This is a genomic window from Caballeronia catudaia (genome assembly GCF_001544755.2).
GTDB lineage: Bacteria > Pseudomonadota > Gammaproteobacteria > Burkholderiales > Burkholderiaceae > Caballeronia > Caballeronia catudaia.
In genome coordinates, this window is the sequence record NZ_FCOF02000026.1 from 1 (window position 1) to 56,602 (window position 56,602).

Sequence of the window (56,602 nt, forward strand, 5' to 3'; positions counted from 1 at the left end):
CTGAACAGCCGGCCGCGCGCAACCCACGCGTTCCATTCGCCATTCGAGGTTTTCGCTGCGACACTTGCCTCAGCGGGACAACCTCAAAACGCTAAACATTAACCCCCTCGTTGCACTTCGGTTTGAAACCGCCCGTCGATCCGGCGCGACCACATCTTCCTACCCTTTAGCGGCTCGGGCTTGCCCGTGCCTGTAAAGGGATTGCGACTACATTCGTTGATTAGACGAGTCAGCCTTTCGAAGGTCTTCGAGTCTGACCCGCGCCAGGAATGGTATTCATCCCAACTGAGACTCGAGAACAGCCGTCCACGCGCCATCACCCGGCCTGCTTCATTCTCTTGGCAAAATAGCCGCCGAACAGATCCAGAAGCGAAGATTTCGGCGACTCGAGTCTGACAGGCTCAGCGGCCGGAGACGCGTCCGATCGAGTAACCAGATCTTCCGGCGAGAGAAGCTTGTCTTCCGTATATCCCCGCGATCTGAACCACGCGAGCGATTCCTCCAGCTTTCGCTCGTCCAGCTCTCGTTCGACTTCTTCAACGCGCGCCGACAGCTTTTCGAGCGATTCTTTGGAAACCAACACAAGCTCCTCCGAATCGAGCAGCGGCATCGCGCCCCACTCGCCCAACCGCCCCGCCTCGCGCGCTTCGTGATAATCACGCTCGATTAATTCAACCATCCTAACCATTTTCGACTCTCGCTCATGCACGACGATGAGCAGATTATCGCCGCCAATGCCCGCGCTGCGCCACCTGTCCGAACGGATTAGGAACAAACGCCATCAAACGCTTCCTTCCTTTTCGATCACCAGAATCCGCGCCTCGCCGACCGGTTCCGCGAAATGCTCATCGCCAGCCTGTGCATGAAATATATCGCCTGCACGCAGCGTCAGCGTGCGTTCGCCTTCCCCGCCGCGCACGTGCATGCGCACTTCGCCCTGCATCACGGCGAATACCTCCTCGCCATCGTTCACGTGCCATTTATACGGCTCGTTCGTCCAGTGCAGACGGCACGACGTGCCGTTCATCACGCAGATATCGAGCGCGCCCCACGCGCGTTCGGCCGTGAACTTGCCGCTTTCGATCACTTTCATTTGATTGCCGCCTAACGAACGAAATTGCGCGCTTCGTCGACGTCCGCGTGACGCGTCGCCGGAATGCACGCCACCGCAATCAGCGAGAGCACGAGCCCCCCCATCACGTAGAAGGTGGGCGCGAGCTGCGATTCCGTGACGCGAATCAGCCACGTCACGATGAACTGCCCGAAGCCGCCGAAGATCATCACCGCGATGTTGTACGCGAGCGAAAGCCCCGTCGAGCGCACATGCGCCGGAAAAAGCTCGGCGATCAGCGCTCCGAACGGCCCATAGTAGCCCGAGAGGGCGATCGAAAGCAGCGCCTGCACGACGATGAGCCGCATCACGCTCGGCTCCGCGGCGAGCCACGCGAAAAGCGGATAGATGATGACGAGCGTGCTCGCGAGCGACCACATCGAAAGGCCCTTGCGCCCGATGCGATCGGACCACGCGCCCGCGACCGGCGAGAGCACCGCCAGCAGCAGATTGCCAACGATCAGCGCCGTGAACGACTGCCCGAACGGCAGCTTCAGTTGCTTGACGGCGAACGTGGGCAGATAGGCGATCAGCACGTACACCGTCACCGTCAGCGCGATCACCGAGCCGAGCCCGCACAGGACTTCGCGGCTATGCGTGCCGAACACTTCGCCGAGCGTCGCGCGGCGCGCGGTCTTTTTCGCGTGCAGGAACGCTTCGGTATCGGCCATGTTGCGGCGGATATAAAGCCCGATCGGCCCGATGACGAGACCGAGAATGAACGGCACGCGCCAGCCCCACGATTCGAGCGCTTCGGGCGAAAGGCCGCGCGAGATCGCCGAGCCGACGATCGCGCCGAGCAGCAGCGACGCCGCCTGGCTCGCCATCTGGAAACTGCCGTACAAGCCGCGCTTCGAGAACGGCGCCGCTTCGATCAGAAGCGCGGTCGAGCTGCCGAACTCGCCGCCCGCGGAGAAGCCCTGCAGAAGCCGCGCGAACACGATGACCAGCGGCGCGCCGATGCCGATCGCCGAATACGGCGGCGCTATCGCGAGCAGGAGAATGCCGAGCGTCATCAGGCCGATGACGAGTGTCAGCGCCGCCTTGCGCCCCGCGCGATCCGCGTAGAGACCGAGCACGATGCCGCCGACCGGCCGCATCACAAATGCGACGCCGAAGGTCGCCGTCGTCAGAAGAATCGATGAGTAGTCGCTGTCGCTCGGAAAGAACAGCCGCGCGATGACCACCGTCATGAAGCCGAAGACCGTGAAGTCGTACCACTCGAGCGCGTTGCCGATGACCGCCGCCGCCACGGCGCGCGAATTCAATGGTCTTCCGGGCATGCGTTCCCCTAGTCATTAGGTTCGTGCGGGGCCAGCGCGCTCATGCGCGCGGGCCTGCTCGTCTCGTCGTCCGCGTTTTATAAAGATGCACACGCGCGGCTCTTTTTGCCTTGGCGAGTGTAAAGACGGATTTTCTCCTGAGCAAGCTAATTACAAACGAAGAAAAGCGCGCCGGGCCGTTCGGCCGGGCGCGCTTCCAGACTCATGCCGGTTTTGCGTTATGCCTTCTTCACATAGGCGCTGCACCAGCCCTTCGATGCGACCTGCTTTCCGGCGAACATCGGGCACGGCGCGTAGGCGTCGGTTGCCTTGCCCTGATAGAACTGACAGTTGCCGCAATCCTGGCCAGCCGCGTACTTCGCGTACTTGGCCTTGTCGACCTTGCTCGCGTCTTCCTTGTAGCCGAGCGCCTGCGCGGTGGGATCGCTTTCGGTGACTTTGGGCGCGTCGGCGGCGAGCGTGGCGCGCGACCCGAGCGCGAACGTCGAAGCGACGCCCACGCTGGTAATGAGGAACGTGCGACGTGATGTCTTCATTGTGACTCACTCCATGTTGTATTGGGGGAAATGCGCCGTTCTTGGCGACGGCGATGTCCGAGCATATCAATCTGGAAGCGAGTCGACGACGTCAAATGTTAGAGATAAGGGCGGTGTGAAAGTCGCATGTAAGTCAACGCGCCATGTCAGCGACGCGCTCGGCGATCGCAAGCGATGCCGTCAGTCCCGGCGACTCGATGCCGAACAGATTGACGAGCCCCGGCACGCCGTGCGCCGACTTGCCCTGAATCATGAAATCCGCCGCCGCCTGACCCGGACCTGATAGCTTCGGCCGGATGCCGGCATAAGCGGGCTGCAATGCGTCGTCGGGCAGACCGGGCCAGTACGCGCGAATCGCGGCGTAGAACGAATCGGCGCGGCGCGGATCGACGTCGTAGTTGAGCGTGGGCACCCATTCGACGTCTGGGCCGAACTTCGCCTGCCCGCCGAGATCGATCGTCAGATGCACGCCGAGGCCCGCTTCGTTGGGCATCGGATAAATGAGACGCTCGAACGGCGCGCGACCGCTCACGCTGAAGTAATTGCCCTTCGCGAAATAGAGCGGCGGCACATGGCGATCGTCGAGACCGCGAATGCTGCGGGCGATTTCGTTCGCATGCAGCCCCGCGCTGTTGATCAGATACGACGCCCGCAAGCGCGCCGGCGACTCGCCGCCCGTCTCGACGATGAAGCAGCCCTCGCGCGCATCAATGGACGCGACCGGCGTATGGAACACGATGTTCGCGCCGTGCTTCTCGGCTTCGCCCTGCAGCGCGAGCATGTACTGATGACTGTCGACGATGCCCGTCAGCGGTGAATACACCGCTTCGACGCATTGCAGCTGCGGCTCCATTTCGGCCGCCTGCGCGCCGCTGAGGCGCACGAGTCCCTTCACGCGATTCTCGATGCCCTTCTGCTCCAGCGCCGCGAGCTGCGGCACCTGATTGCGCGCCGTCGCGACGAGCAGCTTGCCGCATTGCCGGTGCGGCACGCCATGCGCCTGACAGAATTCGTAGAGCATGTCGCGCCCGCGCACGCACAGTTCCGCCTTCTGCGATCCGCGCGGGTAATAGATGCCCGCGTGGATCACCTCGCTGTTGCGCGAGCTCGTGCCGATGCCAATGCCCTCGCCCGACTCCAGCACGATGACTTCGCGTCCGCGCATCGCCAGCGCGCGGGCTATCGCCAGTCCGACGACACCCGCTCCGATTACCACACACTCGATCCGGTCCATGTCTTTTCCCGCCGCAGAGTTCTTCCCAATTATTTTACGTTCGGGACTGTTGCGAGATACACAACAAACGCACACGGATTGCCTCGTTTTCCGGTGCAATTCAGAAAAAGGCAAGAATCTGGCCGCCAGATGTCAAAAATGACAGCTTTTGACGGGTTTTTTGTCAATTTCGCAAACAGGACTTTTTAAAAGCCGATCGCCTTCTTGCGCGAATTCCGGTCGAGCTGAATGTCGCGCGCCTCGACATGATGCCGTCCGTCGATGCGTGCGTTGCCGAACGCGTTCAACATGGCGCGCCGCATGCCGCGCGGCGACGCCCGCGTGAGCGCGTCGAGCGGGCCGTCTCCGAGCGTTTCCGGAAAGGCCGCGCCCCACGCGTGCGCGTTGCGGATTTCGGCGTAGATGGTCTGCGCGATGCGCCGCGCGCCCTCGCGGTCCGGCGCCGGAATCTCGTACACGTTCATGCGGTTCAGAAGCGGCTCGGGAATCGCGCGCGCGTCGTTGGCGGTGGCGATCCACACGACGTTGCCCGCGTTGATCGGCACCTCGGCGAATTCGTCGATGAACGTTTGCGCCGTGTCGTGCTCCAGCAGCGCGTAGAGCGCACCGAGCGGATCGTATTGCGCGTCGCCGGTGGCCTTGTCGATTTCATCGACGGTAATGACGGGGTTCGCGTAGCTGCCGTTCACGAGCGCGTCGAAGACCTTGCCGGGCTTCGCATTGCGCCATTGAGACGACGCGCCCGACAGGATCCAACCCGCCGTCAGCGAGCTCATCGCGACGTAATGGCAGGACGTGCCGAGCAGCCGCGCGAGTTGCTTCGCGAAGTGCGTCTTGCCGATGCCGGGCTCGCCGAGCAGCAGCATCGGCATGAGTTCGAGGCGATCGTCGGTTTCGAGACACAGCGCGATCTGCTTGCGGATATCGTCGAGCGGCTCTTCGAAATTCGGCAGCGTGGCCGCGAGATCGTCGATGGACGGCATGCGGTTCGGCTTCACGCAAAAGCGCAGATTGCCCGCCTTGAGCATTTTTTCGTAAGTGGCGCGCAAGGCGTCGCTCGCGCCTTCGGGCAGATCGTTGAGCGCGGTTTCCACGTCATCGAGACTGTAGACCTTGCTGAACGACGCCACCGCGAGTTCCTGTCTGACCACGGCTGTCGTCATGTCACACCCCGTCATTTTTTTGTGTCGACGAGTCCAGTGTATCGACGCCAAAAGCCCATGCAAGCGAGCAGTCGAACGCGTGTGCTGCTAACCACTAAGCCCCGTTTCCATCGATGAAGCCGCGCGCGTCGCGCCCTAGTATCATCGTCGGAATCGATACGGACCCGATGCAGCCGGGCGGGTTCGAAACATGCTGTTTCTTCTGGCGTGCTGAACCCGGCGCGCGCCGCCGTGTCACACGAAATTCGCCGGGAACGCCGATCCCGCGGCCGCTCGCCATCGCGCGCCGCCATCCGAACAGTCCGCGCGCAGGAGCTGCCTTCAATGCATGAAACGATACGAACCGCCTTTCTGAACGCCGCGCTCACGGCGGCCGCCTGTTTTGCCGCCGGCGCGCAGGCGCAAATCGCGCCGCCGCAACCGGTGACCTGGGAGTTGCAGGTCGTGCGCGACGGCCAGCAGATCGACTCGTTTTCCGGCACGACCAACGTCGGCCAGGCGCGCACCGATACGCACCACAACAAGGTGAAGAATCGCGTCGGCTGCGCGGATCAGCCCGCGGGCGACATCGATCTGCAACGCACGCTCACGATCTCGCCGACGCACGCGAGCACCGACGACATCACGCTCGCCATCGATGCGCAGGAAACCTTGCAGGAGGACAGCACGCGCGCGTCGCCATCCGGCTGCAAGCTGCCGCCCGTACCGCGTCAGGTGAGCGCGTCGCATCCTGGCCTGGTGCTCAAGCCGGGCGAGTGGGGGCAATGGCCGATCATCGAAAGCAATCCGTCGCTTGCGTACCGGGTGCGCGCGAGCCTCGGTTCGGCCACGGCGGCGCAATGAACATCGCGGTGACATAGACTCGAAGTCCGCCGCCTGACACGAACAACGCATGCGAAACCCAGAACATCTTCCGCCAGGCCCGTCCTCCCGCTCGGCGACGCCGGATTTCACGGCGGTCAGCTGGAACCTGCACAAGGGCCGCTCGCCGCTCGGTTTGCGCGCCTGGAACGCGATGCAGCGGTGGGTCCAGACCACCAACGCGGACGTCTATTTCCTCCAGGAAGCGATGGCGCGGCGCATGCCCCAGCCCGTCCTCGCAAGCGGCTTCGGCAATCCGCTCAACGCGCCGCTCGACGACGTCTGGCATTGTCAGGCAACCGAAATCGCCACCGCGCTCGAATTGCAGATTGCGCTCGGGCCGAACGTGTTCAAGCCGTCGTGGCGGCACGGCAACGCGATTCTGTCGCCGCATCCGCTCGATCTTTCCGGGCGCTGGGACATCTCGGCGCATCGCTTCGAAAAGCGCGGCTTACTGGTTGCGCGCGCCACGTTCTCCGGCCAGGCGATCACGCTGCTATGCGCGCATCTCGCGCTGACGCGTCAGGCGCGGCTGCGTCAGATGAACTGGATCGCGCACTGGATCGCGAAGGAAGCGCCCGACGGCCCGCTCGTGCTCGCCGGAGACTTCAACGACTGGCGCAACGATTCCGTGCCGCTCTTTGGCGAACTCGGCATGAACGAAGTCGCGACGATGCTCGGCGAATCCGGCCGCACGTTTCCGGCGTTCTCGCCCGCGCTCGCGCTCGACAAGATGTTCGTGCGTGGCCTCAAGCCCGTCGAATGGCTCGTGCCGACGCAGGACACCGCATGGCTGTCCGATCATTTGCCGTACATGGCGCGGCTGCGCGTCGAATAAAAGCGCTTACGCGCGCGGTCCCGCGATTAGCGCTTCCAGATCCGCGATGGTGACGGGTTTCGTCAGGTGATGGTCGAAGCCCGCGTCGAGCGCGCTCTGACGGTCGGCGTCGCTGCCCCAGCCGGTCAATGCGAGCAGCAGCGCGTTGTTCGTCGCATCGCGCTTTCTCAGCTCGCGCGCGACATCGAAGCCGCTCATGCCCGGCAAGCCGATATCGAGCACGATCACATCGGGTTTGAAATCATCGATCGATGCGAGCGCGCGCGGCCCGTCATGCTCCGTGCGCACTTCGTGGCCGAGCGCTTCGAGCAGCATCGACATGGCAAGCGCCGCATCGACGCTGTCGTCGACGAGCAGGATGCGGCGGCCTTGCGCCGCGCCGCCGCTTGCTTCGGCGGTGGTGTTCATGTGATTCCCCGGGGCGTCGTCGCCGCGCAGGAGCAGGACGAAGCCGTGTTCCGACCCTTGCACGACTTTAATGAGATGATTCGGGAAATGTAGCACAGCGTCCGGACGTGCAAGAAAATGAACCAGCAATCACGGGGTGCAAGGCTCTGCTATCGTGAATGCTTCATTTGCCGTGCGTGCATGACCGCCATGTTCGATCTCTTCGACGACATTCCCAAGCCCGATATCGTGTGGCATCCCGACTGGATCGGCGCCGACGAAGCCTCCGATCTGATGGGCGCGCTCATCGAAGAAGTGCGCTGGCAGCAGGACACGATGACGACGCCCGGCGGCCGCGTGCCGCTGCCGCGCCTGACCGCGTGGCAAGGCGAGCCGGACTCGGTGTACGTTTATTCCGGCATCCGCAACGTACCGCAGCCGTGGACGCCCGCCGTCGCGCAGTTACGCGAACGCGCGCAGGCCGCATGCGATGCGCGTTTCAACAGCGTGCTGCTGAACCGCTATCGCAGCGGCCTCGACAGCATGGGCTGGCACGCCGACAAGGAACGCGAGCTCGGCCCGGAACCGGTGATCGCATCGGTGAGCCTCGGCACGACGCGCACGTTCGAGTTTCGTCACGCGCGCACGCACGCGACGCATTCCCTCGCCCTCACGCACGGCAGCCTGCTCGTGATGCGCGGGCGCACGCAGCAGGAATGGGTGCATCGCGTGCCGAAGGAGCCGGGCATGGCCGGCGAGCGCATCAATCTCACGTTCCGCTGGGTCGATGCGTCGAAGCGCAAGTAGACGCGCTCATGGCCGCTTCATGGCCGCTTCATGGCCGCTTCGCGACGAAATCGATTTCCACGAGCGCATCGCGCGCGAGCCCGGTCACGCCGATGCACGTGCGCGCCGGCAACGGCTTCGGCAGAAAGTACGACCGGTAAACCGCGTTCATCGCGTCGTAATCGCGTTTGAATTCGGTCAGGAAGATGCGCACGCTCACCACGTTGTCGAGCGTGAGGCCGACGCCGCTCAGCACGAGAATCAGGTTGTCCATCACACGACGCGTCTGCGCCGCGACGCCTTCGGCCAGCGGTGCGCTGTCATCGTCCGGATCGGTGGGCATCTGGCCGGTAAGGAACACCCAGCCATCGGCCTCGGCCGCGTGCGAGAAAGGGCCGACGGGTGTCGGCGCGGCATCGACCATCGTGAATTTGGGCAGGTGGCTCACTTCATCTCCTCTTGCGTTTGTCGAGAGCGGCATCGGCACGTTAGCGCGCCAAAATTGCATGCGTCGATGAACAAACCGGAACGCGAACGTCAGGCGAGCGCGTCGGCGGCGGGCGCCTTCACGCGATTGCGGCCCGCGATCTTCGCGCCGTAGAGCAGGCCGTCCGCGCGCGCCATCAGCGAGGCGAGCGACTCGCGTCCGTCCCACGCCGCGATGCCCGCGCTGAAGGTGTAATGCAGCACGCCGCCGGGCACGCCGCACGGTGTCGCTTCGACCGTCGTGCGCAGACGTTCGACGAGCGCGGTGACATCGTCGATGCGCGCCGCCGTGCAGAACAGACAAAACTCCTCGCCGCCGATACGCCCGAACGCGTCGTGATCACGGATGTGCGCCTGCACGATCGACGCGAAATGGCGCAGCACTTCATCGCCCGCCGCGTGGCCGTAGCGGTCGTTCACGCTCTTGAAATGATCGACGTCGACGACCGCGACGTACTCACGCGTGCCTGTCTGCGCCGCGCGTGCGAGTCGATCGGCGGCCGCCGCGAGCAGCGCCTTGCGCGACAGCGCGCCGGTGAGATCGTCGAAGCGCGCGAGCCGTTCGAGCCGCTGAGCGAGCCGGTCGTGCGCCATCATCACGAGCCCGATGCACAGCGACGGCAACACGAGAATGCCGAGCGCGAGGAACGTGATCTGCATCGGACCGGGTTGCAGGAGCGCCGCCTGCGCGGGCGGCTTCACGGCGTAGATCGCGCCGCGGATCGTATGGCCGAGCGCGCCGAGCGCGGCGGCGCCCGCGACGAACAGATAGTTGTAACGCGGCCGCTCCTTCGGGCGCTCGATCAGCACACGCCCGGCGATCGCGAGATCGCACGCGGCATGAAACGCCGACACGATCACCACGCGCACGTGCGCATCGGGCACGACGTAAGTGAAATACGCGATGCCCGCCATCACGCCGAGCCACATGATCCAGCCCGTCCAGCGCTGCGCGGGACGCATGGGCACGTCGAAGAAATCGTTGCAGCCCTCGTAGATGAGCAGGATCGTCGCGGCGAGCAGCTGATTCGCGGCGACGATGCCGAGCCACGCGGGCGCGACGCCCTGCAAGGCAAAGAGCACGAGCGAAATGATGGCGAGCACGTTCGCCCAGAGCCAGCGCGGCACGCCCGCGATCGCGTGCGAGAGCAGCGAAATCAGCACCAGTATCGAGAGAATGCTCGATAGCGCGGTGACGACGAGAATGCTGACTGGACTGAACATCGCTGAAATGAAGGGAATGCCGCTCGTGCCGAAAGAAGACCGCGCCGGATGCGCGACACGCCCGACGGGTGCCGGCGCGGCGAGAGAAGCACGCATGTCCGACATCGCCAACGTGTTTACGGCACGAACGGCCGCACCTTGAACGGCTCCATGTGCGGCACGCGGTCGCATCATCGCGAACGAAAGCGCAAAAAGAAACGCGGCGCAGCCTCCCGGCTCGCCGCGTTCGACAGCAATGCGCAGTCCAGACGAATCGTTACCAGCCGCGACGGTCGCGCCAGCGTTCCTCGCGGCGCATTTCATGGCGCCACTGACGTTCGCGCCACTCGTGGCGGCGCCATTCGCGCTCGCGCCAGCGCTCGTCGCGATCTTCGTAGCCGCTATACCTGCCGTACCCGCCGTCGCCCCCATAACCGTAATAGCCGACCGGCGCGGGCTGCGCATACACCGGCACGCCGACGCCCACGGCTACATCGACGTGCGCATTCGCCGACGCCGATATCGCGAGCGCTGCGATCCCCGCAATCCCGACAGCCATACCCAGCAGTTTCTTTTTCATGCCGCTTCCTCCCTGCACACGAGTGCTTCGTGAGTCAGATGAAGTCTAGAAAGCGATGCCGGATACAGGTGCAACGGGTCTGCCAGAAAGGTAACGTCAGGTAACGGTCAGGTCCGGCGCGTGTGCGTCAGCGCACACGCTTGCCCTTTTCGTCGATGACGACCTCGCCGTCTTCCTTCGTGAACGGGCCCTTCTGCGCTTCGGGCAGGATGTCGAGCACGAGCTCGGACGGACGGCACAGCCGCGCGCCCTTCGGCGCATCGACGAACGGACGGTTGATCAGAATCGGATGCGCGAGCATCGCGTCGATCAGTTGATCGTCGGTGAGGCTGGGATCGTCGAGTCCGAGTTCCGCATACGGCGTGCCTTTTTCGCGCAGCGCGTCGCGCACCGAAAGGCCCGCGCGCGCGATCAGCGCGACAAGCGATTCGCGGCTCGGCGGATGCGTCAGATACTCGATCACGGTCGGCTCTATGCCCGCGTTGCGAATCAGCGCGAGCGTGTTGCGCGAGGTTCCGCACTTCGGGTTGTGGTAGATGGTGACAGTCATGGGTCGCGATGTCCTTGCGTTCTTGAACGGAAAATGCACGCCTCGCATTCTAGAACCGATGCGGCGATGACGTGTTCGCCCGCCTCGCGCCACGCGTGCGTCAGAAGCGGGGCGCACATTCAATTGTCCTGTCCATTCGAGCATCGGCGGCCTATAACGAAGTGTGCAGCGCGGCATGCGTCTTCTGCGGACCCGCGGGTCCGAAACGGTTCTTCCGCCGGCAAGCGCACCGGCGCTCCGTCTGCATCGCATCGGCGAGATGCCGTGCGTGAATCGCATACGAACAAGTTCGGGATACCGGCAGCGTCACACATCGCCACGCCGGGAGCCGGCGCCGATGTCCGGCCGGCCGGCAAGCCACGCATGGCGAACGAAGGGCACGTGGCACGTTCCGTGCCGAATCACGATCCGAATCAGCGAACAGCGTTACGCGGTGTGCACGCGAGCGCGCCTTCCGATCAAGGAGTCAACATGAAATCACGTATCGCACTGGCGGCGCTCGCCGCCTCGTTACTCGTCGCCGCTGGCGTCGCCTCGGCTCAGCAGACTTACTATCGCACCGCGCAGGTGCCCGGACAGGCCACCGCCGATACCTGGACCGATCCGAGTGCGCCTCAGCAGAGCGCCATGCAAGGACAGCCGGGCGACACGTCCTATGGCGGCGCGCCGATGACGCGAGGCGAAACCGGCATGACGATGGGCAGCATGGACGGGACGTCGTCCAAGCCATGCGTCCGTGGGCCGCAATGCAACATCTTCTTCGGCAACTGAGCGCGGCAAACCGAACTTTCGTAGCTGCGTTAGCATCAGGTGCATGACACGGCGCGTCGGCTCGAAACGAGCGGCGCGCCTTCCCTTTTTCACGGAACCGCCGACATGCACCGCGACGAATTTCTCGCACTTCTCTCCCGCGAAGGTTTTCACGAAGTCGTCACGGTCACGCGCGAGCCGCACGGTTCGCTCGATGTCCACGCGCATCCGTTCGAAGCCAAGGCGCTGATCCTCGAAGGCGATGTGACGATCCGCATCGGCGAGGACGCCAGCACATATCGCGCGGGCGAGCTCTTTCATCTCGCGACGAACCTCGAGCATTCGGAGCGGTTCGGGCCGCAAGGCGTCAGCTATCTCGTCGGACGCAAATAACGACGCGATGGCGACCTCCAAAAGCAAGACCGCGCGGATTCGCGTCGGCATCGGCGGATGGACGTTCGAGCCGTGGCGCGGCACGTTCTATCCGGAAGGACTCGCGCAGAAGCGCGAGCTCGAATACGCGAGCCGCGCGCTCACCACCATCGAAGTGAACGGGACGTTCTACGGCTCGCAAAAGCCGGAGACGTTCATCAAATGGCGCGACGAGGCGCCCGACGATTTCGTGTTCTCGCTCAAGGCGCCGCGCTACGCGACGAACCGCCGTGTGCTTGCAGATGCGGGCGAAACGATCGAGCGCCTTTTTCGGCAGCGGCGTGCTCGAACTGAAGGACAAACTCGGCCCGATCAACTGGCAGTTCGCACCGACCAAGAAGTTCGATCCCGAGGACTTCGAGCGCTTTCTCGAACTGCTGCCCGCGAAAGTCGAAGGGCGCGCGATTCGTCATGCAATCGAAGTGCGGCACGAGAGTTTCTGCGATCCGGCGTTCGTCGCGCTGGCGCGGAAATATCGCGTCGCGGTCGTGATCGCGGGCGATTCGAAGTATCCGCAGATCGCAGACGTGACCGCGCCGTTCGTCTACGCGCGCATCATGGGCACGACCGACAAGCAGGCAAACGGCTACGCGAAGGCGGCGCTCGATCGCTGGACCGAGCGCGCGCGAGTCTGGGCGGCGGGCGGCTCGCCCGATGATTTGCAGACCTTCGGCCAATCCGCGCCGCCGAAAGCCGCATCGCGCGATGTCTTTCTCTACGTCATCAGCGGATTCAAGGAGCGCAATCCCGCAGCGGGGATGGCGCTCATCGAGCGGTTGAAAAAAGACTAGAAGCGCTCAGCGCACCAGGCACGGCTTCTTGTTGTCGAACTTCCAGTTCGGGATCAGATACTGCATCGCGACGCCGTCATCGCGCGCGCCGAGGCCGTGCTTCTGATACAGCTCGTGCGCCTTCGCGACTTCGTCCATATCCAGCTCGACGCCGAGTCCCGGCACTTCCGGCACCTTCACCTTGCCGCCGACGATCCGCAACGGATCGCGCGTCAAACGCTGGCCGTCCTGCCAGATCCAGTGCGTGTCGATCGCGGTGATCTTGCCCGGCGCGGCAGCGGCGACGTGCGTGAACATCGCGAGCGAAACATCGAAGTGATTGTTCGAATGCGAGCCCCACGTCAGGCCCCAGTCATTGCACATCTGCGCGACGCGCACCGAGCCCTGCATCGTCCAGAAATGCGGATCGGCGAGCGGAATATCGACCGATTGCAACTGGATCGCGTGGCCCATCTGACGCCAGTCGGTGGCGATCATGTTCGTCGCGGTCGGCAGGCCCGTCGCGCGGCGGAACTCCGCCATCACTTCGCGGCCCGAATAGCCGTTTTCCGCGCCGCACGGATCTTCCGCGTAGGCGAGCACGTCGCGTTTGTCGCGGCACAGGCGGATCGCTTCCGCGAGCGACCACGCGCCGTTCGGATCGAGCGTCACGCGCGCTTCCGGGAAACGCTCGGCGAGCGCAGTCGCCGCTTCCATTTCGGCGTCGCCCGAGAGCACGCCGCCTTTCAGCTTGAAGTCGTTGAAGCCGTAACGCGCCTGCGCCGCTTCCGCGAGGCGTACGACCGCTTCCGGCGTCAGCGCCACTTCGGTGCGCACGCGCTCCCAGTCGTCCTTGCCTTCCGCGCCGGACGCATACGGCAGATCCGTCTTGTTGCGATCACCGACGTAGAACAGATAGCCGAGCATTTCGACTTCGTCGCGTTGCTGGCCTTCGCCGAGCAGCGCCGCGACCGGCACGCCGAGATGCTGGCCGAGCAGGTCGAGCAGCGCCGCTTCGAGCGCGGTGACGGCGTGGATCGTCGTGCGCAGGTCGAAGGTCTGCAGGCCGCGGCCGCCCGCGTCGCGATCGGCGAATGCGGTGCGCACGCGGTTCAGGATCGCCTGCATGTTGCCGATCGATTGTCCGACGACATACGCGCGCGCATCGTCGATGGTCTTGCGGATACTCTCGCCGCCCGGCACTTCGCCGACGCCCGTGTTGCCCGCGCTGTCTTTCAGGATCACGATGTTGCGCGTGAAGAACGGGCCGTGCGCGCCCGACAGGTTCATGAGCATGCTGTCGCGGCCGGCGACCGGCACGACGCGCAATTCGGTGACTTTCGGAGTGGCGTTCGGTTTGACTGCGTTCGTGGACATGAGCGTGATCCTTGACAGAGATGTTGTGCGTACTAATGCGCGCTTCGATGAGCGTGAGCGGCGTCGCCGGACGGCGCGCGATCCGAGCGCCGGTTGCGCGTGAAGAAGACCGCGACGGCCGCGATCAGCGATGCGACGCCGAGCCCGTACAGGCCGCCCGACACCGAGCCGGTATGTTGTTGAAGATAGCCGAAAGTCGCGGGCGCGAAGAAGCCGCCGAGATTGCCGACCGAGTTGATGAGCGCGATTACGCCGGCCGCGACGCGCGCATCGAGATAGCCTTGCGGAATCGGCCAGAATAGCGACGACGCCGCCTTGAATCCGATCGCGGAGAAGCAGATCGCGACGAACGACAGCACCGCGTCGCCGGTCGTCGACGCGAAGAGACCGCATGCCGCGATCACCAGCGCGACGGCGACCCACGCCTGCTGGAAGCGAAAGCGCGCGGACAAGAGCGCGAAGCAGTACATCGCGACGATGGCGATCATCCACGGAATCGTGTTGTAGAGGCCGACCTGGAAATCGCTGAGGCCGCCCATCTTGCGGATGATCGTCGGCAGCCAGAAAGTCGCCGCGTAGATCGTCAGTTGAATCGAGAAGTACATGAAGCAGAACAGCACGATCTGCGGATCTTTCAGCAGCTTGATCGTCGGCAGATGACGGCCGCCGGACGCAGCTTCGCGTTCTGCCTGTTCCGATGCGATCGCGCTTTGCAGCGCGCATTGCTCGTCGGCGGACAGCCAGTGCGCGTCGCTGATGCGCGATTTCAGCAGCATCCAGCTCACGCCGCACAGGAACACGGAGAACGCGCCTTCGATCAGGAACATCCACTGCCAGCCGTGCAGGCCGAGACCTCGGATCGACAGCAAGGCGCCTGTGATCGGACCGGACAGAATCGATGCGAACGCCGAGCCGCCGAGAAAGATCGCGATCGCCTTGCCGCGCTCTTTCTGCGGCAGCCATTGCGTGAAGTAATAGACGACGCCCGGAAAGAAGCCTGCTTCCGCGATGCCGAGCAGAAAGCGCAGCACGTAGAACGAGGTTTCGTTCTGCACGAAGGCCATCATCGCCGCGACGATGCCCCACGTCCCCATGATCCGCGTGAGCCACGCGCGCGCGCCGTACTTCTGCATCAATACGTTCGACGGCACCTCGAACAGCGCATAGCCGATGAAGAACAGGCCGCTGCCCAGACCGTATGCCGCGGCGCCGATGCCGAGATCGGTCTGCAAGTGCGAACTCACGAAACCGACGTTCACGCGATCGATGTAGTTCGCGATGAACATGATGAGGAACAAGGGCAGCACGTGGCGCTTGACCTTGGAGCTGGCCGATTCGAGCAGATCGACGGCCGGCTTGGCGGAAGCTGTGTTCAAGGGGAGTCTCCTGATCGTACGATGTGGTACGTTGTCTGATGACATTTTATTGCGGTGCACCGCGCAGGCCAATCACGTGTTTACCCTCTATCGTGTAGAGGCTTATCGGCTGGTGCTTGTGCGTCTATCGAAGCAGCTCGCGCGCGGTCGGCGCATAGCTAAAACTAAGACGTCTGATGACTCGCTTAGAACGTGCGTGCCGGCGTCGGCGCGGGAATGGTGTTTCGGGGAAGTCGCGTACCGGCCGCTATGGACGCAGGACGCGCATGCGGATATTGATCTCGCGTGGAGCGAGGAGCAGACGAATCCGGCGGTGGACAACGTGCGGCGCTTCGCGATCGAGCATTTCGCGCGGATCGCGAAGCGCGCGCCGGAGACGAGTTGATACGGCGCTGCCGGCATCGCGCCGGCTGCGCTTACTTCTTGTCCTGCCCGATCTCGTGATTCGCCATGATTTCGAGCGCGCGCACCATGCCCGAGTGATCCCATCCCTTGCCGCCATTCGCCGCGCATGAATTGAACAACTGCATGCAGGTCGCGGTGTTCGGCAGCGCGACGCCGAGCGATTGCGCCGTTGCGAGCGCCAGATTCAAATCTTTCTGATGCAGCTCGATGCGAAAGCCCGGGTTGAACGTGCGCTTGGTCATGCGCTCGCCGTGCACTTCGAGAATGCGCGACGACGCGAAGCCGCCCATCAGCGCGGTGCGGACCTTCTCCGCGTCGACGCCGGCCTTCGACGCGAGCAGCAGCGCTTCGCCGACCGCTTCGATGGTCGCCGCGACGATCACCTGATTCGCGACCTTGCACACCTGTCCCGCGCCGACTTCGCCGATCAGCGAGATGTTCTTGCCCATCATGTCGAAGAGCGGCTTGACCTTGTCGAACGTGGCCTGCGCGCCGCCGACCATGATCGTGAGCGATGCGGCCTTCGCGCCGACTTCGCCGCCGGAAACCGGGGCATCGAGATAATCGGCGCCCTTCTCGCGCACCTTGGCCGCGAATTCACGCGTGGCGATCGGCGAGATCGAGCTCATGTCGACGACGATCTGCCCGCTCTTCAGCTTGCTCGCGACGCCGTTCTCGCCGAACAGCACGCGTTCGACGTCCGGCGTGTCCGGCACCATGATGAAGATCACGTCGGCTTTTTCGGCGACCGCGGCGGGCGAATCGCATGCCGTGGCGCCCGCGCCCGTCAGCTCGGCGGGCACGCCGCTGCGCGTGAATGCCGCAAGCTGGACGCCGTTCTTGAGAAGATTGGCCGCCAGGGGATTGCCCATGATGCCCAGTCCGATGAAGCCTGCCTTTTGCATGTATCGCTCCTTGATGTCGGTTTTCGATGTCGGCCCGGTAAGCGTGGCGCTCACGCCGGGATGAAATGTTTCTTCACGGCCTGCGCGGCGTTTCTGAGCAGGCCGAGATCGGCGCACACGGCGACCATGGTGCAGCCGAGCGCGAGATAGCGCTCCGCGTCGTCCTGCACGGGCGCGAGAATGCCGCTCGGCTTGCCCGCGGCGTGCGCGCGCTCGAACACATGGGCGATGACCGCCTGCACGTCCGGATGGTTCGCGTTGCCGATATGACCATACGCGGCGGCGAGATCCGACGGGCCGACGAACAGCGCATCGACGCCTTCCACCGCGATGATCTCGTCGATCGCTTCGACCGCGGCGCGGCTTTCGATCTGCACCGCGACGCTGATATTGTCGTTCGCCACCTGGAAGTAGTCCGCCACGGTGCCGTAGCGGTTCCCGCGATGCCCGACCGATACGCCGCGAATGCCGTGAGGAGGATAACGCGTCGCGGCGACCGCGCGCGCGGCGTCGGCGGCGCTGTCGACGAACGGAATCAGGAAATTGACGAAGCCGCCATCGAGCAGCTTCTTGATCGCGATGGGATCGTTCGCCTGCGGGCGCACGACAGGCGCGCTGGGGCTGTCTTTCAGGGCCATCAGTTGCGGGATGAGCGTGAGCGCGTCATTGGGCGCGTGCTCGGCGTCGAGCAGCATCCAGTCGAAGCCGACGACGCCGACGAGCTCGGTGACGATCGGACTCGCCAGCGACATCCAGCAGCCGATGAGCCTTTTGCGTTCGCGCAGCGACGTTCGGAATGTATTGGGCAGCGGTTGATACGGTGAAGATGACGGCATGAAGCCTCCCTGTGACGACGGCGATCTGAATGGAAAGCGGTACGTCCGAGAGCGGCCTATGTCATCAGACGTCTTAACACAGAGTACTTCGAAGTCGGGCTCAACCGACAGGGGCGTAAACCCTGCATTCCTTGCATTTCAGACGTTTCGTGAGGATTTTACCATCTCCTAGTTATACGATGTCTTATTTCTTTGCCGGTTGCACCGTTGGAATGGCTGAATTGACGAAAACTTCGACCGAACGGATGATGTGTCGTCGGACATCTGTAACCGCTGCTTCCCGGACTTCTGTCGAAAGCGCTACGAAGACGTCCGACGAGAACCGCAATCAGAAGAGAATCAATATGGCCAGCCTCACCGACAAAGTCGTCGCGTCCCTCTTCGGGGATATCGAACGTGGCATTCTTCGCCCCGGCGACAAAATTCCGACCGAAGTCGCGCTGATGAAGCAATTGTCGGTGAGCCGCTCGGTCGTGCGCGAAGCGGTGTCGCGCTTGCAGGCGGCCAATGTCGTCGAGACGCGGCATGGCGTCGGTACGTTCATCCGGGCGCCCGAGGATCGCGAAGCGGTGCGCCTGCAGGATGCCGATCTGTCGAGCCTCCTCGACATCATGGCGATCATCGAGTTTCGCATCGATCTGGAAGGCGCGGCGGCCGCGCTCGCCGCCGGCCGTCGCACGGACGCGCATCTCAAGCAGATCGCGGCTGCGCTCGAGCGTTTCGAGGCGCAACTGGCGAACGGCAGCACGGATGTCCTGCAACACGACATCGAATTCCATTTGCAGATCGCGCGGGCAAGCGGCAATCGCTATTTCTACGATGTGCTGAGCCAGATGGGACGCGGCGTCAGTCCGCGAACGCGTCTGGGCAAGGCGGAGATCGCGGAACTGGATCAGATCGAGCGGCTGCGCAACGTGTTCAGCGAGCACAAGGCGATCTATCAGGCGATCGTGCGCCAGGACCCCGACGATGCCCGCGCCGCGATGCGCATGCATCTGAGCAACAGCCGCGAGCGCTTCAGACAGGTACATGGCGCTGCCTGAGGCTTGAGCACGGCGTCCACGGTGCTTGAGTAAGCAAAAAGATTCGTATGTATACGTGGTAGTAGTTAACAAGCATGCCGCAAACCGGTGGATAACCGGAGATCGGCGTTATACGTCAGAGGTTTACCGATCGAACAAGTCCGGTATGGCGCGTCCGGTTTCGGATTGAAGCTGGGACAACTTTCGCGGCGCGGCGCAAGTCGTAGCGTTGTTCAGAAAGCGTCAACAGCAAACATAGTGACGTGCCAACAAGTTTGTCCACAGGCGTCAGGCCATCCGCGATTGATTCGCGAATACGATCGTCTCCATTTCATTGAGCGTCGTTGGTTCGACAGGCAAGTCATCGGCGAAGCGTCGGAAGCCCGAAGCGACCGTCGCGATCCGCTCGATCGACTGAGACGCCGTGCTCGACGCGATGCCGGTCATGCTGGCCAGCTTCATCAACTGTTCTCGCGCAGGCGCGCGCGCTTCGCCGCAGACGTCCATCTGATGCTCGCCGCCCGGCCCCTGATTGAACGTCAGGTCATATGCGGGCGAAAACATCCATCGGCCGTCGGACGCCATCACGAACGAGAAATTCTTCGAGTGATCGTCCCGGTTGTTGAAGACGACGTTGAACACGCAACGTTCGAACGCCTGCAACACTTCGCGCGCATCGCGCGTCATGAACTGCGTGAGTCGCAACAACGTCACGTAGTCCATTTGGGGAACGCGGAAATCCGCATGCGCGACGCCCGCCGCGGTGTGCATCGGGATGCGCATGCCGCCCGAGCGATCGAATCGCTCGATGCCGAAAGCGGACAGCGACGGAGCAAGATCGAAGTATCGCGTGACCGGCATCCGGAGTTCGCACGCGGCGGCGATCGCGCCGTACATCGCCTCGACGGCGCACACTTCTTTCGGCTCGTGCTGCGCGGGAAACTTGACGAGCCAGGGCACGCCCGCGCCGCTCTCCGTGTTCGACACGCGGTCGCTCGCTGCATCGTAGTTGACCAGCACTTTTGGGCGCGCGCCATGCGGAGAGCCGCCCATCAGCGCGAGCTCGCGAAGCACGGCTTCGCTGCCGTCTTCCATGACTTGCCGGACTTCGCGCGCGAGCGTCAGCAGTTGGACGTCGTGCGGGGCCAGTTCGTCGCCCGTGGCTGGTTCGAACGTCAGCGCGCCCATCGCTTTTTCGCCGATGAAAGCAAGCCGGTCGAGGGGCGATAACCGTCGAGGCTCCAGACCTTGCTTGCGGAAAAGCCGGTCCATCAGCAGCATGCCCCAGCCGTCGGGCAGCGCATCGCTCACGAGACCGGGCAGCCGAAGCTGATGCGCGGGAAAATCGCCGAAGCTGCCGGAGCCCAGTGGAAGCTTGAACGGAGATGGCTGGAGCCCTCGTGCGAGCGCCGCCGCCGAATATTCGAACAGCAGGTCGCGGCCATCGTCGGCCAGTTGCCCCAGTTCGAAACGCTCGCCATAGCCCGCGTAGATGACGCTCAGTTTTTTCATGACTGCGACCGCGATGCGCGTTGCCGTTTGATACTGGCTTTTTCCATCGCCTTGATGGATCGTGGCTTCAACTCGAACAATGCGTCGAAGTTGCCTGCAAGTCCGAGCGCCACTGCGACGCGAATGAAGTTATCGAGCGTGGCGGCGCCGTTTCGTTCGATGTTGCGCAGCGCACGCTCCGAGATCCCGGCGCGAGCCGCGAGTTCGGCTTGCTGGAGATTTTGCGCAAGCCGATGCGCTCGAAGGCGCTGACCCAACTCGTCGGAAATTTCGCTGGAACTGGCGAGATCAAAGTTCATATCGGTGCCGGTTACGGTGCAATTTAGGCTGTAAACGGCATGATATTAACGGTTATCTGGTAGCACGTCGAGACGAATAATCGGCATTTTAATACCGGTTGCGTTCATCGTCCCCAAAAACAGAAGCGCCTCCGAAGAGGCGCTTTCCAAGGCATCAAAACCCGCCGCGAGCGGTTATTCCACCGTCACCGACTTCGCCAGATTCCGCGGCTTATCGACGTCCGTCCCGCGCGCGCACGCCGTGTGATACGCGAGCAACTGCAACGGCACCACGTGCAGGATCGGCGACAGCGCCCCATAGTGCTCCGGCATGCGGATCACATGAATGCCGTCTTCGCTGACGATGCGCGTATCCGCATCGGCGAACACATACAGGTCACCGCCGCGCGCCCGCACTTCCTGCATGTTCGACTTCAGCTTTTCAAGCAGTGCGTCGTTCGGCGCGACGGTCACGACCGGCATCGCTTCGGTCACCAGCGCGAGCGGCCCGTGCTTCAGTTCGCCCGCCGGATACGCTTCGGCGTGAATGTACGAAATTTCCTTCAGCTTCAGCGCGCCTTCGAGCGCGATCGGATAGTGCAGGCCGCGCCCGAGGAACAGCGCGTTTTCCTTGCGCGCGAACTCCTCCGACCACGCGATGATCTGCGGCTCCAGCGCGAGCACGCTGTTCAGCGCAGCCGGCAAATGCCGCAACTGCGTGAAGTACGCGGCCTCCTGCTTCGCATTCACATGACCGCGCATCTTCGCGAGCGTCACCGCGAGCACGAACAGGCCGACGAGCTGCGTCGTGAACGCCTTCGTCGATGCGACGCCGATCTCCGTGCCCGCATGCGTCAGGAACGCGAGCTCGGTCTGGCGCACCATCGCGCTCGTCGCGACGTTGCACACCGCGAGCGTGTGCTTGTGGCCGAGCGATTGCGCGTGCTTCAGCGCCGCCAGCGTGTCGGCGGTTTCGCCCGACTGCGAGATCGTGACGACCAGCGCCTTCGGATTCGGCACCGACTCGCGATAGCGATACTCGCTCGCGATCTCGACCTGCGTCGGAATCTTCGCGATGGATTCGAGCCAGTATTTCGCCGTCAGGCCCGAGTAGTAGCTCGTGCCGCACGCGAGAATCAGAAGGCTGTCGACGTTCGCGAATGCGTCGCGCGCAGCTTCGCCGAACAGGCTCGGATCGAACTGATCGGCTTGCGGGATCGTGTCGGTGATCGCGCGCGGCTGCTCGAAGATTTCCTTCTGCATGAAGTGGCGATACGGTCCGAGTTCGACCGCGCCGCCGTATGCCGTCACCACGCGTACTTCGCGCTCGGCGGGCAGACCTTCACGATCGACGATCTTCACGCCTTCCAGCCCGATCTCGACGACATCGCCTTCTTCGAGGAACGCGAAGCGGTCGGTGCTGCCCGCGAGCGCGAGCGCGTCGGACGCGAGGAAGTTCTCGCCCTCGCCCACACCGACGACGAGCGGCGAACCCTGACGCGCGCCCACCACGGTATGCGGCTGATTGCGATGCATCACCGCGATCGCATACGCGCCGTGCAACTGCTTGACCGCCTCGCGCACGGTCTGGAACAGATCGCCGCGATACATGCTGTGAATCAGATGCGCGATGACCTCGGTGTCCGTCTGCGACACGAACTCGTAGCCCTTGCCCTTGAGCATCTCGCGCAGCGACTCGTAGTTCTCGATGATGCCGTTATGCACGAGCGCGACGGTATCGCGCGAGAAGATCGGGTGCGCGTTGTCGGTGACCGGCGCACCGTGCGTCGCCCAGCGCGTATGCGCGATGCCTGTCATGCCGCCGAGATTCGAATCGCGCACTTGCGCGTCGAGATCCGACACGCGAGCGACACTGCGCGCACGGCGCGGCTCGCCGTTGCTCAGTACAGCCACGCCGCACGAGTCGTAACCGCGATACTCGAGGCGGCGCAGACCTTCGACCAGCACCGGGACGATGTTACGTTGCGCTACCGCGCCGACAATTCCGCACATGGCCTTTATCCTTTGATACTTGCATTCGAAAGCGCGGTGCACGAAGCGCCGCGCGCGCTGGGCTGAATCTTCACGACAGCCTTACGACTTCTTCTTCACCGGACGCTTGTAGTCCGTCTTGCTAATCTGGATCTTCTCGTTGAGCACCAGTTCGCCTTCTGCGACATCCTTCCAGACGGTCGTGCCCGCCGCGATCGTCACTCCACGGCCGACGCGCACAGGCGCCACGAGTTGCGTATCCGAGCCGATGAAGACATCGTCCTCGATCACCGTGCGATGCTTGTTCGCGCCGTCGTAGTTGCAGGTGATCGTGCCCGCGCCCACGTTCACGCGCGCGCCGATATCCGAATCGCCGATATACGTGAGATGGTTCGCCTTCGAGCCATGCCCGAGCACCGCGTTCTTCACTTCGACGAAGTTGCCGACGTGCGCTTCATCGGAAAGCTTCGCGCCTGGACGCAGCCGCGCGTACGGGCCGAGCACGACATTCGCGCCCGCCGATGCGCCTTCGATATGCGTGTACGCATCAATCCGCGTGCCCGCGCCGATCGTGGCGTCGCGGATCACACAGTTCGGGCCGACCGTCACGTTGTCGGCGAGCGTCACGCGCCCTTCGAACACGCAGTTCACGTCGATCGACACGTCCGCGCCGCATTCGAGCGTGCCGCGCACGTCGATGCGCGCCGGGTCCATCAACGTGACGCCCGCGTCGAGCAGCGCGTTCGCCACGTTGCGTTGGTGGATGCGCTCAAGTTCCGCGAGCTGGATCTTGCTGTTCACGCCGAGCGTTTCCCATTCGGCGTCCGGCTGCGCGGTGACGACTTCCACGCCCGAATCGATGGCGCGCTCGACCACGTCGGTCAGATAGAACTCGCCTTGCGCGTTGTCGTTCTTAAGCGACGCGAGCCACGTTTCGAGCGTGCGCGTCGGCGTGATGACGATGCCGGTGTTGATTTCCGCGATGCGCCGCTCTTCCTCGCTCGCATCTTTCTGCTCGACGATCTTCTTCACCTTGCCCGCCGCGTCGCGCACGATGCGCCCGTAGCCGGCCGGATCATCCACCGTCACCGTCAGCACGCCGTAACGCTCGGCGCCCGCGGCGTCGATCAGGCGGGTAAGCGTGCTCGCGCGCGTGAGCGGCACGTCGCCGTACAGCACGAGCGTGGGAACCGACGGATCGAGAAGCGGCAATGCCTGCTGCACGGCGTGGCCCGTGCCGAGCTGCTTGTCCTGCAGCGCGAACTGCACGTCCGGGGCCCCGACCGCCTCGCGGACTTTGTCCGCGCCATGCCCGACGACGACGACGAGCCGCGTCGGCGACAGCGTCCGCGCGGTATCGATGACGTGCGCGAGCAATGGCCTGCCGGCCAGTGGATGAAGAACTTTCGGCAGGGCGGAGCGCATGCGCTTGCCCATGCCGGCAGCCAGAATCACGATGTTCATCGCTGGAAGCCTTGCTGGTAAGACGAGCCGCCAATATAACAAGCGGCTCCGTGACGCAGTGCGGCGTAAACCACGCTGCGCCTTATTGAATGAAGGTTACAGATCGTCGAACTGCACAATTGAAACCGCGCCGGTCGATCCTGACGGTTCGCTTGCACACGGTTCCTCGTCGAAGGCGATATCGCCTTGCGGATCGGCAACGCCTGTCGCGCGCAGATCGCCGAACGGAAACAGCTTGCTGTCCATCAGATGCGACGGCACCACGTTCGACAGCGCGTTGAACATGTTCTCGATGCGTCCCGGAAAGCGCTTGTCCCATTCGCGGATCAGCGCCTTCATCTCCGCGCGCTTCAGGTTCGGCTGGCTGCCGCACAGGTTGCACGGAATGATCGGGAATTCGCGGAGTTCGGCGTATTTTTCCAGATCCGTCTCCTTCACGTAGGCGAGCGGACGGATTACGACATTCTTGCCGTCGTCGGATTGCAGCTTGGGCGGCATACCCTTCAGCTTGCCGCCGTAGAACATGTTGAGCAAGAGCGTCTGGAGGATGTCGTCGCGATGATGCCCGAGCGCGATCTTGGTCGCGCCAAGCTCGCCCGCCACGCGATACAGAATGCCGCGGCGCAGGCGCGAGCACAGCGAGCACGTCGTCTTGCCTTCGGGCACGAGCCGCTTGACGATGCTGTACGTGTCCTGATTCTCGATATGAAACGGAATATCCAGCTTGGCCAGATACTCCGGCAGCACGTGCTCCGGGAAGCCCGGCTGCTTCTGGTCGAGATTCACCGCGACGATCTCGAAGTCGATCGGCGCGCGCTCGCGCAGGCGCATCAGGACGTCGAGCATCGCGTAACTGTCTTTGCCGCCCGACAGGCACACCATGACCTTGTCGCCTTGCTCGATCATGTTGAAGTCGCCGATCGCCTCGCCGACCTGCCGCGCGATGCGCTTGAACAGCTTGTTGTTCTCGTACGCTTCCTTCTGCTGGCGCCGGGTCAACGCTTCACGCGCGGGCTTTTCGTCCGCCACGGTTTCGACTGCGTCACGCGCGTTCATGCTCGTTCCTCTTTGATGCGAAAGACTTCGACGCCTACCGCGTCGCAGTCGGGATAGACGTCGGGCTTTTCCGTCGATACGGCCACCGCGCGCACGTTCGGATGCGCGAGCAGGGCGGCGGCGACGTCGTCGCACAGCGTTTCCTGCAGGTGAATGTGGCCCTGCTTCACGCGCGCGCCGATGGTCGAGCGCATGAAGTCGTAATCGACGACTTCGGACAACTTGTCTTCGACGGGCGTCGACAGCGCGAGCGGCACGAACAACTCGACGTTGATGACGACGCGTTGCTCGCCGCGCTTCTCGAAGTCATGCACGCCGATGTTGATGCGCACTTCGTAGTTGCGCAGAAAAAGCCGGCGGCAATCCGTCAGCCGGGGATGCGAAAGTGCGGCAAGCATGTGGGTTCCAATATTCAATAACGCGTTTCAGGGCTTCTGCGCGCCGATCATGTACATCACGTCGCGCGGGCTCGGCACGAGGTGCTGGCCGCCGTCGACGACGAGCGTCGTGCCGGTCACGCCGTGCGCGTTCGCGAGATAGCACGCGGCCTGCGCGACGTCGTCGACCGTCGATGCGCGATTGAGCGGCGTCACGCGATGCGCCGACTCGAACGACGCGGGCGTCTGTCCGGCGGAAATCAGCGTCAAACCGGGCGCAAGTCCGGCGACGCGCAGCTTCGGCCCGAGCGCCTGCGCGAGCGCGACGGTGGCGTTGTCGAGCGCGGCCTTCGTCAGCGTGTACGACAGGTAATCCGGATTCATGTTGTAGAGCTTCTGGTCGAGCACGTTGATGACGACGCCGCGTAGCGTGCGATCTTCGGCGGCGGCGTCGGGCGTGATCGCGTGCAGCATGCGCGCGAGCGTGAGCGGCGCGGCGACGTTGACGGCGGTCATTTCCAGCAGCTTCGCGTAGCCGAAGTCGACGGCCGTGTCTTCGTCGAAGCGCGACGCGCAATTCACGATGCAGTTCAGTCCGCCGAACGCCTCGACGCACGCCGGCACGAGCCGCTCGACTTCCGTTTCGACTGCGAGATCCGCTTTCAGCGCGACCGCGCGCCGCCCGAGCGCTTCGATATCCGTGACGGTGGCGTGCGCCTCGCGTTCCGATTCGCCGTAGTGCACGGCCACGTCCCAGCCTTGCCGCGCGAATTCCAGCGCGACGCCACGCCCGATGCGCTTCGCCGCGCCCGTCACCAGCACGGCGCGGGAATGCGAAACGGGAGCCAAAGACGGCGAGTTGACGGAAGAAAACGGCGTGGAAGCGCTCATTTACAATACTGGGATGAATCCGAATGCCAGACAAACCGATAGTTTACCTGCTCCCGGCCCCGACGCGCTCGCGCAGTCCGAAGCGCTTTCAGACCTGATTCGGGGGCGCATCGCCGCGGCGGGCGGCTGGTTGCCGTTCGACCGCTACATGGACCTCGCGCTATACGCGCCCGGCCTTGGCTATTACGGCGGCGGAGCGATGAAGTTCGGCCGCCGCGCCGAAGACGGAAGCGACTTCGTCACCGCGCCGGAGCTGTCGCCGCTGTTCGCGAAAACGCTCGCGCGCCCCGTCGCACAGGCTTTGCGGCAAAGCGGCACGCGTCGGCTGATGGAATTCGGCGCGGGCACGGGCAGGCTCGCCGCGGGCCTTCTGACCGCGCTCGCCGAACTTGACGTAGGTTTCGACAGCTATGCGATCGTCGATCTTTCCGGCGAATTGCGCGCGCGACAGCGCGAGACCATCGAGAAGCACGCGCCGTTGCTCGCTGCGAAGGTGACATGGCTGGACGCGCTGCCCGAGGCGTTCGAAGGCGTCGTGATCGGCAACGAAGTGCTCGATGCGATGCCGGTGCGCCTCGTCGTTCGCAAGCTCGGCGCGTGGCATGAGCGCGGCGTCGTCGTGCTGAACGACCGTTTTGCCTTCGATGACCGGCCGATCGCGCCGGATGCGCAGGTCGAACTGATCGATGCCGCCATCGACGAAGTCAGCGACGAGCCGTTCGCGGAATACATCACCGAGACGCATGAGGCTGCGCTTGCCTTCACGAAGACCGTCTGCACGATGCTTACGCGCGGCGCGGCGGTTTTCATCGACTATGGTTTCCCGCGGCGCGAGTTTTATCATGCGCAGCGCGCAGCGGGGACGCTGATGTGTCATTACCGGCATCGCGCGCACGCGGACCCGTTTCTGTATCCGGGGTTGCAGGACATCACCGCGCACGTCGAGTTCACGGGCATCGCGGAAGCGGGCGTGGAGACCGGCGCCGATTTGCTCGGCTTTACGTCGCAGGCGCGGTTTCTGATGAACGCGGGCATCACCGATGTTTTGAGCGATCTCGATCCCGCCGATGTGAAGCGTTTTTTGCCTGCTGCAAACGCGGTTCAGAAGCTGCTTTCCGAGGCCGAGATGGGCGAGCTTTTCAAGGTGATCGCGTTTTCGCGAGGCATTCCCGGGGTGCTCGACGCGTTCGCCGCGGGCGATCGTTCTCACACACTATGAGTGCGCGATCATGATCCGCTGGCTGCTCACGACGTTCATCGCGCTTGCGATTCTTTCCGGCTCGCTGCCGTGGCTCAGGAAGTTTGGCATCGGGCGGCTGCCGGGGGATTTCACGCTGCGGATCTTTGGGAAGGAATATTCGTTTCCGTTCATGTCGACGTTGTTGTTGTCGATAGTGCTTTCTTTGATTGCGCGGGCGCTTTGAGGATTGTGGTTTGTGGGCTTGGGTTTGTTGCCGGATCCCGGATTCGCGTCGGTTTATTAGCACTGCCCCGCCCCGCACAGGGCCGAAGCTAATATACCGACACGAAAACGGGATCTAGCGAAACAAAAAAACATCAACCACCGATAGCACCCTTAACCGCCGCAACGCGAGCATCATGCACGGCATCCTTGATCCTGGAAGGCTCATCGGCACAAGCCTGCGCCACCGCCCCCGCATCGACAGCCCGCGCAGCAACCAACGCCTCCCTCAACCGCTCAGCCTGCGGATAAGGCTGAAGCTCCAACCCAAGCCGCCCCCGGGCATCGGCAACACAGGCTTGCAACGCCTCAGCAAACCGCGCCGGTTTCCGCAACGCATCGGAGCGTTCAAAAAGGCGCACAAGGGCCGCCGCGCCCATATCCATCACGCGATGAATATTGCCGTGCTCCCGCGCGACGAGCATCGCCAGATCGCGGCACTCGTTCGGCACACGCAGACGCTCGCACAACGGCCGCAACAAATCGACGCTGCGTCCTTCATGGCCGATGTGTCGCGGCAAGATATCCTCGGGCGTCGTCGCCTTGCCGAGATCGTGCGTCAGCGCCGCAAAGCGCACCGGCAACGCGAAACCCTGCGACGCGGCGTAGTCCAGCACCATCATCACGTGCACGCCGGTATCGACTTCCGGGTGATAGTCGGCGCGCTGCGGCACGCCCCACAACGCATCGACCTCGGGAAGAATGCGCGCGAGCGCGCCGCAGCCGCGCAACACCGCGAACATGCGCGACGGCTTCTTCTCCATCAATCCACGCGACACTTCCTGCCAGACGCGCTCGGGAACGAGCGCATCGACTTCGCCCGCCGCGACCATCTTCTTCATGAGCTCCGCGGTTTCCGGCGCGACATCGAAATCGGCGAAACGCGCGGCGAATCGCGCGACGCGCAATATGCGCACCGGATCTTCGATGAACGCATCGCCCACATGCCTGAACAGCTTGTTCTTCAGGTCGCTTCGCCCGTCGAACGGATCGATCACCGGGCCGGTGAGCTCGCCCGCCGGCGTCACCTCGCGCGCCATCGCGTTGACCGTGAGATCGCGCCGCGCCAGATCTTCCTCGAGCGTGACATCCGGCGAATAGTAAAACTGAAAGCCGTGATAGCCCGCCGCCGTCTTGCGCTCGGTGCGCGCGAGCGCGTATTCCTCATGCGTCTCGGGATGCAGAAACACCGGAAAATCCTTGCCGACCGGGCGATAACCCTGCGCCACCATCTGCTCCGGCGTCGCGCCCACGACGACGTAATCGCGATCCATGACCGGCACGCCAAGCAGTTCATCGCGGATCGCGCCGCCGACTGCGTAGATGTTCATCGCGCGCCCTCGCGCGCCCCGTCGATCCACGCCGCGACCGCCGGCAGCGCCGTGATGCGCTTGCCGTATTCGAGCGACGTCGCACTCAGTTTCGGCGCGTAGGTGTTGAAGCGCATGACGACCGGCGCGAACATCGCGTCCGCGATGCAGAATTCGCCGAAGAGAAACGGCCCGCCCGATTTCCCGAGACACTCGGCCCAGATCGCCTCGATGCGCGCAATGTTCGCGAGCACGTCCGGCGTCGCGCCCGTGCCCGGCGCGTGCGTGGTGATTTCCATCGGCATGTTCTGGCGCAGGTCCGCGAAGCCCGCATGCATCTCCGCGCTGACGCTGCGGGCGCGCGCGCGGGCAGCAGCCTCGCGCGGCCACATCGCGTGCCAGGGATGCATCTCGGCAATCGTCTCGGCGATCGCAAGCGATTCCCACACGGCATCGCCCGCATCGGTGACGAGGCACGGCACCTTGCCGGACGGCGAGACTTCGAGAATCTTCGACTTCGTGTCGGGCTGGCCCAGGCGGATCAGCGTCTCTTCGAACGGAATGCCGAAATGCTTCAGCAGAATCCAGGGACGCATCGACCAGGAAGAATTGAACTTGTCACCGATTACGAGTTTCATGCGATCAGAAAAAGAGGATTAACGATGCGCCGTAGCGCGAAAAGCGTTGAAGCGCGAGCGCGACGAATTGCCCGTCAGATACAGCGGCGCAATCGTCTCGATGCTCGCCGGCTCGTCGATGCCCAGTTCCGGCGAAAGCGGCCCGCTCGCGACGCTCGGCGTCTTCATCGAATCGAGATTGTCGCGCGAGATGATCGGTTGGCCGGGCGCCAGTTCCATCGTCATCGCCTGCAGGCGGCCGAGGCTTTCCGGCAGCTTGATAATGCGCGAATGCTTGCCGATGGTCGCGCCTGAAAAGCGCACGAGCTCCGCGAGCGTGTACACGCTCGGGCCCGCGAGCTCGTAGACCTGACGGTTCGCGGCGTCGAGGTCGAGCACGTTGACGATCGCCTTCGCCACGTCGCCGACGAACACGGGCTGGAACTCGGCGTCGGCGCACGCCAGCGGAATTACCGGGAACACGCGCTCCAGAAACGCAAACTGGTTGAGCAGATTGTCCTCGGGACCGAACACGACGGAACTGCGAAAGATAGTCCAGTCGAGTCCCGATTCGCGCATGATCTTCTCGCCATCGCCCTTCGAGCGCAGATACATGCTCGGGCCGTGAGGATCGGCGCCGATCGCGCTCATATGCAGCAAACGCCGCACGCCCTTCGCTTCGCACGCGGCGGCGATCTTGCGCGGCAGCTCGACATGCGCCTTCGCGAATTCCGGGCCATACGGATCGTCGCGCCGCCCTTGAAGAACGCCGACGAGATTGATCACCGCATCGCTCTGATCGATGAACGCGGCGAGTTTGACGGGATCGTGAACATCGATTTCGATGACATCGACGGGCAGCAGCGTGAGATGCGCGGCGTTGACGCGCCGCCGCGTCGCGATGCGCACGGTCTTGCCGAGATCGACGAGCGCATTGACGAGATGGCTGCCGATGAAACCCGAACCGCCGATCAGCGCTACATGTTGGTGTCGCATAGTTCGCCTCTTGGTCGCGGCCTGAAGAATGCGGCTCGAGTTCAGAACGGCAGGGCCGAAAATGAAAACGCCCGCGCGTCCTGTCATTCGACGCGCGGGCGTGAGCTTCGCTGCGGGACGGTCAGGGAGCGATGTAGCCCAGACGCGCCTTCAACGACTGCGGACGGCCTTCGAACAATGCCGCGTAATACACGGTGTTCGACAGCACGTTTTTCACGTAATCGCGAGTCTCGGTGAACGGGATCGTTTCAGCAAAAACCGCGCCCTCCACGGGTGCGCGCAAGTCCTGACGCCACTGCTTCGGTCGCCCCGGACCGGCGTTGTAGCCGGCAGTGGCGAGCACGGGCGAGTTGTCGAATTGATTGTAGATCATCGACAGGTAATTCGTGCCGAGCAGGATGTTCGTGTTGATGTCGTTCATCTGCGCGCGCGACACCGGACCGAGCCCAATCTTCTTCGCGACGAGCTGCGCCGTGCCGGGCATCAACTGCATCAAACCGCCCGCGCCCACTTCCGACTTCGCGTTGATGATGAAGCGCGATTCCTGGCGAATCAGCCCGTATGCCCATTCGATGTCGAGACCGGTGTTCTGCGCATCGCGCTCGACGATATCGCGGAACGGCGACAGATACCGCAGCGAGAAATCGTGCTCGGTCTTGGTCTTGTCGGCGGTGTTCACGGTGCGGTCGAACATCTCGATGCGCTTCGCATACTGCGCGGCCGCGATCAACTGGCGGTCGGTCATCGTGCGCAGCGGCCAGTTCCATTCCCGGTTTCCTTCGAGCCGCATGTTGAGCGCATAGAAACGCTGCGACAGCGCGAAGCCGGGCACGGACTGCATCTGCGCGATTTCCGCATCCGATACGGTCGTGCGCGGCGGCACCGTGATCTTCTGGCCGAGTTCTTCGAGCGCGAGCTGGCCGTAGAAGTTGTATTGATCGGCGATGGTCTGGAATTCCTGATTCGCCGTGGCCGCGTCGCCCGCCTGCTTCAGCGCACGCGCGTGCCAGTAAACCCACGCGGGCTGCGAGCGCAGCGTGGGCGGCATCTGTTCGATGGACCAGCGCACCATGTTCCAGTCGCCGACGAACAGCGCGCTTCTCGTGCGCCATTCATAAGCCGGGTTCGACAACTGCGCGTTCGCCGACAGCCGGAACCAGTCCGCTGCCGACGGCATGCGCTTGATCGCCGCCTGATAGCCGATCGTGCCCCAGCCGGTCGCGCGCTCGGCGGGCGTCAGGCTCGGCGCGACGGAGCTGAACGTGGCCGCGGCCATCGCCGGATCGTTGCGGGCCATGCGCGTGATCGCAAGCAGCGTGAGCTGATGCGCCGGCGTATTGGGCATCACGCCGCGCGCGAGATAGAGGGGCGGCTTGTTGACGGCGTCGTCGAAGAGCGTGTCCTTCGGCTTTTCCTGGCCGAGCGCATCCACGATGTTCGAGCCCGTGGACGTGTAGTTCTGCTCGTAGGCGAGGCGGATCTGCTGCCAGATGTCGTCGCTGGTGAACTGGCCCGACTCGGCGAGCGCGCCGATCAGATCGACGCAGCCGTCGCCGTACCATTTCGGCTCGACGAGCAGCGCGCGCGCCGCGTCCGCGACGTTCTCGCCGCGCGACAAACGCGCTTCGAGCGCATAGCACTTGACTTGCGTATCGTCGTTCAGAACGAAACGCGAGTACTGCTGCTCGAAGTTCTTCCAGTCGTGACGGCTGCCGAGCACGACGAGATAGTCATTGCGCAAGCGGTCGGCGATCGCCTGGCCGTCGTAGCGCTGCAGGAACGAGAGCACCGGCGCGTCGGGCGCGTCGATGCGCGCGTGGCCTTGCGAATCGAAGAGCTGCGGCTTGATCGTGAAGTATTCGATGTAGCTCGGCGCCGGATAGTCCGGAATCTGCGCGGCGAGCGCGGCGGCCTTGCCGGCATCGTTCGCGCGCGCGGCGTCGCGCAGCTGCATGAAGATGCGGTCATCGGAGCCGGGCGAAAAATCAGCGTCGGGACGGACGGCGGAAGCCGTTCCGCAAGCGACGAGCGTCACTGCGGCAAGGGCTGCGCCGACCGCAAGATATACTCGGTTGAGGCGTTTTGACATCGTTATTTCTGGAGCGCGAATGGTCTTGAACCGGGTCCTGAGTTCGGAGGAAAGCATAGCACGCAACGTTTGCGATCAACCCAAGAGCGAGCCTAAAAGCGCCCTGCGCGCAACGCTTCTCGCGACCCGCGAGGCGCAAAGCGAGCAGGCCGGCCAGGTCGCGAAGAACGCGGCGCTGGCGGTGCGCATCGAGGAAATGCTCGCGCGGCACGACGCGCGGTGCGTCGGCCTGTACTGGCCGGTCGCGGGCGAGTTCGACGCGCGCGCCGCGATGACGCGCTGGCTCGCCGCCGACGCAACCCGCGGCGCAGCGTTGCCGGTGGTCGTGAAGCCGCATGCGCCGATGGTCTTTCACGCGTGGAGCGCACATGCGCCGATGAAGGAAGGCCGCTATCGGATTCCGGTGCCCGCCGAAGAAAAAGTCGTGGTGCCGGACTTGCTGCTGATTCCGTGCGTCGGTTTCGATGCGCATCGGTATCGTCTGGGCTACGGCGGCGGTTACTACGACCGCACGCTCGCCGCGTGGCCGGACGCGAAACGGCCGGTGACCATCGGCATCGCGTACGAATCGGGCAAATGCGGTGCGTTGCCGCGCGAGACGCACGACATGCCGCTCGACGCGATCCTGACCGAATCCGCGATCTATTAAAGCGATGCCGCCGCGCGCGCGGCGGTATCGTAGAGACCGGACGCATTGCGCATCAATTGCGCGGCCTCGCCGATCTGCTCGTTGGTGAGGCCGCTTTCGCGCAGCGTCTCGATGAGGCACGCCTCGCGCACTTCGCGATATTTGCCGCAAAGCTCGCGCCCCGCCGCGGTCGCGGAAAAGAACACTTCCTTGCCCGACTTCTCGCTTTGCACATAGCCGCGGGCGACGAGTTTCTTCAATGCATACGTGGCAACGTGCGTGTCCTCGATGTTCAGCACGAAGCAGATGTCTGCGAGCTTCTTCTTGCGGTCGCGATGGCTCACGTGATGCAGCAGCGACACTTCCACCGCCGTCATGTCCTTCGCGCCCGCCGCGGACATGCAGCGCACCATCCAGCGATTGAACGCGTTGCCGGCCATGATGAGCCCGTATTCGAATTCAGACAGTTCCGCGCTGGCTTCGGAGACGAGATGCTCGGACGAAACGATCTTGGTGGGATGGCGCGGCATGGCGGGGACCGATGTGAAGTGCGTTGGAGTGTAGCGCAACGTCTTTTTACGAGCGAAAAGAGCGCCTCGGCGAAAACGTTAATTGATAATTTCTTGATAATTTATTGACAATGTAACATTCTGCGATGGCGTGAAGTCGATCGAACCGACGATTTTCGCGTTTTGCAAAGGCAATCGAAGGCATGACGAAACCACGAATCCACCCCTTGGGCGACACCGCGCTCGTGTGCGAAGCCGCGCCGCCCGCCACGCTCGACTGCCAGCGCCGCGTGTGGGCGCTGGCGGAGCACGCGCGCCTGATGCCGCACGTCGTCGAAGTGGTGCCGGGCATGAACAATCTGACGATCGTGTTCGATCCGCTCGAAGCGGACTACGAAACGCTCGCCGCGCAACTGGAAACCGGCTGGGACGCAGCTCAGGCGACCGACATGGACAGCAGCGAAATCGAGATCCCGGTGCGCTACGGCGGCGCCGAGGGTCCCGATCTCGCCGCGCTCGCGAAACACACGGGCTTGTCCGTCGACGAAGTGGTGAAACGCCATACGCAAGCAGAATATGTCGTGTTCTTTCTGGGCTTTCAGCCGGGCTTCGCCTATCTCGGCGGACTCGATCCCGCGCTCGCGATGCCGCGCCGCGCCGAGCCGCGTCTGGAAGTGCCGGCGGGATCGGTGGGAATCGGCGGGGCGCAGACGGGGATATATCCGGCGGCGTCGCCGGGCGGCTGGCAATTGCTCGGGCGCACGGAGCTGAAACTTTTCGATCCAGCCAGAAATCCGCCGACGCTCATGCAGCCCGGCGACCGCGTGCGCTTCACGGCGCTGGAGGTGCGCGCATGATCGACGTGATTCGCGCGGGCGTGCTCACGTCCGTGCAGGATTTGGGCAGGCGCGGCTACCGGCATCTGGGCGTGAGCGCGGGCGGCGCGCTCGATGCGCTGTCGCTGGAAATCGGCAATCGCATCGTCGGCAATAAACCGGATGCGGCGGGCATCGAGGTGACGTTCGGGCCGACCGTGCTGCGCTTCAAACACGCGACGCGCGTCGCGATCACCGGCACGGATTTCGGCGCGACGCTCGACGACAAGCCGGTGTATTCATGGTGGAGCCTGCCGGTGCGCGCGGGCCAGGAACTGACGCTGCGCGCGGCGAAGCGCGGCATGCGCTGCTACGTGGCGATCGCGGGCGGCATCGACGTCCTGCCGATGCTCGGCTCCCGCTCGACCGACCTCGCCGCGTGCTTCGGCGGTCTCGGCGGACGCGCGCTGCGCGACGGCGACCGCTTGCCGGTCGGCGTGCCGCAGCCGCATAAGGGCATTGCGTTCTCGCCGGAAGAACCTGCGTTCGGCGTGAAAGCGCCGGCGTGGTGCAAGTTCGTTATCGTCGACGAACCCGTGCGGCGCGGACGTCATTCGCCGAGCCTCGCGTGGGCGCTGCCGGTCCGCGTGCTGCGCGGGCCGGAATACGACAGCTTCAGCGACGCGGCGCAAAAGAGTTTCTGGAACGAGGAGTGGACGATCACGCCGAACAGCAACCGCATGGGCTTTCGCCTCGCGGGCACGGCGCTCGAGCGCAGGGAGAAGATCGAACTGCTGTCGCACGCGGTCTTGCCCGGCACGGTGCAGGTGCCGCCGAACGGCCAGCCGATCGTGCTGATGGGCGATGCGCAGACGACGGGCGGCTACCCGAAGATCGGCGCGGTCATCAAGGCGGATCTGTGGAAGCTCGCGCAGGTGAAGCTGAACGGCGGCGTGCGCTTCATCGAAACGTCGGTGGAAGAGGCGCGCCGCGCGCTTGCCGAGGAACGGCAATACGTGAGCCAGGTGGAAACGGCCATCGCGATGCACGAGGAGCGCATCGCGCGGGCGGGCGCCTGAATCGAAAGCCGCGCGGCAGACGCGACGCATCACACTCAACATTCAACGGGACGACCGAAACATCATGGAAATCGATCTCAATGCCGATCTCGGCGAAGGCTGCGGCTCCGACGAAGCGCTGCTCGATCTCGTGAGTTCAGCGAACATCGCGTGCGGCTGGCATGCCGGCGGCGCCACCGCGATGCGCGACTGCGTGCGCTGGGCCGTGGAAAAAGGCGTCGCCATCGGCGCGCATCCGAGCTTCAACGATCCCGAGAATTTCGGCCGCAAGGAAATGGACCTGCCGCCCGAGGAAATCTACGCGGGCGTGCTGTATCAACTGGGCGCGCTGTCGGCGATCGCGCAGGCGGAGGGCGGGCGCATCGCGCACGTGAAGCCGCACGGCGCGCTCTACAACCAGGCGGCGCGCAGTCCCGAAATCGCCGATGCGATCGTCTCCGCCGTGCACGACTTCGACCCGTCGCTGCTCGTGTTCGGGCTCGCGAACAGCGGGCTCGTCGAAGCGGCGCGGCGCGCGGGGCTGGCCGCGATCGAGGAAGTGTTCGCGGACCGCGGCTATCGCGCGGACGGCTCACTCGTGCCGCGCAAGGAGCCGGGCGCGCTGCTCGACGACGAAAACGTCGTGCTCGACCGCACGCTCGCGATGGTGCGCGAGCAGCGCGTGCAGGCCGTGTCGGGCGAATGGGTGGCCCTCAACGCGCAGACGATCTGCCTGCATGGCGACGGCGCGCACGCGCTGGATTTCGCCCGCCGCATTCGTGGCGCGCTCGCCGATGCGGGCATCGAAGTACGCGCGGCGCACGCCGACGCCTGACGCTTCTCTCAGCGAGTTTCAACGCCCCGCCATCCTGGGGCGTTTCAGCAAGAAAGCGCCCGATTCGAGGCGCGTCTTTTCCCTGTCAGTGTGGAGATCTCAATGGCAAATGTTGTCAACCTATGGCCACTCATCGGCGTGGCCGTCATCATCGTGGGCTTCGTGCTGCGCTTCAATCCGATGCTGATCGTCGCGGCCGCGGCGATCATCACCGGCTTTGCGGCGCATTTTCCCGTCGAGCGCATTCTGACCGCGATCGGCAGCGGTTTTCTCAAGACGCGCAATATTCCGCTCATCATCCTGTTGCCGCTCGCGGTGATCGGCCTGCTCGAACGGCACGGCCTGCGCGAGCGCGCGCAGATGTGGATTTCGAGCATCAAGGCGGCGACGGCCGGACGCTTGTTGATCGTCTACCTGTTCGTCCGTGAAATCACGGCGGCGGTCGGCCTGACGGGACTGGGCGGCCACCCGCAGATGGTGCGTCCGCTGCTTGCGCCGATGGCCGAAGGCGCCACCGAAGCGCGTTATGGCAAGCTCTCCGACGCGACGCGCTTCAAGCTGCGCGCGTACTCGGCCGCGACCGACAACGTCGGGCTGTTCTTCGGCGAGGACATCTTCGTCGCGTTCGGCGCGATCGTGCTGATGACCACGTTCCTGAAGGAAGCAGGCATCGTCGTCGAACCGATGCACGTTGCCGTGTGGGGCATTCCCACCGCGATCTGCGCGTTCCTGATCCACGGCTTCCGGCTGTGGCTGCTTGATCGCAGGCTGTCGCGCGAGCTCGACGCGCTCACGCGCAATGTCGCGGGAGAGAAAGCATGACGCTCACGATCAACTATCTCTTCTACCTCGTCGGCATCGTGCTCGTGGTCGTCGCGGGCATGATCCTCACGGACAAGTCGCATCCGCGGCGTCTCTCCGCGGGCGTGTTCTGGCTGATCTACGCGCTGATCTTTCTCGTCGGCGACTGGATTCCGGTGACGGTGGTCGGCGTGCTCGTCGTGGCGATGGCGCTGATCGCGGGGCTTGGCGGCGTCACCGGCGCGAAGCCCAAAATGCTCTCCGAGGAAACGCGCCGGCAGAGCGCCGTGCGTCTCGGCAACAAGCTCTTCGTGCCGGCGCTGACGATTCCCGTCGTCACCGTGATCCTCACGCTTTCCGTGAGCCATCTCGTGTTCGGCGGCAAGCCGCTGATCGATCCGAAGAACGTGACGTTGATCGGCTTCGGCATCGGCTGCGTGATCGCGCTTGCGATCGCCTGCGTGATGACGCGCGATACCGTCGGCCAGTCGATGCGCGAGACGCGCCGTCTCATCGACGCGCTGTCGTGGGCCGCCGTGCTGCCGCAGATGCTCGGCATGCTCGGGCTCGTGTTTTCGGACGCGGGCGTCGGCAAGGCCGTCGCGCACGTGACGACGGCGTACGTCAACATGGACTACCGGTTCGTCGCGGTGGCGGTGTATGTCGTCGGCATGGCGCTCTTCACGATGGTCATGGGCAACGGCTTCGCCGCGTTTCCGGTGATGACGGGCGGCGTCGGCGTGCCGATTCTCGTCGGCATGTTCCACGGCAATCCCGCGACGATGGCCGCGATCGGCATGTTCTCCGGCTATTGCGGCACGCTCATGACGCCGATGGCCGCGAACTTCAATATCGTGCCGGCTGCGCTGCTGGAACTGCCGGACAAGAACGCGGTGATCAAGGTGCAGGTGCCGACGGCTCTCACGCTTCTGGTCGTGAATATTTTTCTGTTGAACTGGCTGATGTTTATTTGATGCAAGTTTGTTTGAGGCGTCCGGTCCCGATCTATGCGCTGATGCGCTCAGAGAACGCAGCCTCGATTCGGCCGGATTGCCGTGCTGGCGTGACCCGGTGCCCGGATCGATGGAAGGTTCGCGAATGCCTGCCACGCGGGCTTGGCACTGAGGTCGGAAAAATGCAGCAAGCCAAAATTGGCTTCCTTGTCCAATGGATTATTCGCGTCGTCAACAAGGTCATACCACCATACGCCCTTGATATACGGGCGATCAGCGGCGAGCGCGAAGAAGCGGGTCAACATCTCGGCCTGAACGGATTCCGTGACGCCAAATTTGCCCTGATTCGTCGGCCATCCCACTTCCGTGATGTACACGGGCAGCCGAATGCCGTATCGAGAGTTCAGGACTGACTCCAATGAATCGAGCCAGCCTACGGCGTGATCCGGTGCGCAGACGGGCGATTCATGATAGCCGTACGGATGGACCGACAGTCCATCCGCGTACCGAAGCGCGCCGAGCTGCGCCAAGCGTTCGTACCAGCCATTGTTCAGGCCTTTTTCCGTGACCCCGCCAACCAGCACGACAGCGTCGGACCTGATTTTTTTGATGACGGGATAGGTGGCTTTGACCAGCGCCGCATAGTCGTCCACAGAGCCTGGCTCGGTGCCGCCAAGCCCGTTGTCCCATTCGTTCCAGATTTCGTAGTAGCGAATTCGATCGCCGAAGTGACGAGCGATCGCTTCCGCATAGCGCGCGTAACCTTCCACGGCCTCCCGCGACACTGGCTTTTTGCCATCGCCATACAAAGGATTGCCGTAGTCGAGAATCAGCAGCACCTTGAGCCCCAAATCACGCGCCAGCGCGACTGTCCGATCCGGGCCCGCTGGAAATGTGTAGACGCCCTTTGATTTCTCGACATCGGACCAATGGATTTCCATTCGGATCGACCCCATGCCCGAATTGCTCACCATCGGCAATGTACGGCCCTGAAAGCCGGAATCCGCCGCCCGGTGGATGCCGACGCCAACGATCATGTCCTGCGCCGGATGCGCAGCCACACTGAACATCGACATTAAGCCGATGCAGACGAATGTATAGATGCGGGATATCGTCACTTCGCTTTCTGACTCGAATACGGAATGTGATCAGCTTGAGGAATAGTGCCGCAGCTTTCGACGAATTCGGCGTACCGCTTCTCGCAGTACGAGCGAAACGACTGCCGAAATCGTTCAGCCGAGAATCGTTCCGCGTTCTGTCTGCATGCCCGCGGGTCGATCGGCGTCGCCAGAGATTCGAAGCGCGCCACGGCATCCATGATCGCGTCTGGGGTTTGGGCCGCATAGAACAATCCGGTCGTTCCGCGTGACGCGTCACTGATTATCGTCTCTTTGGCTCCGCCGCTTCCGAATGCGATCACGGGTGTGCCGCACGCCTGCGCTTCCACCGGAACGATCCCGAAGTCTTCTTCCGCGTTGAAGATGAAGGCTTTGGCCCGGCGCATGTGGTCTTGCAAGACGCTAAACGGTTGATAGCCCATCAGCGTGACGTTCGAAGTCGCATGAGCTTTCGCTTTCGCGAACTCAGGACCGTCTCCGATCACCACGAGGCGTCGGGAAGGCATCTTCGCAAACGCCTCGACGATGGCCGGAATCTTCTTGTACGGGACGAGTCGCGATGCGGTCAGATAGAAATCACTCTTCGTATCACCGCGTTCGAAAGCGTCGATGCTGACAGGTGGATATATCACCTTCGCTTCCCGTCGGTAGACCTTGTTCACGCGGCGCGCAATGTATTGCGAGTTCGCGACGAAACAGTCCACGCCAAGAGACGAGCGGGCATCCCATTGGCGAATCTTGTGCAGAATCAGCCGCGCTGCCCATCCGCTCAGACCTTTGTCGAGACCCGCTTCCTTGAGATATTGATGCTGCATATCCCAGGCGTAACGGATCGGCGAATGAATGTAGCAAATGTGAAGCTGATTGGGCCCGGTGATCACGCCCTTCGAGACCGCGTGCGAACTCGAGATGACGAGGTCGTACGATGAAAGGTCAAGCTGCTCCACGGCGAACGGCATGAGCGGAAGATACTTCTGGTAAAGACGTGATGCGCAGGGCAGTTGCTGGATGAACGTCGTCTTGGCCCGGCGCCCGCCGATGTGCTTCCGGTCGGCATCGCTATAACAGTCGATGACCGAAAACAAGTCGGCATTCGGCCAGATCTCGAGCATCTCCTCAAGGACTTTCTCGGACCCTCCCCGCGTCACGAGCCATTCATGGACGATCGCGACACGCAGCGCGCTGAATTCACGCATGTTCCTGACTCCCGCGGTAGATCAGATCGAGCATCTTCTGAGTTCTCATCTCATAGGTCTGCTCCCGCGCTACTTCCAGTCGCGCATCGAGCGTCGCACTCTCGCCTCGCAATGCTGCAGCCACGGCCTCGATGAACGCGTCGTGGGTCTCGGCAAGCTGGGCAACATGGCCGTAGTTCTGAAGCGCATGGAGATTGGTCGACACGACGGGTTTGCCTGCCGCCAGATATTCGAAGAATTTCATAGGGAACATCGCACGGGTGTAATCGTTGATTTGACACGGCAGTATCGCCACGTCGAGTCCTTTCAAGTAGGCCGGCAGGTCGCCGTAGGCGCGCGGACCCAGCAGATGGATGTTGGCGTGCTGTTGCAGTCGCGATACGTCCGTGTTCCGTTCGCCTTCGCCGACCTTTCCGATGAGCACGATCGACCATTCCGGATTTCGCCGCGCCATCTCGGCGATGAGTTCGAAGTCCACCTTATAAGCGCTCAGAGCGCCGATGAAGCCGATCCGAGGGCCGGGAATGCGGGCAAGTTCGTCGTGAACGCCGACGCTGTCTTCCATCGCTGTCTGGAAATGCGAGAAGTCCGCGACGTTCGAGAAATAGTGGGTGTTCTCGTTCCAGGCTCTGCGCGTGTCCAGAAGATGCTGCGAGGTGACGAAGCATAGGTCCGACCGCTTTACCATCTCACGCTCCGCGCGTTCGAGTTCGGCAACCGGCATATCGGGTTGAGCCTTGATCTCATCGACGCAATGAAAAACCACTCGTGCGAACTTGTCGAGCTTAATCAGATCATGCGTCCTGGGGTTATAGGTCCAACACAATTCAGGTTTCATGTCCGCGCTCGCGAGGCATCGGGACAGACCCACGCGCAGAAGGAGCCGGTTCAGGCGCACGACCCAGGGATAGCGATGCAGCGGCAGGATCAGCGGGGACCACACCCACAAGTTCTCGCGAACTTTCCTCGGACCGGCAAGCCCACGCCGTACGCGGCGCAAGATACGCTTCAGATCCGCGCCTGAGGCGGAGGGCTGGCGGATGGCAAGCGAGTCCACATAGAGAACTTTATGCCCCCGGCGCGCCAGTTCGACTGCGACGTGCTGTTTGTTTGTCCAGAATGGGTTGTCCCAGTCCGCCGTCGATATCAATACGATATCGTCTTTACTACTCATATCGTCCTACCTTGAACTCGTGTTTTCATATATCCGAGCATCGTCCGGCGAAGGCGGCTGTTTGCGCCTATCCAGACGATCCAGAAAATGCCTGAAGCGACGGCAGCGATCACCAGACCTTTCAGTCCGGACGGCCAGTCGATCGCAGCAGCGAGCGCGATGTATGCGATCTCTCCTGCGATCATCCAGCCGATCGGACTGAGTTCCTTGAAGCTGTAACCGAATGCACGCGCTGCCATGACGCTATTGACCACGCCGTAGCCCGTTACGGCGAGTCCGATCGCCGCGACACCGATCCAGCGTGACACGACGAGATTGATCGCGACGGAAACCGCCAGGCTGATCATCATGAAAGCGACCGCCGTCCTGTTTCTCAATTGGGCCGCGAGCGCCTTCTGTGCGATGTAGCCGAGTGCCTGGGCCCAAAGGCCGATCGACATGGTGGAAAGAATGGCGCTCGTCAAAAGGATCGAACGCTCGCCAAAAGCGCCTCTGCCATACATCAGCGCCACGACGTCGTGCGCATGCACATAGAGGAATCCCGATGCGGGCACGGTGAGCAACGTCAATGGAACGGCAATTCCAAGCAGCGCCCGGCGAATCTCATCGGCCGACTTGCCCGCGAGTTCGCTCAACACGGCGAGCGCAAAAGGAACTGTGATCAGAATATTGACGGTGTCGGAGACCAGTCGCGCGTAGTCGATCGCCGCCACGGCGCCGTCAGCCAACTGGGTGGCGACGATTCGCTCCACCGCAAAATTGCCCTGCATCAATATCGGCAAAAGGATCAGCGGACGCATCAATCGTAAAACGCGTCGCACGACTTCCTTCACCTGATCGGACCTGATACTTGTCCGCCGGATCAGGCCGAGTGCCGTCAGTCTTCTCCATCCCCAAACGCAGCAGACAATCTGAGCCAGCACGAAACCGGTCGCGAGCAACGCGGACTGTCCAAGATAATAGGCGGCGCAGGTCGATGCGATCAGTCCAACGCTTTGGACGGTCGCGCGAGCGCTCGTCAAGCTATGTCCGCCCGCACCCATCTCCAGATACGACATCAGCCCGGCGAGAATGTAGAGCGGCGCTCCCAGAGAGAGAATCTGCAGGAACATGGTCGCGCAGGCGTGCGTCGGCGCGTTGAAAGTAGGCGCGAGGACACGGACGAGATCCGAAGCGAAGCAGACCATGAGAAGGCCAAGAAGCAGCCCGAAGAGCCCGAATCCCATGAGGACGATCGTCGCAAAGCGCGCTTCGGCGTCTTTGTCCCCCGAACCTTGATACTGCCGTTGCAGCGGTATCACCGCGGCGTTCAAAACATCGGCGGTAAAGAAATTGATGGGAATGAACAGCGCGGCCTGAGCCAACCGGTAAGCGGACGCTACCGGACCCGTTCCATACAGCGATGCGACGAGCAGCTCGCGCCCCACGCCGACAATCTTGCCGATCAGCCCGCCGCTCATGAGCGCAACGATTTTTCGTCTCATCGCCGCCCCGTCCGTCGGATCAGCTCCAGATAAGTCGATGCGCATTGCTCCAATCGATACGCGTCCGAGAGCTGCGTGCGGCCACCCCGCGCGGCAAATTCACACGCGTGTGCAAAGGCCGCGATGACGGCCTCCTGGTCTCGGGGATCGACAGTGAAAATGCCTGCCTGAGGGGGGATGGAGGCAGCCACGCTTCTCGCAAGAACCGATGGAAGTCCGGCGGCCAGTGCCTCCAGCATGTTGAGCGGCAAACCCTCGACCCGAAGTGTCAGGAAGCTGAACACGTCGGCCGCAGCGAAACTGCGCGCCACTTCGCTTCTCGCAAGCGCGCCGGTGAACACGACACGCGAGGCGAGCCCTTTATCTCTCACCAGCGCCTCGAGCGTATTCCGATCCGGCCCGTCTCCCACGATCAACAAACGCGCGCCGGGATTCGATCGCGCGAATATATCGAATGCCAATATGAGTTCACAGACGCCCTTCTGACGATGCAGGCGGCTGACCGATGCGATCACCTGGTGAGTGTCGTCGAATCCATATGCTTGCCTTGCCTTTCGACGAGCCGGGGGCTCGAATGCAAACAGCCGCTCGTCGATGCCGTTGGCGATGATCTCGACTGGCGCGTGAGACCTGGAAAGAAAGGAGGTCCATCGAATCTGCCGTTTGACGAGGTCAGAGATCGCAACGATCGCGTCATAGCGCGAAAGCACGTGACGGTCCTTGAAAATCCAGACAAGATTTCTCGCCGAGCCGAGTATCGATCGTGCCGTCGGCCTGCGCCATTTGGATACGAACTCTCCGATGCTCGATCCATGTGCCTGCATCAACACGGGAACCGTGCGGTTCGTCCGATGCAATACGATTTCGCGCGCGCCCGCGCTGACACCGATGACTGCGTCGAGGCCTTCTTCACACAACATATCGAAAGCGTTCAGCGTGCCCTTCCAGAAGGCCTTCGAATACTGTCCGTCACGCGCTTCCTCGATCGCGACGACGTCGATGCCGTCGATCTGGAAACGGCCCGTACGGCCGGCGATCGCGGATGTCACGACGGTCGTCCTGATGCCGCGCGCGCAAAAGGCCTGCGCCAAATCCCAGACGACACGCTCCATTCCACCGATTCCGTGCATCGGAATCGAACGGGAAAACAGGCTGATATGACGTGTCACTGACGAATCCCACCCATTGCGGAGTAGATCGATTCCAACTTCTGCGTTTGCCGCGCGATATCGAAGTCCCGTTCGACGACGCGGCGTGCGTTCGTGGCGAGGCGCGCATGAAGTTGTGCGTCCGTCAAGATTGCTGCCATGGGTTCAGCGAGACCATCGACATCGCGCTCTGCCGCGAGCAATCCATTCACATCGTCGTGGATCGCTTCCGGAATACCACCATGACGCGTGGCCACACAGGGAATGTGGTGCGCCGAGGCTTCAAGCAACACCATGCCCAGGCCCTCCGAGTCTCCTGACTTGGCGGTCACGCTCGGCAGGCAGAACAGATAGGTGGTCGACATGAGTTTCATGGCGTCGGCCCACGACAAGGTGCCGCGAAACTGGATCGAGTCGCCGAGTCGCAAGGATTTGGCGAGATCCATCAGGTCTTCGCGCAGTGGACCATCTCCAACGATGTCCAACTCGATGTCCGTGATCCCGCGTTTGCGCAGACTTGCGAAAGCCTCGATGAGGTATCGCGTGCCCTTCTTTTCGACGAGACGCGCGATGTGCAGGATTCGGCGTCTCGGTTGAGCATCCCATACGGCAGGTTCGAACGGACGCGCGTCGATGCCCATGTAGTGAGTCTCGAGAAGATGCTCAGGATAGCCATACTCGATTGCCCGGCTTCTGATGAAATCGGACACGCAAATGAGCCGGCTGACTCCTCGCGCAACAGCGTTCCGCGAAAACGCGTATCGCATTTCCGTGGGCTTGCCCGATAACGCAAAGGCCGATCGACGGACTGTCACATCGAACCCATGAAGGGTAGCGATTACGGGAATGTCGAGCGCCTGAGCAAGGTGAATCCCGTATGCTGCATCGAGTCCGAAGTGTGCATGCATGATCGCAGGTCGATCGTCGCGCAAGGCTTCGAGAAAGGGGCGCGGCTCGCACCACAAGCGATTTGCGATGCGGTCCCAGGCCGATGCGCCCTCGATCGTTCTGACCTCGCTATCTTCGGGAGCACGTCCCGAAGTCTTCCGTCCCACATACAACGGGCGATAGCGCTGCAACTGGCTCGCCTGCGCGTGAATGAACGGCTCTGAAGCCTTGAATAACTGATGTCGATAGACAAGCACACTAGGCTTACGCATTTCGCAACCTTCCTGCACCGGAGCGTGTCGATTCGTCTTGATCCGCCTTGCGAATCCGGAAAGCAATCACTCGCGCCACGCCCAGACATGCCGCCAGCATTGGACTCACACGTAGCGTGCCGAGCAATCCCCAGTTTTCTCCCAACCCTTGAATGAAGATAAAGAGAAATCCGCAAAGCATTCCCGCGCCGATCCATGCGGCGCTTTTCGGTCCGCAGCGCATGAACCCGACCATTTCGGTTGCGAATGTGACTGCGAATGCAGCGCCGCAAACGACCGCAGGAATGCCGCTCTGTGACCAAAGTTGAATGAAAGTGTCGTGCGGCGGAAGTTCAAGGATCTTGTTTTGCCACGCATACGATTTGAACGACTCCGCCCAACCACCGAACCCCTGTCCCAGGAATGGACTTCGGATGAACTCCGACGCAGCGTGCGCCCAGATCAGTTGACGTGAGCCGAACGTGTCTGAGGAGTCCTGTCCGAATCGTGTCGATGACAGAAACGACGATCCAGCCACGCCCACGACTACCACACCTGCCAGCATGAAGAACACCAAAGCAAGTCGCGAGGCTGAGATTTTCCTGGATGTGTACGCCAGCATGCTCATGACGAACAACAGCATCACAGCGAGCATCAGGGAAGCCTTGGACCCGGTGAACGCGACCGCGCAAAGGTGTACTACGCCCACGCAAGCCAGCAAGGGCCTACGCAAACCGACGGCAATCCCGACCGTCAGAATCCCGACCATGCCGATCCAGACGCCGCCGAAATTCGCATTGACTTCGAAGCCTCCCGACTTCTCGGGATCGAGTGCGTTGTTTCTCGCAACGTCGAAGAGGCCGTTCAATGTGCTCGGATTGGCAAATATACCGGCGGCCCGGCTCTGCAAGTAGCTGATCTTGACGGCCGGTTCGAGCCGAAATCCGATGACGAGGCCGGATTGAACGAGTGCGCAAACCGAGTAGGCGACGATCAGACCAATGACGAAGCGAGGATCGCGTTTCGCTTCGTGCATACACGCTGCAAATATGAAAAAGAACGGCAGCGTATAGATGATTTCGCGGATCCCGTCACGCACATTGACTGCCCAAAGCAGACTGACAGCCTGCGCCAGAATGAGTGCCGCCAGACACTTCAAGGCCGTGGACGTTCTGAGCGGAGTCCAGACGTCATAGAAGATGAAGAGGCTGAGGCTGAGCAACAAAACCAGCGAGGGATAGATTTCGCCGACGGGCAACGTGTAGATCTGAAGCGGCGCGAGCAGCATCGTGAGCGTGAGCAGGCCACGTCTTATCAGGCCATTATTCCGAAATGCCATTAGCCATCGCTCCGCGCCACGCGACCACGCCAGCGCATCCGTTTAGCGCTTGTCATCATAGGAATACTGATAAGAATACTTGTATCGTCCGTATCTGAACTTGCCGTTTGCGAGCGGAACACCGTTCATCACGGTCCCTTTCAGGTTTACCCCCGCCTGCGTCAGCCGGCGCACCGTCATTTCGATCTCTCTGACCGGATGTGCGCCGAAGCGCAGGACGAGCAGAGCCACACCGCTCAAACGACCGATAATGGCCGCATCGGTTACCGCGAGTACCGGTGCCGTATCGAATATGACGATGTCGTACAGCGCACAAACTTCTTTCTGGAATCGATCGAAGTTTGGATGCAGAAGCAGCTCCGCCGGATTCGGCGGGATCGCGCCGGTCGAGATGAAATCCAACCCCGGCCCCACTTCGCGATGAATTAGGTTCTCGATCTTTCCGACGCCTGAGATGATCTCCGACAGCCCCTTGTTTCGACCGACTCCAAAAGAATCATGCAGGGTGCCGCGCCGCAAGTCCGCGTCGATCAGCAGCACGCGTTTGTTCATGGAACCGAGTATGGCCGCCAGGTTGGAGGCGACGAACGACTTTCCGACGCCTGGCGCGGGACCGGAGATCATGATCGAATTGGTGGGTGCATCTTGCATTGTGAAGTGCAATGCGGTCGCAAGGCTGCGTAGGCTCTCGATCACGCTATCGGACGGGTTCTCGAAGGCCAGGCGGCCTTGCTGCTTCCTCTTGCAAAGCACGGACATCCAGCGCGATCCGCCGCGGCTCTTGGGAATCGTTGCGTATACGGGCAGCCCCAAACGACTTTCGATCACATCGCAATCCTCAACGCCCGATTGCATTCCCGCGCGAGCCAACGAGACACAGATGCCCAGCAGAAAGCCGACGATCGCGGAGAGGCAAATCACCAGCAATTTCTTCGGTTTAACCGGGTAGTACGGAGCAACCGCGTTGTCGACGATTCTCACGCTGCCAATTTTCCCCGCCTTCACGACGCGCAGCTGCTCGAGGTTGTTGAGCAGGTTTGTGTAGAGTTGAGTATTCACCTCGAGGTCGCGCATCAGTCCGAGCGCGGCCTGCTCGTCGTTCGGCAAGCGTTTGATCCGGTCCTTGCTCGCGGACATCGTGCTATTCAACGCGGCGATCTGCTGATCTATCGCGGTTACCTCCGGTGCGTGTTCCATGAAACGCGGAATCAGTGCGGCCCTGCGTTGTTGCAACTCGGCCAGTTGAGCTTCACCATCCACGCTCTGCTTGAGCAGTAACTTGGCTTCCTCCCGCAAGTCGAGGATGACGTGTTCGCGCCGGAAAGCGTTATAGGCTTTCTCCGACTCACCGAGCTGCGACTTGATTACCGGAAGCTGTCCGTCAAGGAACGAAATCATGTTCTGGGCTTCGGCTGACTTTCGGTCAGCGTTCTGCCGCAGATAGATCTGCGCCATCTGATTGAGCACGCGAGCGACCCATACCGGATCTTTGCCTTCGAGCGTCACGCCGACGACGTCGGAATCCTTGCTGCGTTCCGCGATCAGCAGGGACTTCGATAGTTGATCGATCGTATCGAGCCGCTCGTTGCGGATCAGAGTGAATTCCGTATCCGGTTCGCCAGTCAGCTTGTCGATCTTCAGTGAAATTTTCCCCACGCTGGTCTCGCCCGCCGCGAGCTGTCCAACGACTCCATCAAGGATTTTTTCGCCGTCGAGGAGCAGTCGATATCTGCCATCTCCTTGCGCAACGACGATCCACTTGGCGCGATAGAACTGCGCCGGAACGTCGAACACATCGACTTCGATGCGCTCGTTGCCCCACGCATAGCTGCGAAGGCCGAACAAGGGTTTGGCAGGCTGATCTTTAGGGGCCGATTTAGCGACCAGTCGACCGAGCACCGGAAACCGCCGCGGCTCTGCGACGACGAACAAGCGCAAGTCATCGACAGTCTGCCCAAGGACGAGACGCGAGTTGAGAACTTCGATTTCGGTCGTTGCCTGCGACGACACGCCGAGAAAGCCTGACAGGTTCTGACCTAGCAGGGTCGAGGCGGTCGCTCCCCCGGGGGTGGATTGTTCGATTTGGACCGCGAAATCCGACCGATATGTCGGCGCAGCCAGAAACGCGTAGAGCGTGCCGAGTGCCAAACTGACCAAGGTGACGACCACCACGGTCCAACGGCTGTCCCACAGGATAGCCAGAAAGTCACCAATGCCTTTCTCGCCTTCCGAATCCGGCTGCATGAATGCTCTGAGTTGATCGTCGCTTATACCTGACATCGCTTATTTCCTTAATACAGCTGGGGCGTTCAGCCTTGCTATCCAGTCCGCCGTTCCTTCCGCCATCAAGTCGAGCGCCGCACTGAAGTGCGCCTTCGATTTTCGAAACGGGTCAGGCACATCAATCGCGCGACGCTCGAGGAAGCGAAATACGCGTCCCTTTGCTTCGGGAATTCGCCACTCGATCTCCCGCTTCTGAGCCGCTTCCACGACCAATATGAGATCGGCGCTTACCGCCGCCTCGCGCGTGAGGGATCTTGCGACATGGCTCTCGATATCGATACCCTGTTCCGCCATGACCTCAACGGCGAGCGGGTCCGCACTGCGTCCGTTCAGGGCATGGAGACCTGCCGAACTGATGTCGATGAATCCGCATTCGCGTTTCAGCAACGCCGCACCCATCGGACTTCTGCAAATGTTCCCCGTGCAAACCACGAGTATTCGCGTGAATGTGATCACGTCAGCGCCTCCGGTCCGGCACGCTCAACGTCCTGTACCGACGGAGACGAGAGCCAGATAAAACTTGGGTGCGATTCATGCTGAGTCGGCAACGCGGTCATCATTTCGTCAAGATCGCCGCAGTCAGGCCGGCGTTGATGGCGGGCAGCAACAAGGAAAGCACGCGGCTAAAGCGCACGAGGCCATTGCCATCGACGTAGACGACGTCTGACGGTTGCAGGTCGAATTGGTTGGCAAGGATCATGGCAACGGGCGAGTGAGCGTTCAAATGGAACACCTGTGGCTCGGCCGCCGACGCATTGCGGATCACATAGATCTGCGCCGCGTCGGCGCTTGTGCTGTTGAGGCTGCCCGCCTGCGAGAGCGCATCGCTCAATGTGAGTTTGCCGTTCGACATTGGCACTGCACTGGCTGGCTTGTTCACTTCACCCATGACGTACACCGGGCTGTCCGTTCTGGCGAGCACGCGCACGACATCCTTGTTGCGCAGAACGATTTGCGCCGGGCTTTGACCGCGACCGAGCATGGCCGTAAAACTGATGCTATGAGACGTACCGTTGCGGATCAGAACGACACGGCTCTGATCGGCGGTCGAACTGAAACCGCCGGCCCGGCTGATAGCGTCGTAAATCGACATCTGGATGTCGTTGACCGGTTGAACACCCGGCGTGCGAACCTCACCGTCGATGTACACCGCCTGCGAGCGGAACGACGCCACACGCAGTGTCACCTGTGGTGAACGAAGGGTCTTTCCGAGTTGCGCCACGAGCGATTGTCGGGCTTCGTCGGGCTGCAGTCCGGCGACGTGAATGTTGCCTACGTAAGGGAACTGGAGATTCCCGCTCTGATCGACGACAAAACCAGGCGCCGGATCAGCCGTTCGCGCGGTCCCTTGAAGCGGTGCACCTGCCGCCGCGGCGATTTCAGGGTGATCCCATACTGTGATCTGCAGCACGTCGCCCGGCCCGATCCTATAGGGTCCGGGAGGGATGAGCAGCGACGGATCGTCGAGACCGCCACTCGTCGCAGCTTCGTTCTGCATCTTCCGAATTAACGAGAGATCGATGTCCCGGATCGGGATATTTTCAGAGTTCACCGAATTACTCGTGCTTCCAGCACTGACCGGCAGCGTCGGCGAGTCAGTCATCTTCATACCCGGCGCGGCGGCGCATGCGCCCAGAGTGACACACAGAACGATGCCAGCGATGCGTTGCATGCCCTGCCAAAACCCTTTGTTACTAGTCGCCGCTTCCGTCGGCGCATCTTGGTAATTCATTTTCGTTACTCTGGTTACTTTTATATCGACGGGACTGGCCGATGCAATACCAATTGCAAGGCCATTTCGATAAACGCGCGAGCGCTATGATCCGGTTGTTGCATCGGATTCAAGTCCTGCTGCGATCTGGAGGTAAGTCCCGAGTTCGAGCGCTTCAAGACGGTGCCCGCGTGATGTGCTCAATAGGCTCCCACCCGGCGCAGGACGACATTGAAAGTCTTGAAGAGAATGCGAAAATCCTCGCCAAGCGACCAGTTGCTGATGTAGGCCGTATCCAGACTCACGCGAGTCGCGTAGTCCACGTCGTTACGCCCGCTGATCTGCCACAGTCCAGTCATGCCTGGCGTCGCACTCAGGTAGCGAGTCTTGAATTCACCGTACTTCTCCAGTTCGGCTTCGACGATCGGCCGCGGACCTACAAGGCTCATGTCGCCGCGCAAGACATTCCACAGTTGTGGCAATTCGTCCAGACTCGTTGCGCGAAGAAGCCGCCCAACCGGCGTGACACGGATATCGTCCTTGAGCTTGAACTCGCGTTCCCACATTTCGCGCGCCTTCGCGTCGATGGCCAGCAGGTCTGCAAGAACGACGTCGGCGTCCGTCACCATAGTGCGAAACTTAAGACATGCGAACTTCTTCCCGCCCCGTCCGACTCGCTCATGGCCGAAAATCGCCCGTCCGCCGTCGCGTCGGACGACGAGGGAAATTACGCAGAACACGGGACAAAGGACCACTAACAGCATCGCTGACGTCACCAGATCGAAAGCCCGCTTCAGGGCGCGCTGAGAGCGCATTGACGCCGCAGCTTCGCGCTTTCCGGAATTTCTTCTCCATAGGTGCAGGCGCTGGAAGCAACGCATCATGAGCCTCGCAAGGAGCATTCCGAAGGCGCTGAGAAGCGTCCAGGCAATGCTCCAACGAAGAGCGACCGCATCCGCGTTCCGAAGCAGATAGCCGATCGCGAGTTCGCATGCTTGCACCACAAGCCACGCGGCGATGGCGCGGCTGATCAATCGGCGCATCGACACGGAAGGCAGACGGCGGTAGCAACCGAAGGCAGGGAACGCACTCAGTGAAAGCGCCATCGCAAATGCCACCCGCTCCCCTATCAGATGAGGCGTATCAGCGACACACGAATGACCCAACTGCGATGCCAGAAAAGCTCCAAAAACAACAGCGATTAGATCTGTTATCCTAATAAAAAGCATGTCTTTCAAATATGTTGATGCCGGGCGCTGATCTTGGTCGCCGACGCACGGTTGAGCCGGCAACGAAAGTTCGACAAGTCCGTCTAGCTTCATGTATTGCAATCGCCTGCGTGCCGACGCGTCTATCGACGGCTTTTGCTACGCGCGGCCATATGTATCTTCCAGACGAACTATGTCGTCCTCTCCCAGATAAGTGCCCGACTGAACTTCTATCAATTCGAGTGGAATCCTTCCGGGATTGGCCAATCGATGTCTGATGCCCAACGGAATGAAGGTCGACTGATTCTCGGAGAGAATCGTTTCGCTATCCCCGTTCGTTACGACCGCGGTTCCCTTCACGACGATCCAGTGTTCAGCACGATGATGGTGAAGCTGAAGACTGAGTTGCGCGCCGGGATTCACGGCGATGCGCTTCACCTGGAAGCGGTCACCGTGATCTATGCGCTCGTACCAACCCCAGGGACGGAAGACGCGTCGATGAGAACTCGCTTCAATGCGGTGAGCCGCCTCCAGTCTCTCGACGATTTTTTTAACATCTTGTACCTTCTCGCGACTCGTCACTAGCACTGCATCCGGCGTTTCGACGATGACCAGATTGTCGACTCCGACGGCTGCAACCAACCTGTGGTTAGCCCGAATGAAGGAGTTCGAAACGGATTCACAGACGACGTCGCCCGAGAGCGCGTTGCCGTGCTCATCGTGATTCGCCAGATCATCCAGCGAACTCCAGGATCCGATGTCGTTCCATCCCAGATCGTCACTCGGGATAACCACGGCATGATCGGTGCGCTCCATCACGGCGTGGTCGATCGATATGCTGGTGCATGCACCAAAAGCCTCCTCATTCAGGCGAAGGAAATCATCGTCCCGACACGCCTCTTCGACTGCGCGATACGCTTGTGCCACGATGTGCGGTTCGTGCGCTTCCAGTTCCGCCAAATAGCGGGCCGCTTTGAACATATACATTCCGCTGTTCCAGAGATAGCCTCCCTCCTCTAGCAAAGACCGGGCGGTGTCCACCGAGGGCTTTTCGACGAAGCCCTCGATGTTGATCGCATGCACGCTGTTTGCCAGAGCAGGACCCGTACGAATATATCCGTAGCCTGAGTGCGGTTCACTGGGGGTGATCCCAAAAGCCACGAGGAAATTATTCGTTGCAGCATCGGTTGCCGATGAAACCGCTCGGACGAACGCATCCTCGTTTTCTATCGCGTGGTCGGCAGGCAGCACCAGCAGTAATGCGTCGGAGCATTCGCGTAGCGCGACGACCGCTGCGACGGCGGTCGCCGGTGCAGTGTTTCGGCTCACGGGCTCCAAAATAACCGTCGAAGGCGTGACATCTATCTGCCGCAATTGCTCAGCAACGAGGAATCGCTGTTCACTGCTGGTCACGACGATAGGCGGCATTGCGTCAGGCAACTGCTCGAGACGCAACGCGGTCTTCTGGAGAAGACTTTGTTCACCGGTCAGCGCAAGATACTGTTTCGCATAGTTGCCTCTGGACATGGGCCAAAGGCGACTGCCCTTACCTCCACACAAGAGGAGAGGAAAAATTCGCATAACAATGGATGAAAGAGGGATGCCGAATCCGCTTTTGCGAGTCGGTCAATCGACACGCATATTGCGGATTGCAAGCCGACTCGGCTTATCGAATTTCAAGGTGAGACGTTTCGTGTCCGATGTCCCGCGCTCTCGCCGGTACAACGGCTGGGCGCCCCATACAGTAATACTCGAAGCCAGCGCTTGCTAATGCATCGGCTTCGTAGAGGTTACGGCCGTCGAAGATCAACGGTGCTTTCAACAGCTCGCGAAGACGCTGGAAATTCGGCATCTTGAACTCCTTCCACTCGGTGACGATAACCAGAGCGTCCGCGCCTGCTGCCGCTTCGTCTGCACTTCCAACGAACTCGACGCGCATTAATTGGTCCGGGCTCGATTGCAGATCCGAGGTTATCGCCTTGTCGGCTTCTTCCATCGCCACCGGGTCGTAAGCTTTTACCCGCGCCCCGCGAGCGAGGAGATTCGAGATAATCGTCCGGCTCGGCGCTTCCCGCATGTCATCGGTGTTGGGCTTGAAGGCAAGTCCCCAGATCGCAAACACGCGTCCATTCAACCGCTCTCCCAGCCGGTTAGTAATCTTGCTGGTAAAGATCTCGCTCTGTTGACGGTTCACTTCCTGGACTGCGTCCAAGATTCGCATCGACGCACCCGATTCAACTCCCGTCCGCGCAAGCGCTTGAACGTCCTTCGGGAAGCACGAGCCGCCGTATCCCACTCCCGAATAGAGAAAGTCGTATCCGATACGGGGATCTGAACCAATACCGCGACGCACCGATTCGATGTCGGCGCCGACGCGCTCCGCCAAGTTGGACAACTCATTCATGAACGATATACGTGCTGCCAGCATCGAATTGGCGGCGTACTTCGTGAACTCCGCCGAGCGGACGTCCATGTACATCGTACGTTCGTGGTTCCGATTGAAAGGCTTGTAGAGTCTGGCCATTTGTTCACGGCCGAATTGCCCTGCTTCGTCGTCGGCGTTACCGATGACGATACGGTCCGGACGCATAAAGTCCTGAATCGCGGCCCCTTCTTTCAAAAACTCCGGGTTCGATACGACCGTGAACCCATACGAAACGCCGCGATTTTCCAGTTCGCGCCTTACGCTTGCCGCAACACGATCGGCGGTGCCAACTGGAACGGTCGACTTATTGACGATGACTTTGAATTCCCGCATGTGTGACGCAATGCCGCGGGCCGCTGCCAAAACGTAGCCCACGTCTGCTGATCCGTCTTCGCCAGGCGGCGTTCCGACCGCAATGAACAAAACAGATCCGTGCGCAACCCCGGCAGGCAGGTCAGTTGAAAACCACAGTCTTCCGGCCGCCCGGTTTCGATCGATCAGCTCTTTTAATCCGGGCTCGTGAATCGGAATTCCGCCACTTTGGAGAACGGCAATTTTCTTTTCGTCGATGTCAATACAAGCGACTTCATTGCCGATCTCGGCCAGGCAAGCACCGGTAACCAGCCCGACGTATCCGGTGCCAATTATCGTGATCTTCATAAGCAATACCGATTCAATGTCATTTGTAAATTAGTTGACCGTCACAACGAGCGGGCTTATCCGTTCCTGTGTCGTTGATGTCGAGCGAAGACCGGGTTTGTTCTTCCGGTCTTTGCCTCCAGAAATGCCGCACCAGTTTGTGTTTTCCACACAAAATGGACTCGGTAAAATGGAGCTCGGCGCCCGACGGCCATGCCGGCTGCGCTGCTATCGACGTTTTCCGAGCAGCCTGATGGAATCGTCAGTCGCACTGTCTCGTCCTTGTGTAGAGGGCTCGAACGTTGTGCTTGTGAGTCGTAACCGCGCTCCGGAACGCAAATCCGAACTTATATTAGGCTTTTAAGTGATGGAAGTATGTCGGAATAAGCCGCAATATTGGTGCTAAACCAGAACCAGCCAGGAGCGCGAAATCGCCGCTTGTTTGTGCCGCCACTGCTGAGCATTCTGCGGCGGCCAGCATCAATTATTTTTGTCGATTATTCTTTGCGAGAATTTGGAACGAACGAAAACATCAGTGCATGATTGTGACACCAAACTAGCACTATGCCGCATTTCTTTGCTGATTGTTGTCAAGCTTTGTGCGCTAATGTTACGTGCGCTTACCAATGAAAGCTGTTGTGTTATGTAAAGAGATCGTTGATTTAGGATTTGTGCGATTCTATTTTAAACCGATTCTTTGTATTTCTATTTGGGCTAAGCTAACGCTTTCAATTTATGAAAGTCGATTTAATTCAGCCAGGATGCAAGCTCGGCGATTCGACAACCGCGAAACGGGCAGCGCTGCTAGCCTCACCGAGCGTAACTGGCTACCCCGCCCCCACCACAAACCCCCTGGCCCTCAACAACTCCAACACCCCCCTCGGCCCGCCGAGATGCAACGCCCCGATCGCCACAAACACCGGCTTATCCGGCGCGGCCAATGCCACCATCCTCTGCACGAACCGGCGATTGCGCTCATACACGACACGATTATCGACCTGCGCGGCCAGCGTCTTCGACCTGGCCAGCTTCGAGCCCTTCGCGTCATCCCAGGCCTTCAACGCATCGGCATCGCCAATCCGCCATAACCGATGCAGCTCCTTCACGTCCGCGACATTCTCCGCGGGCGTCTGCACCAGATCCTGCGCGAGCATCTCGCGCTGCTGCGCCGAACTCAGGCGCGTGAACGTCGAAATCTGTTCGT

The 56,602-nt window shown here is 61.9% G+C and carries 57 protein-coding genes and 1 pseudogene (1 of these 58 cut by a window edge); 16 read left to right on the plus strand and 42 right to left on the minus strand.

Features of this window, described 5'->3' with window-relative positions:
• Positions 1–98: 98 nt before the first annotated feature.
• The 7 genes from AWB75_RS23800 to AWB75_RS23830 all read right to left on the minus strand — a co-directional run bounded on the left by AWB75_RS23800 (position 99) and on the right by AWB75_RS23830 (position 5,327).
• On the minus strand, positions 99–317 hold the full coding sequence (locus AWB75_RS23800; RefSeq protein WP_087086788.1) for a Txe/YoeB family addiction module toxin: 219 nt from the start codon (positions 315–317) through the stop codon (positions 99–101).
• On the minus strand, positions 317–775 hold the full coding sequence (locus AWB75_RS23805) for a hypothetical protein (protein WP_061126504.1): 459 nt from the start codon (positions 773–775) through the stop codon (positions 317–319). The genes AWB75_RS23800 and AWB75_RS23805 overlap by 1 nt, the downstream gene beginning before the upstream one ends.
• Before the next feature lie 6 nt (positions 776–781).
• Positions 782–1,093, minus strand: coding sequence for a cupin domain-containing protein (locus tag AWB75_RS23810; protein WP_061126505.1), 312 nt, complete (start codon positions 1,091–1,093; stop codon positions 782–784).
• An 11-nt stretch (positions 1,094–1,104) separates the two neighbouring features.
• The gene (locus tag AWB75_RS23815) at positions 1,105–2,394 is read right to left on the minus strand and encodes an MFS transporter (protein WP_061126506.1); all 1,290 of its coding nucleotides are present in this window, start codon (positions 2,392–2,394) and stop codon (positions 1,105–1,107) included.
• Positions 2,395–2,612: 218 nt separating this feature from the next.
• On the minus strand, positions 2,613–2,930 hold the full coding sequence (locus AWB75_RS23820) for a high-potential iron-sulfur protein (RefSeq protein ID WP_061126507.1): 318 nt from the start codon (positions 2,928–2,930) through the stop codon (positions 2,613–2,615).
• A 133-nt stretch (positions 2,931–3,063) separates the two neighbouring features.
• Complete coding sequence (locus tag AWB75_RS23825; protein WP_061126508.1) at positions 3,064–4,164, minus strand: NAD(P)/FAD-dependent oxidoreductase; 1,101 nt, start codon at positions 4,162–4,164, stop codon at positions 3,064–3,066.
• Positions 4,165–4,349: 185 nt separating this feature from the next.
• Entirely contained in the window at positions 4,350–5,327 is a 978-nt protein-coding gene (locus tag AWB75_RS23830; RefSeq protein ID WP_061126509.1) for an AAA family ATPase, read from the minus strand.
• Positions 5,328–5,651: 324 nt separating this feature from the next.
• On the opposite strand from AWB75_RS23830, the gene AWB75_RS23840 reads away from it, so the two are divergent.
• Positions 5,652–6,170 carry a hypothetical protein gene (locus tag AWB75_RS23840; protein WP_061126511.1) on the plus strand — a complete coding sequence of 173 codons (519 nt, stop codon included), beginning with the start codon at positions 5,652–5,654 and terminating at the stop codon, positions 6,168–6,170.
• A 49-nt stretch (positions 6,171–6,219) separates the two neighbouring features.
• Complete coding sequence (locus AWB75_RS23845) at positions 6,220–7,026, plus strand: endonuclease/exonuclease/phosphatase family protein (protein ID WP_061126512.1); 807 nt, start codon at positions 6,220–6,222, stop codon at positions 7,024–7,026.
• Between the two features lie 6 nt (positions 7,027–7,032).
• Here AWB75_RS23845 and AWB75_RS23850 read toward each other — a convergent pair whose 3' ends face one another.
• Entirely contained in the window at positions 7,033–7,434 is a 402-nt protein-coding gene (locus AWB75_RS23850) for a response regulator (protein ID WP_061126582.1), read from the minus strand.
• Between the two features lie 189 nt (positions 7,435–7,623).
• On the opposite strand from AWB75_RS23850, the gene AWB75_RS23855 reads away from it, so the two are divergent.
• Entirely contained in the window at positions 7,624–8,220 is a 597-nt protein-coding gene (locus AWB75_RS23855) for an alpha-ketoglutarate-dependent dioxygenase AlkB family protein (RefSeq protein WP_061126583.1), read from the plus strand.
• A 28-nt stretch (positions 8,221–8,248) separates the two neighbouring features.
• Here AWB75_RS23855 and AWB75_RS23860 read toward each other — a convergent pair whose 3' ends face one another.
• The 4 genes from AWB75_RS23860 to arsC all read right to left on the minus strand — a co-directional run bounded on the left by AWB75_RS23860 (position 8,249) and on the right by arsC (position 11,018).
• Complete coding sequence (locus AWB75_RS23860) at positions 8,249–8,647, minus strand: RidA family protein (protein WP_061126584.1); 399 nt, start codon at positions 8,645–8,647, stop codon at positions 8,249–8,251.
• An 89-nt stretch (positions 8,648–8,736) separates the two neighbouring features.
• Positions 8,737–10,005 (minus strand): GGDEF domain-containing protein, encoded by a 1,269-nt coding sequence (locus tag AWB75_RS23865; RefSeq protein WP_235012212.1) that lies wholly within the window; start codon positions 10,003–10,005, stop codon positions 8,737–8,739.
• A gap of 160 nt (positions 10,006–10,165) precedes the next feature.
• Positions 10,166–10,468 (minus strand): hypothetical protein, encoded by a 303-nt coding sequence (locus AWB75_RS23870; protein ID WP_061126586.1) that lies wholly within the window; start codon positions 10,466–10,468, stop codon positions 10,166–10,168.
• 127 nt (positions 10,469–10,595) lie between these two features.
• Entirely contained in the window at positions 10,596–11,018 is a 423-nt protein-coding gene (gene arsC, locus AWB75_RS23875; protein ID WP_061126513.1) for an arsenate reductase (glutaredoxin), read from the minus strand.
• A 471-nt stretch (positions 11,019–11,489) separates the two neighbouring features.
• Between arsC and AWB75_RS37185 the strand changes: the two genes are divergently transcribed.
• The 3 genes and pseudogenes from AWB75_RS37185 (at position 11,490) to AWB75_RS23890 (ending at position 12,991) form a co-directional block, all read left to right on the plus strand.
• Complete coding sequence (locus AWB75_RS37185) at positions 11,490–11,789, plus strand: hypothetical protein (RefSeq protein ID WP_143746482.1); 300 nt, start codon at positions 11,490–11,492, stop codon at positions 11,787–11,789.
• A gap of 105 nt (positions 11,790–11,894) precedes the next feature.
• Complete coding sequence (locus AWB75_RS23885) at positions 11,895–12,161, plus strand: cupin domain-containing protein (RefSeq protein WP_061126587.1); 267 nt, start codon at positions 11,895–11,897, stop codon at positions 12,159–12,161.
• A gap of 7 nt (positions 12,162–12,168) precedes the next feature.
• A pseudogene (locus AWB75_RS23890) lies at positions 12,169–12,991 on the plus strand (DUF72 domain-containing protein).
• Between the two features lie 6 nt (positions 12,992–12,997).
• Here the strand turns inward: AWB75_RS23890 and gudD are convergent.
• Together gudD and AWB75_RS23900 are read right to left on the minus strand one after the other, a co-directional pair.
• Complete coding sequence (gene gudD / locus AWB75_RS23895) at positions 12,998–14,347, minus strand: glucarate dehydratase (protein WP_061126515.1); 1,350 nt, start codon at positions 14,345–14,347, stop codon at positions 12,998–13,000.
• Positions 14,348–14,379: 32 nt separating this feature from the next.
• A complete protein-coding gene (locus AWB75_RS23900; protein ID WP_061126516.1) occupies positions 14,380–15,723 on the minus strand; it encodes an MFS transporter in 1,344 nt (447 codons plus the stop codon).
• A 196-nt stretch (positions 15,724–15,919) separates the two neighbouring features.
• Here AWB75_RS23900 and AWB75_RS23905 point away from each other — a divergent pair, with 196 nt between their 5' ends.
• The gene (locus AWB75_RS23905; RefSeq protein WP_061126517.1) at positions 15,920–16,108 is read left to right on the plus strand and encodes a type 2 periplasmic-binding domain-containing protein; all 189 of its coding nucleotides are present in this window, start codon (positions 15,920–15,922) and stop codon (positions 16,106–16,108) included.
• 31 nt (positions 16,109–16,139) lie between these two features.
• Here AWB75_RS23905 and AWB75_RS23910 read toward each other — a convergent pair whose 3' ends face one another.
• Positions 16,140–17,048, minus strand: a complete 909-nt coding sequence (locus AWB75_RS23910; RefSeq protein ID WP_268807863.1) for a 2-hydroxy-3-oxopropionate reductase — start codon at positions 17,046–17,048, stop codon at positions 16,140–16,142.
• Between the two features lie 35 nt (positions 17,049–17,083).
• Positions 17,084–17,869 (minus strand): 2-dehydro-3-deoxyglucarate aldolase, encoded by a 786-nt coding sequence (gene garL / locus AWB75_RS23915; protein ID WP_061126519.1) that lies wholly within the window; start codon positions 17,867–17,869, stop codon positions 17,084–17,086.
• A 344-nt stretch (positions 17,870–18,213) separates the two neighbouring features.
• Between garL and AWB75_RS23920 the strand changes: the two genes are divergently transcribed.
• Positions 18,214–18,912 (plus strand): FadR/GntR family transcriptional regulator, encoded by a 699-nt coding sequence (locus AWB75_RS23920; RefSeq protein WP_061126520.1) that lies wholly within the window; start codon positions 18,214–18,216, stop codon positions 18,910–18,912.
• A gap of 267 nt (positions 18,913–19,179) precedes the next feature.
• Here AWB75_RS23920 and AWB75_RS23925 read toward each other — a convergent pair whose 3' ends face one another.
• From AWB75_RS23925 to AWB75_RS23955, 7 genes are all read right to left on the minus strand, one after another.
• Positions 19,180–20,403 (minus strand): type II toxin-antitoxin system HipA family toxin, encoded by a 1,224-nt coding sequence (locus tag AWB75_RS23925; RefSeq protein ID WP_061126521.1) that lies wholly within the window; start codon positions 20,401–20,403, stop codon positions 19,180–19,182.
• Positions 20,400–20,702 carry a helix-turn-helix domain-containing protein gene (locus AWB75_RS23930; protein ID WP_061126522.1) on the minus strand — a complete coding sequence of 101 codons (303 nt, stop codon included), beginning with the start codon at positions 20,700–20,702 and terminating at the stop codon, positions 20,400–20,402. Before AWB75_RS23930 ends, AWB75_RS23925 begins: the two co-directional genes overlap by 4 nt.
• Positions 20,703–20,876: 174 nt before the next feature.
• Positions 20,877–22,694, minus strand: coding sequence for a glutamine--fructose-6-phosphate transaminase (isomerizing) (glmS, locus tag AWB75_RS23935; RefSeq protein ID WP_061126523.1), 1,818 nt, complete (start codon positions 22,692–22,694; stop codon positions 20,877–20,879).
• 81 nt (positions 22,695–22,775) lie between these two features.
• Positions 22,776–24,137: a bifunctional UDP-N-acetylglucosamine diphosphorylase/glucosamine-1-phosphate N-acetyltransferase GlmU gene (glmU, locus tag AWB75_RS23940; protein WP_061126524.1), complete on the minus strand. Its 1,362-nt coding sequence runs from the start codon at positions 24,135–24,137 to the stop codon at positions 22,776–22,778.
• A gap of 96 nt (positions 24,138–24,233) precedes the next feature.
• Positions 24,234–25,193, minus strand: coding sequence for a tRNA 2-thiocytidine(32) synthetase TtcA (gene ttcA / locus AWB75_RS23945; RefSeq protein ID WP_061126525.1), 960 nt, complete (start codon positions 25,191–25,193; stop codon positions 24,234–24,236).
• Complete coding sequence (locus tag AWB75_RS23950) at positions 25,190–25,591, minus strand: dihydroneopterin aldolase (RefSeq protein ID WP_061126526.1); 402 nt, start codon at positions 25,589–25,591, stop codon at positions 25,190–25,192. The genes ttcA and AWB75_RS23950 overlap by 4 nt, the downstream gene beginning before the upstream one ends.
• A 27-nt stretch (positions 25,592–25,618) precedes the next feature.
• Complete coding sequence (locus AWB75_RS23955) at positions 25,619–26,461, minus strand: SDR family oxidoreductase (protein WP_061126527.1); 843 nt, start codon at positions 26,459–26,461, stop codon at positions 25,619–25,621.
• 13 nt (positions 26,462–26,474) lie between these two features.
• On the opposite strand from AWB75_RS23955, the gene AWB75_RS23960 reads away from it, so the two are divergent.
• Together AWB75_RS23960 and AWB75_RS23965 are read left to right on the plus strand one after the other, a co-directional pair.
• Positions 26,475–27,680, plus strand: a complete 1,206-nt coding sequence (locus tag AWB75_RS23960) for a class I SAM-dependent methyltransferase (RefSeq protein WP_061126588.1) — start codon at positions 26,475–26,477, stop codon at positions 27,678–27,680.
• Between the two features lie 10 nt (positions 27,681–27,690).
• Positions 27,691–27,885, plus strand: coding sequence for a DUF2905 domain-containing protein (locus AWB75_RS23965; RefSeq protein WP_061126528.1), 195 nt, complete (start codon positions 27,691–27,693; stop codon positions 27,883–27,885).
• Positions 27,886–28,018: 133 nt separating this feature from the next.
• On the opposite strand, the gene AWB75_RS23970 is transcribed toward AWB75_RS23965, so the two are convergent.
• From AWB75_RS23970 to AWB75_RS23985, 4 genes are all read right to left on the minus strand, one after another.
• On the minus strand, positions 28,019–29,254 hold the full coding sequence (locus AWB75_RS23970) for a multifunctional CCA addition/repair protein (protein ID WP_061126529.1): 1,236 nt from the start codon (positions 29,252–29,254) through the stop codon (positions 28,019–28,021).
• On the minus strand, positions 29,251–29,871 hold the full coding sequence (locus AWB75_RS23975) for a glutathione S-transferase family protein (RefSeq protein ID WP_061126530.1): 621 nt from the start codon (positions 29,869–29,871) through the stop codon (positions 29,251–29,253). Before AWB75_RS23975 ends, AWB75_RS23970 begins: the two co-directional genes overlap by 4 nt.
• 18 nt (positions 29,872–29,889) lie before the next feature.
• On the minus strand, positions 29,890–30,846 hold the full coding sequence (locus AWB75_RS23980; RefSeq protein WP_061126531.1) for a complex I NDUFA9 subunit family protein: 957 nt from the start codon (positions 30,844–30,846) through the stop codon (positions 29,890–29,892).
• A 121-nt stretch (positions 30,847–30,967) separates the two neighbouring features.
• Positions 30,968–32,935 (minus strand): lytic transglycosylase domain-containing protein, encoded by a 1,968-nt coding sequence (locus AWB75_RS23985; protein WP_061126532.1) that lies wholly within the window; start codon positions 32,933–32,935, stop codon positions 30,968–30,970.
• Between the two features lie 19 nt (positions 32,936–32,954).
• On the opposite strand from AWB75_RS23985, the gene AWB75_RS23990 reads away from it, so the two are divergent.
• On the plus strand, positions 32,955–33,584 hold the full coding sequence (locus AWB75_RS23990) for a 5-formyltetrahydrofolate cyclo-ligase (RefSeq protein WP_061126533.1): 630 nt from the start codon (positions 32,955–32,957) through the stop codon (positions 33,582–33,584).
• Here AWB75_RS23990 and AWB75_RS23995 read toward each other — a convergent pair.
• The gene (locus AWB75_RS23995; RefSeq protein WP_061126534.1) at positions 33,581–34,093 is read right to left on the minus strand and encodes a winged helix DNA-binding protein; all 513 of its coding nucleotides are present in this window, start codon (positions 34,091–34,093) and stop codon (positions 33,581–33,583) included. The genes AWB75_RS23990 and AWB75_RS23995 overlap by 4 nt on opposite strands.
• A gap of 182 nt (positions 34,094–34,275) precedes the next feature.
• On the opposite strand from AWB75_RS23995, the gene pxpB reads away from it, so the two are divergent.
• From pxpB to AWB75_RS24020, 5 genes are all read left to right on the plus strand, one after another.
• Positions 34,276–34,929: a 5-oxoprolinase subunit PxpB gene (gene pxpB, locus AWB75_RS24000; RefSeq protein WP_061126535.1), complete on the plus strand. Its 654-nt coding sequence runs from the start codon at positions 34,276–34,278 to the stop codon at positions 34,927–34,929.
• On the plus strand, positions 34,926–35,966 hold the full coding sequence (locus AWB75_RS24005) for a 5-oxoprolinase subunit C family protein (RefSeq protein WP_061126536.1): 1,041 nt from the start codon (positions 34,926–34,928) through the stop codon (positions 35,964–35,966). The genes pxpB and AWB75_RS24005 overlap by 4 nt, the downstream gene beginning before the upstream one ends.
• Before the next feature lie 64 nt (positions 35,967–36,030).
• On the plus strand, positions 36,031–36,780 hold the full coding sequence (gene pxpA, locus AWB75_RS24010) for a 5-oxoprolinase subunit PxpA (protein ID WP_061126537.1): 750 nt from the start codon (positions 36,031–36,033) through the stop codon (positions 36,778–36,780).
• 102 nt (positions 36,781–36,882) lie between these two features.
• A complete protein-coding gene (locus tag AWB75_RS24015) occupies positions 36,883–37,602 on the plus strand; it encodes a DUF969 domain-containing protein (protein WP_061126538.1) in 720 nt (239 codons plus the stop codon).
• Positions 37,599–38,555, plus strand: a complete 957-nt coding sequence (locus tag AWB75_RS24020) for a DUF979 domain-containing protein (RefSeq protein ID WP_061126539.1) — start codon at positions 37,599–37,601, stop codon at positions 38,553–38,555. The genes AWB75_RS24015 and AWB75_RS24020 overlap by 4 nt, the downstream gene beginning before the upstream one ends.
• A gap of 47 nt (positions 38,556–38,602) precedes the next feature.
• Here AWB75_RS24020 and AWB75_RS24025 read toward each other — a convergent pair whose 3' ends face one another.
• The 14 genes from AWB75_RS24025 to AWB75_RS24090 all read right to left on the minus strand — a co-directional run.
• A complete protein-coding gene (locus tag AWB75_RS24025; protein ID WP_061126540.1) occupies positions 38,603–39,652 on the minus strand; it encodes a cellulase family glycosylhydrolase in 1,050 nt (349 codons plus the stop codon).
• Positions 39,649–40,830, minus strand: coding sequence for a glycosyltransferase family 4 protein (locus AWB75_RS24030; RefSeq protein WP_087086795.1), 1,182 nt, complete (start codon positions 40,828–40,830; stop codon positions 39,649–39,651). The genes AWB75_RS24025 and AWB75_RS24030 overlap by 4 nt, the downstream gene beginning before the upstream one ends.
• Before the next feature lie 10 nt (positions 40,831–40,840).
• Complete coding sequence (locus tag AWB75_RS24035) at positions 40,841–42,022, minus strand: glycosyltransferase (RefSeq protein ID WP_061126541.1); 1,182 nt, start codon at positions 42,020–42,022, stop codon at positions 40,841–40,843.
• On the minus strand, positions 42,019–43,551 hold the full coding sequence (gene murJ / locus AWB75_RS24040; protein WP_087086789.1) for a murein biosynthesis integral membrane protein MurJ: 1,533 nt from the start codon (positions 43,549–43,551) through the stop codon (positions 42,019–42,021). The genes AWB75_RS24035 and murJ overlap by 4 nt, the downstream gene beginning before the upstream one ends.
• Positions 43,503–44,636 (minus strand): glycosyltransferase family 4 protein, encoded by a 1,134-nt coding sequence (locus AWB75_RS24045; protein WP_327219696.1) that lies wholly within the window; start codon positions 44,634–44,636, stop codon positions 43,503–43,505. Before AWB75_RS24045 ends, murJ begins: the two co-directional genes overlap by 49 nt.
• A 35-nt stretch (positions 44,637–44,671) precedes the next feature.
• On the minus strand, positions 44,672–45,814 hold the full coding sequence (locus tag AWB75_RS24050) for a glycosyltransferase (RefSeq protein WP_061126544.1): 1,143 nt from the start codon (positions 45,812–45,814) through the stop codon (positions 44,672–44,674).
• Positions 45,807–47,132 carry an O-antigen ligase family protein gene (locus AWB75_RS24055; protein WP_061126545.1) on the minus strand — a complete coding sequence of 442 codons (1,326 nt, stop codon included), beginning with the start codon at positions 47,130–47,132 and terminating at the stop codon, positions 45,807–45,809. The genes AWB75_RS24050 and AWB75_RS24055 overlap by 8 nt, the downstream gene beginning before the upstream one ends.
• A 42-nt stretch (positions 47,133–47,174) precedes the next feature.
• Positions 47,175–49,412, minus strand: coding sequence for a polysaccharide biosynthesis tyrosine autokinase (locus AWB75_RS24060; RefSeq protein ID WP_087086793.1), 2,238 nt, complete (start codon positions 49,410–49,412; stop codon positions 47,175–47,177).
• Between the two features lie 3 nt (positions 49,413–49,415).
• Complete coding sequence (locus AWB75_RS24065) at positions 49,416–49,871, minus strand: low molecular weight protein-tyrosine-phosphatase (RefSeq protein ID WP_235012213.1); 456 nt, start codon at positions 49,869–49,871, stop codon at positions 49,416–49,418.
• A gap of 100 nt (positions 49,872–49,971) precedes the next feature.
• Positions 49,972–51,147, minus strand: coding sequence for a polysaccharide biosynthesis/export family protein (locus AWB75_RS24070; protein WP_235012214.1), 1,176 nt, complete (start codon positions 51,145–51,147; stop codon positions 49,972–49,974).
• A 179-nt stretch (positions 51,148–51,326) separates the two neighbouring features.
• Positions 51,327–52,355 (minus strand): sugar transferase, encoded by a 1,029-nt coding sequence (locus tag AWB75_RS24075; protein WP_061126548.1) that lies wholly within the window; start codon positions 52,353–52,355, stop codon positions 51,327–51,329.
• Between the two features lie 138 nt (positions 52,356–52,493).
• Positions 52,494–53,915 (minus strand): mannose-1-phosphate guanylyltransferase/mannose-6-phosphate isomerase, encoded by a 1,422-nt coding sequence (locus AWB75_RS24080; protein ID WP_061126549.1) that lies wholly within the window; start codon positions 53,913–53,915, stop codon positions 52,494–52,496.
• 85 nt (positions 53,916–54,000) lie between these two features.
• A complete protein-coding gene (locus tag AWB75_RS24085) occupies positions 54,001–55,419 on the minus strand; it encodes a UDP-glucose dehydrogenase family protein (protein WP_061126550.1) in 1,419 nt (472 codons plus the stop codon).
• Between the two features lie 806 nt (positions 55,420–56,225).
• A protein-coding gene (locus AWB75_RS24090) for a TraB/GumN family protein (protein WP_061126551.1) crosses the window boundary here: on the minus strand, positions 56,226–56,602 show its 3' end. The gene runs 727 nt beyond the window's last position; 377 of the gene's 1,104 nt are visible here — the last part of the coding sequence; its start codon lies off the right edge, out of view — the gene reads right to left on this strand; the stop codon is at positions 56,226–56,228.

Bases quoted from the DNA above. Each gene is read 5' to 3' on its own strand.
- AWB75_RS23800 (WP_087086788.1), bottom strand. From the start codon at position 317: ATGGCGCGTGGACGGCTGTTCTCGAGTCTCAGTTGGGATGAATACCAT.
- AWB75_RS23810 (WP_061126505.1), bottom strand. From the start codon at position 1,093: ATGAAAGTGATCGAAAGCGGCAAGTTCACGGCCGAACGCGCGTGGGGC.
- AWB75_RS23815 (WP_061126506.1), bottom strand. From the start codon at position 2,394: ATGCCCGGAAGACCATTGAATTCGCGCGCCGTGGCGGCGGCGGTCATC.
- AWB75_RS23820 (WP_061126507.1), bottom strand. From the start codon at position 2,930: ATGAAGACATCACGTCGCACGTTCCTCATTACCAGCGTGGGCGTCGCT.
- AWB75_RS23825 (WP_061126508.1), bottom strand. From the start codon at position 4,164: ATGGACCGGATCGAGTGTGTGGTAATCGGAGCGGGTGTCGTCGGACTG.
- AWB75_RS23830 (WP_061126509.1), bottom strand. From the start codon at position 5,327: ATGACGACAGCCGTGGTCAGACAGGAACTCGCGGTGGCGTCGTTCAGC.
- AWB75_RS23840 (WP_061126511.1), top strand. From the start codon at position 5,652: ATGCATGAAACGATACGAACCGCCTTTCTGAACGCCGCGCTCACGGCG.
- AWB75_RS23845 (WP_061126512.1), top strand. From the start codon at position 6,220: ATGCGAAACCCAGAACATCTTCCGCCAGGCCCGTCCTCCCGCTCGGCG.
- AWB75_RS23850 (WP_061126582.1), bottom strand. From the start codon at position 7,434: ATGAACACCACCGCCGAAGCAAGCGGCGGCGCGGCGCAAGGCCGCCGC.
- AWB75_RS23855 (WP_061126583.1), top strand. From the start codon at position 7,624: ATGTTCGATCTCTTCGACGACATTCCCAAGCCCGATATCGTGTGGCAT.
- AWB75_RS23865 (WP_235012212.1), bottom strand. From the start codon at position 10,005: ATGCGTGCTTCTCTCGCCGCGCCGGCACCCGTCGGGCGTGTCGCGCAT.
- AWB75_RS23870 (WP_061126586.1), bottom strand. From the start codon at position 10,468: ATGAAAAAGAAACTGCTGGGTATGGCTGTCGGGATTGCGGGGATCGCA.
- arsC (WP_061126513.1), bottom strand. From the start codon at position 11,018: ATGACTGTCACCATCTACCACAACCCGAAGTGCGGAACCTCGCGCAAC.
- AWB75_RS37185 (WP_143746482.1), top strand. From the start codon at position 11,490: ATGAAATCACGTATCGCACTGGCGGCGCTCGCCGCCTCGTTACTCGTC.
- AWB75_RS23885 (WP_061126587.1), top strand. From the start codon at position 11,895: ATGCACCGCGACGAATTTCTCGCACTTCTCTCCCGCGAAGGTTTTCAC.
- gudD (WP_061126515.1), bottom strand. From the start codon at position 14,347: ATGTCCACGAACGCAGTCAAACCGAACGCCACTCCGAAAGTCACCGAA.
- garL (WP_061126519.1), bottom strand. From the start codon at position 17,869: ATGCCGTCATCTTCACCGTATCAACCGCTGCCCAATACATTCCGAACG.
- AWB75_RS23920 (WP_061126520.1), top strand. From the start codon at position 18,214: ATGGCCAGCCTCACCGACAAAGTCGTCGCGTCCCTCTTCGGGGATATC.
- AWB75_RS23925 (WP_061126521.1), bottom strand. From the start codon at position 20,403: ATGAAAAAACTGAGCGTCATCTACGCGGGCTATGGCGAGCGTTTCGAA.
- AWB75_RS23930 (WP_061126522.1), bottom strand. From the start codon at position 20,702: ATGAACTTTGATCTCGCCAGTTCCAGCGAAATTTCCGACGAGTTGGGT.
- glmS (WP_061126523.1), bottom strand. From the start codon at position 22,694: ATGTGCGGAATTGTCGGCGCGGTAGCGCAACGTAACATCGTCCCGGTG.
- glmU (WP_061126524.1), bottom strand. From the start codon at position 24,137: ATGAACATCGTGATTCTGGCTGCCGGCATGGGCAAGCGCATGCGCTCC.
- ttcA (WP_061126525.1), bottom strand. From the start codon at position 25,193: ATGAACGCGCGTGACGCAGTCGAAACCGTGGCGGACGAAAAGCCCGCG.
- AWB75_RS23950 (WP_061126526.1), bottom strand. From the start codon at position 25,591: ATGCTTGCCGCACTTTCGCATCCCCGGCTGACGGATTGCCGCCGGCTT.
- AWB75_RS23955 (WP_061126527.1), bottom strand. From the start codon at position 26,461: ATGAGCGCTTCCACGCCGTTTTCTTCCGTCAACTCGCCGTCTTTGGCT.
- AWB75_RS23960 (WP_061126588.1), top strand. From the start codon at position 26,475: ATGAATCCGAATGCCAGACAAACCGATAGTTTACCTGCTCCCGGCCCC.
- AWB75_RS23965 (WP_061126528.1), top strand. From the start codon at position 27,691: ATGATCCGCTGGCTGCTCACGACGTTCATCGCGCTTGCGATTCTTTCC.
- AWB75_RS23970 (WP_061126529.1), bottom strand. From the start codon at position 29,254: ATGAACATCTACGCAGTCGGCGGCGCGATCCGCGATGAACTGCTTGGC.
- AWB75_RS23975 (WP_061126530.1), bottom strand. From the start codon at position 29,871: ATGAAACTCGTAATCGGTGACAAGTTCAATTCTTCCTGGTCGATGCGT.
- AWB75_RS23980 (WP_061126531.1), bottom strand. From the start codon at position 30,846: ATGCGACACCAACATGTAGCGCTGATCGGCGGTTCGGGTTTCATCGGC.
- AWB75_RS23985 (WP_061126532.1), bottom strand. From the start codon at position 32,935: ATGTCAAAACGCCTCAACCGAGTATATCTTGCGGTCGGCGCAGCCCTT.
- AWB75_RS23990 (WP_061126533.1), top strand. From the start codon at position 32,955: ATGGTCTTGAACCGGGTCCTGAGTTCGGAGGAAAGCATAGCACGCAAC.
- AWB75_RS23995 (WP_061126534.1), bottom strand. From the start codon at position 34,093: ATGCCGCGCCATCCCACCAAGATCGTTTCGTCCGAGCATCTCGTCTCC.
- pxpB (WP_061126535.1), top strand. From the start codon at position 34,276: ATGACGAAACCACGAATCCACCCCTTGGGCGACACCGCGCTCGTGTGC.
- AWB75_RS24005 (WP_061126536.1), top strand. From the start codon at position 34,926: ATGATCGACGTGATTCGCGCGGGCGTGCTCACGTCCGTGCAGGATTTG.
- pxpA (WP_061126537.1), top strand. From the start codon at position 36,031: ATGGAAATCGATCTCAATGCCGATCTCGGCGAAGGCTGCGGCTCCGAC.
- AWB75_RS24015 (WP_061126538.1), top strand. From the start codon at position 36,883: ATGGCAAATGTTGTCAACCTATGGCCACTCATCGGCGTGGCCGTCATC.
- AWB75_RS24020 (WP_061126539.1), top strand. From the start codon at position 37,599: ATGACGCTCACGATCAACTATCTCTTCTACCTCGTCGGCATCGTGCTC.
- AWB75_RS24035 (WP_061126541.1), bottom strand. From the start codon at position 42,022: ATGAGTAGTAAAGACGATATCGTATTGATATCGACGGCGGACTGGGAC.
- murJ (WP_087086789.1), bottom strand. From the start codon at position 43,551: ATGCGCATCGACTTATCTGGAGCTGATCCGACGGACGGGGCGGCGATG.
- AWB75_RS24045 (WP_327219696.1), bottom strand. From the start codon at position 44,636: ATGCACGGAATCGGTGGAATGGAGCGTGTCGTCTGGGATTTGGCGCAG.
- AWB75_RS24050 (WP_061126544.1), bottom strand. From the start codon at position 45,814: ATGCGTAAGCCTAGTGTGCTTGTCTATCGACATCAGTTATTCAAGGCT.
- AWB75_RS24055 (WP_061126545.1), bottom strand. From the start codon at position 47,132: ATGGCATTTCGGAATAATGGCCTGATAAGACGTGGCCTGCTCACGCTC.
- AWB75_RS24060 (WP_087086793.1), bottom strand. From the start codon at position 49,412: ATGTCAGGTATAAGCGACGATCAACTCAGAGCATTCATGCAGCCGGAT.
- AWB75_RS24070 (WP_235012214.1), bottom strand. From the start codon at position 51,147: ATGAATTACCAAGATGCGCCGACGGAAGCGGCGACTAGTAACAAAGGG.
- AWB75_RS24075 (WP_061126548.1), bottom strand. From the start codon at position 52,355: ATGCTTTTTATTAGGATAACAGATCTAATCGCTGTTGTTTTTGGAGCT.
- AWB75_RS24080 (WP_061126549.1), bottom strand. From the start codon at position 53,915: ATGCGAATTTTTCCTCTCCTCTTGTGTGGAGGTAAGGGCAGTCGCCTT.
- AWB75_RS24085 (WP_061126550.1), bottom strand. From the start codon at position 55,419: ATGAAGATCACGATAATTGGCACCGGATACGTCGGGCTGGTTACCGGT.